Source organism: Aurantiacibacter zhengii, assembly GCF_003584125.1.
In the GTDB taxonomy this organism is placed as follows: domain Bacteria; phylum Pseudomonadota; class Alphaproteobacteria; order Sphingomonadales; family Sphingomonadaceae; genus Alteraurantiacibacter; species Alteraurantiacibacter zhengii.
This window is the reverse complement of sequence record NZ_QXFL01000002.1, coordinates 564077-619564: the sequence shown is the minus strand read 5'-3', so window position 1 is coordinate 619564 and position 55488 is coordinate 564077. Positions and strand designations below refer to the sequence as shown.

Genomic DNA, 55488 nt, shown 5'->3' with positions numbered 1-55488 from the left:
ACGCTGGAATATCTGATGTGTCCAGCATGGCCTGCAGCTCTCGTGCGTCAAAATTGCTGGACCAGTCTGAGATGATTTGATCGAGGACGGCTGCGTTCTCAACGCGGGCGCGGTTGCCGTTAAAGCGCGGGTCTTCGATGAGTTCTGGCTTGCCTAGCAATTGTGCTAGTCGTTTAAACAGTGGTTCTGAATTTGCGGCGATAAGTACAAAATTCCCGTCGGCGGTGGGATAGGCATTGGAAGGTGCCGCAGTGGCTATTCCGCCCCCTGTTGGCTGCTTGATCTTACCCAGCTTGCCATATTCAGGAAGCATAGCCTCCATCATCGAGAACACGCTTTCGGTCAGCGCAACGTCCAGGCTGCGGGATTTTCCATCACCATCCGCGCGGTCGCGCTGCCAAAGAGCGGCCATGATGCCAAAGGCGGCATAGAGTCCGGCAATGGAATCGCCGATACTAACGCCCACCCGCACTGGGGGCAGATCAAATGTCCCTGGTGGGTGGTTGGTAAGGTAACGCAAACCGCCAACCGCCTCGCCAATAACGCCAAATGCGGCACGATCGCGCCAAGGGCCGGTTTGCCCATATCCCGATACATGCGCGATAATCAGATCCTTGCGGGTGCCGCGCAAAACCTCGTCGCTTAGGCCCATTTTCTCCAGCTGGCCGGGGCGGAAGTTTTCGACCACCACGTCGCAATCGGCCACTAGGCGTAATACAATCTCTTGTGCCTGGGGCGCCTTCAGGTTCAACGCGAGGCTGCGCTTGTTGCGGCCATGAATAGACCACCACAAAGACCGGCCTTCTACTTGCTCGCCCCACTGGCGAACAGGGTCGCCGGAGTGGGGCTCGATCTTTATGACATCAGCCCCCAAATCACCAAGCAACCGTGTGCAAAACGGAGCAGCGACAAAATGGCCGATTTCAAGAACGCGCAAGCCGTTCAAAGTCGCGCTGTTTTCCTGGATCATGACTGACAACAATTCCGAATTAAGCAGCCCAACCGGGACTCCGGATGATTGCCCACAGGCTATCTGAAATGCCTATTTGACGAAGTCCCCTGTGCCGGGGACATATCCGCTGCGTAGATTTCGCGAAGATGCCGGAATGTGCCTGTCGTCAATCCGTGACAGCTTGCATGAGTACCAATGCATTCTTCGTGGGGCGATGCTCTTGCAATGATAAGAATGCCCAAAAAACTGAGAGGCGCTTGATCGTGACTGACTATATAATCGTGGGGGCGGGGTCCGCCGGGTGCATTCTTGCCAATCGGCTCAGCGCCGATCCGACTGTTCGTGTCACCTTGCTGGAGGCAGGGGGTAAGGACAGCAACGTCCTTTACAGGATGCCGGCTGGTTTTTTCGGGATCATGAAAGCGGGGATCGGCAACTGGAACTATGAAACAGTCCCTCAGCCTGGATTGAATGGCCGGACAATGTACTTTCCCCGAGGCAAGGTTCTGGGTGGTTCGAGCACGATCAACGGGCTTGTATTCCTTCGCGGAAATCAGGGAGATTACGACGGATGGGCGCAGTCTGGCGCGACCGGATGGTCCTACGACGATTGCCTGCCCTATTTCCGCAAGCTGGAAAGCCATTCACAAGGCGATACGCAATATCATGGCAGCTCAGGCCCCATCCGAGTGACGACCGCAGCCCCGGTGGAGGAAATGTCCCCGGTAGGGCAGGCTTGGTTCAAGGCTGCTGAGAGCGCGGGCTATCCAGTGAGTGAGGATCTCAATGGTGCTTCGCAAGAGGGTATTGGCCGGCCGGATGCAAATTTTGCAGACGGTGTGAGGCAGAGCGCGTCTTCGACCTATTTGAAGGAAGCCCTTGAGCGCAGCAATCTGCAGGTGATTACCGGAGCCCATGCGACCCGCATCGTGATGGATGGCAAGCGTGCGACCGGCATTGAATATATGCAAAGAGGCCGCCGCGAAGTGATCAAGACCGAGGGCGAAATCATCCTCTCAGGCGGTGCCGTAAACTCACCGCAATTGCTCCAGCTTTCGGGTATTGGCGAACCTGAACTGCTTAGAAAGCATGGCATTTCCGTCGTAGCCGAGGCGCCGGGTGTAGGCGAAGGCCTGCAAGACCATGCCTGTTTCATGATCAAACAGCGTATGACGAAACCTTGGTCTGCATTACCGTTCACACAACCGTTCAAAGCCACATTGGCTTTGATGCAGTATGCGCTCTTCAAAACCGGGCCGACATTGTCTAACGGGCTTGAAGCTATGGCGTTTTTCAAGACTCGTGCGGAGCTGGAATATCCTGACATTCAGTTCCACTTTCTGAACCTGCTTTACGAGGATCATGGAAGAAAGGTCATCCAGGAACATGGTTTCATGGCGTCGGCGAATATTTCTCGCCCACGCAGTCGGGGCTCTGTAAAAATCGCATCTGCCGATCCGTTTGCCGATCCGCTGATTGATCCGAATTACTTTTCAGACCCTGAAGACCTGCGAACGGCGCGCGATGCGCTGAGAATTGCACGAGAACTTATTGCAACATCCGCATTCGACGAATTCCGTGGCACGGAATACGAGCCAGGTGAGAACGTCCAGTCGGACGAGGATCTGGATCAATATATCCGCAACACCTCAAACAGCATTTATCATGCGACCAGCACCTGCCGCATGGGGTCTGATCCCAAGGCGGTGGTTAACCCGCAATTGCAGGTCAATGGTGTTGAAGGGCTCCGGGTCGTGGATGCATCCGTGATGCCCGCGGTTGTCAGTTCAAACACCAATTCCACGGTGATGATGATCGCGGAAAAAGCGGCAGACATGATCCTGAACAAAGCTCTAAGTGCGGCTTAAGCGGCATAGGGTAGCCCGGCGGATTCCGGAGTATCCAGCCGGGCAGCCCCGGTCCGGCAGGCGCGCGATGGCCGGTGTCCCTGCAAGGCGGGACAGACATGCGGGGGCAATCGAGCCAGGGCTGATTTGAACTGCCAGTGCCTGTCTTGGAAGCACTCGAATTTTGGAGATTATCGTGGACGCCTTCATCGTGGGTTGGGGTCATACTCCGTTTGGGAAGCATGACGCGCTTGATCTGGAATCGCTGATCCATGAGGCCGCCAGCCAGGCAATGGCTGGTGCAGGCGTGGAGGGCGCTGACATCGAAGGTGTCTGGCTAGGCCATTTCAATTCCGGAATGGTGCCCGATGGTTTCTGTTCCTCGATGATTCTGCACACTGATCCGGGATTGCGATTCAAGTCGGCCATCAGGTGCGAAAACGCCTGTGCTTCGGGTAGCGCCGCGATTTACTCCGCGCTCGATGCGGTCAATAGCGGCCGTTGCAAGATAGCTCTTGTTGTCGGTGCGGAAAAGATGAGCGCGCTCGATACGCAAGGCGTGACCACCGCATTGGGCGGGGCAAGCTATCAGGCCGAAGAAGCTGGCATGAGCTTCCCTCAGATCTTTGCGCAGTTCGCGCAGGCCTATGCAAACGCCTATGAAGATCCTGCTGAAGCGATGGCGCATATTGCCGTCAAGAACCACTCCAACGCATTGCGCAATCCGCTCGCGCATATGCGCAAGTCGGTTGATCTGGACTTCTGCATGTCGGTTTCGGACCGCAATCCGCTGATTGCAGATCCGCTGAAGCTAAGCGATTGCTCGCTGATCTCCGATGGCGCTGCTGCGGTCGTCATCGCTCACCGCGACGTTCTGAGCTCGTTTCAGAAAGCCGTTGGTTTCCGCGCTGCAGAGATGGTTAGCGATTACCTTCCCCTGTCGGCCAAACGTCTCGAACTGTTTGAAGGGCCGACATTGGCTGTGCAGCGCGCTTATCAGAAAGCGGGCATTACGGTTTCTGATGTCGATATCGCGGAAGTGCATGACTGCTTTACAATTGCGGAACTGCTATGTGTCGAAGCGCTTGGGCTGGCCGAACGCGGACAGGGTTCAGCGGTTGTCAGGGAAGGACAGACGCAGCGCGATGGCCGCTTGCCGATTAACCCGTCAGGTGGGCTGAAAGCCAAGGGGCATCCGGTCGGTGCCACAGGCGTATCGATGCACGTGATGATCGCAAGGCAATTGCTCGGGGAAGCAGGCGACATGCAGCTTGGGCAAGTGCCTGACCTCGGCCTGTGCCTTAATTTGGGTGGCGGCGCGGTCAACAGCGCGGTCTCGGTTCTCGAAGCTGTGAAGGGATAAAGGCGATGAGTCGGAAATATGCGAATGCGACCGAGGCGCTTGCCGGATTGCTGCATGATGACATGACTTTGTGCGTTGGTGGCTTTGGCTTGTGCGGTATTCCTGAAAGACTGATCAATGCAGTTAGAGATGCAGGTGTTCGCAACCTGACCGTCGTATCCAACAATGCCGGAATTGATGGCGAAGGTTTAGGCCAGCTTTTGCGGACCGGCCAGATTCGCAAGATGATTTCAAGCTATGTGGGTGAGAACAAGGAATTCGCCCGGCAATACTTGGCTGGCGAATTGGAAGTGGAATTTTGTCCGCAAGGCACGCTTGCAGAGCGCTGCCGCGCAGGCGGTGCGGGAATTCCTGCTTTTTTCACCAGAACAGGGGTCGGCACGCAGGTCGCCGAAGGTAAAGAAACGCGCGAGTTTGCTGGTCAGGAATATATCATGGAACGCAGCATACGTGGCGATCTTGCGCTGATTAAGGGTTGGAAAGCGGATGACGCAGGTAATATGATATTCCGCAAGACGGCCCGCAATTTCAATCAAGTGATGGCCACAGCCGCGCCGCTTTGCGTTGCAGAGGTTGAGGGGATTGTGCCTGTTGGGTCGATCGAACCCGACGCCGTTCATTTGCCCGGGATTTACGTCAAGAGACTGATATGCGGTGCGCCCTATGAAAAGAAAATCGAGTTTCGCACCGTCAGGACAAAGGAGGCTGCTTAATGCCATGGACGCGCAATGAGATTGCGGCCAGAGCCGCTGCTGAACTTGAAGATGGATTTTACGTCAATCTGGGTATCGGTATTCCCACCCTTGTGGCTAACAACATTTCCGATGCCACAAACGTCACGCTGCAATCGGAAAACGGTATGCTGGGCATTGGCCCTTTCCCTCTGGAGGGTGAGGAGGATGCCGACCTTATCAATGCGGGCAAACAGACGATCTCTGAATTGCCTTCATCCGCCTACTTCGGGTCTGCTGAAAGTTTTGCGATGATCCGCGGAGGACATATCGATCTTACCATTCTGGGCGCGTTGGAAGTATCTGAGCGTGGGGATATCGCCAACTGGATGATTCCAGGTAAGATGATCAAGGGCATGGGAGGCGCTATGGACCTCGTCGCGGGGGTCAAGCGCGTTATCGTAACTATGGATCATTGTAACAAAGGCGGAGAACCGAAATTCGTGCAGCAATGTAGCCTGCCGCTCACCGGGAAAGCGGTGGTCGATATGCTTATCACCGATCTTGGCGTTTTTGAGCGTCAGCTAAGTACCGGGCGTTTCCGTTTGTCCGAGATCGCGCCGAATGTGACGCGAGAGGAAATTGCTGCTCAGACCAGTGCGAGCTACGACGAATAGTGTTGAGACTGGCAGTGCGCGGCATTTGTCGCGCACCGCCAGTCTCGAATATCAGATCGCCAGCATCCCGCCATCAACGGCAAGTGAGGCCCCGGTTACGAAGCTGGCTTCATCGGACAGCAGCCACTTGATTGCGGAGCCGACTTCCCCCGGTTCGCAGAAGCGATTCATGGGATGCACCGCCACTAGTGCCGCCTCAAGCGTCGGATCGGTTTCCACCGCGCTCGTCAACATGGGCGTTTTGGTGCCCCCGGGAAGGACTGCGTTGATGCGAATGCCCTTGGTCGCGTAGTCAAGAGCGATGCCGCGAACCAGTCCCAGAACGCCGGCCTTGCTGGCACAATATTCGGCAGCGTTTTGCACCGCCACCATCGAACAAGTCGATGCGACATTGACGATCGAGCCGCCACCAGCTTCTACCATGGCGATCAATTGATACTTATTACACAAAAACAGACCGCGCAGATTGATATCCAGACATCGGTCCCATTCGTCCGCGCTCAACTCATGCAGCACTTTACCGCGCTGGGGGATGCCAGCCGCGTTACAGGCAGCATCCAGCTTCCCATATGAGCTTACAGCGGCCTCGACCAAGGCGATAACATCGCTTTCCTGCGAAACATCTGTTCTGATGAACTGCGCAACACCACCTTCATTGTTGATCTGCGCGATGATCTTGTTGGCACCAGCGTCGTCCAGGTCGGCAATTGTGATTCTATAGCCAGATTGGCTGAGATCTAGGGCAACGGACGCACCGATTCCGCTGCCTCCTCCGGTTACGATTGCTGACTTTGTGGGCGTTGTGCTCATGTCAAATCCTATAAAAGTGAAAGATAGATCATTATGTCGGTGTCGTCAGGATGGACTGGCGTCTATGAGTTGAACTCGAGTGGTGACGTCTCTGACGCGGATCACCTTACCATCCCATTTTTGTGAAAAATCATCGACTAAATCAGCAAAGGTCCTGCTCGCCATCATATCTGCGATCTGAGATGGTTCAGCGAACTCATAGAAAGCATAGTGAATTGTAGGGTCCTGATCGCTCCACGCTCGCCAACAACGGCTGGGTGAAAAGGCACGGGCGGCTTGCGGCAGATGGTCTTCGCCATACCATTGATCAAATGCATCGCGTGCGTTGGGGTCTATCAGCGTCGACTTAACCATCAATTGGGCTGTCATTGCCTCGGGCTCCTCAGCTGTTTGATGTTCGAAGTGACTATCCCTGGATCCTCCCAAGAGTCTGTCCCCGCTACAGGGGACTGACGACCGCCTGGGCTTCAAAGCTTGTGGTGCGTCTTGTTTGTATCACGCAATAGTCGGCTTGCGGGGAGCGACGAGTGCTTTTGGATAGCTGTTAGTATCCAAGGCGTCCCCCGTCTGCGGGACATACGTAAATGGGTGGGCCGCATAAACGTTCAAAACAATCGGACACACGGGCATGGGGATCGACATGGTGTGCTCTTTGTCACGATGTTAAAAAATAACATAATCTAGGGAGATTAGAATGATTTCGCGCACTATGACCGATCGGAATTTATGCAAAGTGGCTGGATTCTCTGTCACATCCTCTATTCTTGCGATGGCATTTTCGACATCCGCCCTTGCGCAAGCGATTCCGGAAGAAGGGGCCACGGATGCGCCGTTGAGCGGCAATGCCATAGTGGTGACAGCGAACAAGCGAGAGCAGGACCTAAACGATGTTGGTCTGGCGGTTTCCGTTGTGACTGGCGATGCGCTACAAGAGCGGGGCATCGTTTCGCTTGAGGACATCGCGCAGTCCATTCCTGGGCTCTCGTTCACGCCAACCGCAAACAGCACACCGGTTTACACCCTGCGCGGGGTCGGCTTTTATGAAACATCACTTGGTGCATATCCGACCGTGCCTATTTACATTGACGAAATGCCGCTTTCCTTTCCGGCGACGGCTGCTAATTCCGCTTTCGATCTCGAGCGGATTGAAGTTCTTAAGGGGCCGCAGGGAACCCTTTTCGGCCAAAACGCCACCGGCGGCGCAATCAACTATATTGCAGCCAAGCCGACCTTTGATCTTCAGGCGGGAATCAATTTGTCATATGGGCGTTTCAATGAAGTGACCGCAGAAGGATTTATCAGCGGTCCGCTGAGCGATACCCTACGTGCCCGCGTTGCAGGCAGGTATGAACGTGCCGACGGGTGGCAAATCAGCAATACACGGCCCAATGATCGCAATGGCGAGCGCGAAGTTATCGCTGGCCGGCTCCTGCTTGATTTCGAGCCGTCCGACGGCCTTCGCTTTCAACTGAACTTGAATGGTTGGCATGAAGGCGGCGAAACATTATCGCCGCAATATGTAGCGACCAACCCGCAGCAGCTTACGCTTGGGCCCGCAGTAGCCGCTGAACAATTCTCGCCACTCAATCCGCGTGCCGCCGACTGGACGCCAGGACTCCCGCGTAAAAGCAATGACATGGTCCAGGCGGGACTTCGCGCAGACATCGATGTTAGCGATTCAATTACGCTGACATCCTTAAGTTCATTTGTTCATTATAAGCAGGATCAGGCTCAAGAGGGTGACGGTTTGCGGGCCGTGTCGCTCGATCTGATCACAGACATTGGCGAAATCAACAGCTTTGCGCAGGAGCTTCGCATCGCCAATGATGGGGGTAGCGCATTCCGCTGGCTGCTAGGTGCCAATCTTGAGCTTAGCGAAGTTGATCAGTTGCTTGAAGTAAGCTGTCCGGACTCTTCGACCGCACCGCTGTTCTTTCCTGACTGCGGGGTCAACTACTTTGCCAATCAAGAAATGACAAACTACGCCTTCTTTGGCAATTTCGAATATGAATTTTCGAATACGCTGACTCTCAAAGCTGGTGCTCGCTATACCCAGTCAGAACGCGATGCAGAGCTTTGCTCGAGAGACGTTTCAGCCACCGGAGATACGGGAAGTTTCTTCTATGACATTCTTTTGGGCGGAGCCCTTGGCCCCTATCCCACTGGCGCATGTTATACGATTAATGATCAAGGGGAAACGATAAACGGCGTGGCTCCTTTCGCCCCAGGCGCCTTCGCCGACTCGCTAGACGAGGACAATATCTCATGGCGTGTTGGGCTTGATTGGAGCCCTACGCCGGATCTTTTGTTTTATGGCAATTTGGCGAGGGGATATAAGGCTGGTAGTTACCCAGCAGTATCGGCAACGACATTTACTGCCTTCCTCCCGGTCAAGCAGGAGTCAGTTCTATCTTACGAAGCAGGTCTCAAGGCTGGTGTCTTCGACGGAGCAATGAATATCGCTGCTGCAGGTTATTTTTATGACTATACTGATAAACAAATTCGTTCGAAGCGGCTTGCAGCGCCTTTTGGCATTCTCGATGTTTTACAGAACATCCCTTCTTCTGAAGTGCTCGGCTTCGAAGTAGAGCTCTCTGGCAGTCCGGCGCCCGGTCTGACTACATCGGTCGCGTTCAATTACACAGATGCACAAATCAAAGACTTCACGGGTATTAATGCTGCGGGGGTCGTGGCATCCTTTGATGACACGCGTGTCCCCTTTACGCCGAAATACCAAGTTTCCGGCAATTTTGATTACGAAACTCGGCTTTCTAATTCAATTGATGGCTTCATAGGCGGGTCTGTGAGTTACCGTTCTAGCACAGTTGCGATTATTGGGGGTGACTTTCAGACGCCCACGATTACCGAATCGGCGGTTGGAAATCCTTTTGTTATCGATAGCTACACGACGGTCGATCTTCGGGCAGGGATATCGTCGGCCAATGATACTTGGCGCATTTCAATCTTTGGTAACAACGTATTTAATGAGTATTATTGGACCAATGTTGTCGCTTCCTTTGACACGATCGGTCGCTACACTGGGGAGCCAGCCACATATGGCGTATCTTTAAGCTACCGTTACTAAAATTGGGTCCGGTTGGTCCGCTAGGGCCAGCCGGCTCAATAAAGCATTTTCATGTATTTCGGTTTCGAAGTTTGGGTAAATACGCGTTTTCACATTCGTAAGGAAAGTGTCTTGAATACTCATGGTAATTCTGCTGTGCCCTTCGGTCATCATCATCAGCTATTTATCGGAGGAGAGTGGATAACTCCTTCTTCCGATAGTAAGTTTGACGTGATTGCACCGGCGACCGAGATGCTTTATGTCAGTGTGGCTGAGGCGCAGGAAGCGGACATGCGCAGAGCTGTCGCATCTGCGCGTTCTGCGTTCGACCTAGGCCCCTGGCCGCTTATGTCCCATGCAGAACGAGCGGACTATTTGCGAGCAATAGCTGACGGGCTTGATGGCAGAGCTGCCGACGTAGCCCAGACTTGGCCTAATGAGATGGGAATTCTTCATTCCACGGCGCAGTTCTTTGCGGGCAGTATGGGCAGCGTTTACGCGTATCATGCTGATCTGGCAGACACTTTCCAGTTTGAGGAAAGGCACGTTCCGCAGGCTGGCGGAGAACTCGGTTTGCTCGTGCGAGAGCCAGTTGGCGTGGTTGGTATCATTGTGCCATGGAACGCGCCTATTAATCTTATTGCCAACAAATTAGCACCAGCTCTTCTTGCTGGCTGCACTTGCATCATCAAGGCTTCACCGGAAGCCCCAAGCTCAGCCTATATAATGGCTGAAATTGCAGAGGCGGTCGGCATTCCGCCTGGCGTAATCAATGTCATTACAGCTGACCGGGAAGTTTCCGAACTTCTCGTTCGGCATCCCGATATCGACAAGATAAGTTTCACAGGATCGACGGCCGCGGGTAAAAGAATTGCGAGCATCTGCGGCGACAAGATCACGCGCTTCACGCTTGAATTGGGAGGCAAGTCAGCGGCGGTAGTCCTTGATGATTATGATGTGAATGAGGTTGCGGAGGCCCTTGTCGGCCCTACATGTCTGATGTCGGGGCAAGTGTGTTCATCGCTTACCAGAATTATCGTTGGTCGGAACCGGCATGATGACCTGGTAGATGCTCTCAGTGCACGATTTGGGGAAATCACCGTAGGCGACCCATTCGATTCGGGCTCGGAAATTGGGCCAATTGCTATGCAGCGCCAGCTCGACCGGATCGAACGGTTGATCCAAACCGGAATCAGCGAGGGTGCGAAACTAGCAGTTGGCGGAAAGCGGCCTGCGCATTTGAACCGAGGCTTCTTCATAGAGCCTACTGTTTTCGGCAACGTCGAGAATGATTCCACCCTCGCACGCGAGGAGCTGTTTGGACCAGTACTGAGCGTAATCGCTGCAGACAACGAAGGGCACGCGATTGATCTTGCGAATGACACGATTTACGGTCTCAACAACTCGGTTTTTACCAACGATCCAGACCGGGCTTACAAGGCTGCGCGGAGATTGAGGTCGGGTACCGTCGGTCACAACAATTTCCGCACCGATTTCAGCATCGCGTTTGGTGGATTCAAGCAGTCTGGAGTCGGACGTGAGGGGGGGGTTGAAGGTCTATTGCCCTATTTAGAAAGTAAGACGATAATTCTTGAAGGTAGACCTTCGCACATTTCTGAATGACAGGTTCAGAGTTGAGGCGCGCTACTTGAAAGTTTAGCTGCAATGGCCAGGACAGAAGGAATGCCAGAACCATGGGGTTTGCTGGGTATGATCCGGCGATCCTAGTTTTGTGTCGACATCTTTCAGGAATTTCTTTGCTCAATAACATTGTCACTTTGGAGAGGCTTTCGTGAAGAGCACTGGAGGAAACTCACTTCCGGTGGCGTGTTATGATTGCGGACGTGAGGTTCTCTAGCTCTAACGCCGAAAGCGGGAGAAATCTACGACATTGCGGACTTAGCTCTGTGTGACGTGACGCATGAACAGCCGATGCACTGTGCCGATCCCGACTGGCGCCGCGCTCGATCAGTCGTGCCTGAACCTTGACCAGTGTCATATCGCCCTGTTCGGCAATCAGCTCCTGAATGAAGCCGCGATACGCTTCGATCTTTTCTGAATGTCACCGGTCACCGCCCCGCGGCTTGGCCACAGGCTGGTTTTGCTCCAAGTGACGTGATGGCGGCGGCGGTGACACGTCCGAAGATGCGGTTAGTCTCGCGGTGAAGACCGTTGAACAGCAGGCGGTATTGATGCTCCACAAGAGCCGCAGCCTGATGGTGCGACAGGTGACCCATCAACACCTTGCGAGGGCACCTGGCTGAGTACATTATCGTAGCCGGGGTCAGCCAGTGAGGTCGACGGTTAGAGGCGCAGATGTTCGAATGGCACCGCGCCGATGAGACGAGCCTGCGGTTCGTCATGATCCCGGGCGTCTGTCCGATCGCCGCGTCGGCCATATCAGCGGCGGTGCCAGCTGCTTCTCAGTTCCGATCAGGGCGACAGTTTGCGGCATGGCTTGGGCTCAGGCCTCGAGCGAACAGCTCCGGCGGCAAAGAACGACTGGGCGGTATCACCAAGTGATGGCTACTTGGGACGGCTGCTCGTGGTCGGCGCGACTGCAGCGATGCGCATGATGCGCAAAAGCGCTGAACCGCAGCCGTAGATGGCCGCAGTTCTTCGAACGCAAGCCTGCGAAGATCGCGACGGTCGCGCTCGCTAGCAAAGCAGCGCGCATTGCGTGGCCGGTTATGTCGCGCAAGGAAGTCTACGCGGCGCCAGCCGTGTGACCGTCGTCCGCACCGCCGGATGATGCCCGGCGGCAGGATGGCGTATGGCGCAGGGGTCGGTGAGTAGTGATGACGAACCGGTCAGACCGGGGCCGGCAAAACCTAGGGATCACATCGCTTCGAGCGCGATGACGTGATTAGAGGGCCGGCCTGCGGACTTCATCAGGCTAGTAGCCATACGGTGCTGCGCGAACAGGCCGAACACCTAGATGCCCCCGACCGATGCTCATCGCTAGCTAAAAACACTCTTGCGCCGTAGGGGGCGTCTACACACGGATATGTAACAGGCGCATCATTGTACAGCTACGCTGGTGCAAGGGGCCGTCCACTCCATCACGTCACAACGCACGTTGTCTCTTGCGGATCGCGGGAGAAACCATGACCTCAAAGCGAGCCGCCGCCGGGTGACAACTCAAGCCGACGTCGATCGCGGCAACAACTCTGTGCGAGGGTCTAGTGGAAGTGTTCGTGCCAGCAACGCTGGCCTCCTCCACCAACAGAAAGTCTGAATCGCAACGCCGCCGCAGTCCTACCGAGGCGGTTCGTGTGGAAACCGCTCTAAGAATTGATCTTCTCGTTTGCGGTGAGCGAATGGTTTTGGTTGTCGGCAGAATTTGATTCCGCTTGCAAGGGGGGTAAATTGATACGGCGAACGTCTCCTTTAGGAAGAAGCCTTGAAATTTCGACTCCGAACTTTTTCATACTCGTTTCATACGACGAGCAGCTCGGTCATCTAAGTCATTGAAAAATGGTGGGCGCGGCAAGGATTGAACTTGCGACCCCACCCGTGTGAAGGGTGTGCTCTACCACTGAGCTACGCGCCCGCCGATTCACGGCAGGGGCGGGCCTTTGCCATTTTCGCCCGGCCAAGACAAGGCCTGTTTGCGGGCGAACGCTACAGTCCGTCAGTCGAAGGCGAGTTTCGCCAGCATGCCCAGCCACGTCGGCCCGGAACCCTTCGGGTTTATCGGACGTGCTCCGCTTGGGACGGCGGCGCATTCCAGGCACCGTGCCTGCACACCCTCGGCTGCCATGAAGCTGTCGATGCTCTGCATCACCTGGCCCAGTTGTGCGGTCTCCCGCCGGGCGAAGATGGAAGCGAGATCGCGGCTGCCTTCCTGGCTGGCATCGTTGCCGCCGAGCAGCAACTGGGCGAGCAGCGTGTCATAGGTCGGTGTGCTGTCGCCCAGGTAGCGTACTTCGTAGGCGCCTTCGTCCAGGTTGGCCCGGCCCGCAGCCCAGGCGATCGCAGCATCGAGATCGCCGAACTGGTCCACCAGCCCGAGCTGCCGGGCGGCGCCGCCATCCCACACGCGGCCTTGGCCAAGCTCGTCGGCGCGTTCCGGGGTGATGCCGCGCGCTTCGGCCACCAGCGCCAGGAAGCGGGCGTAATAGCTTTCCGTCGATGCCTGCAGCAGGGCGTTTGCCTCCGGCGTGAACCCAGCGAGAATATCCGGCTGGCCGGAAAGCCCGGTGGTGCGCACGCCATCGGTGGTGACGCCGTATTCGGCCAGCACCCCTTCGAAACTGGGGATGACCAGGAAAACGCCGATCGACCCGGTCAGCGTTTCCGGCTCTGCAAAGATGCGTTCGGCGGGCGTGGCGATCCAGTAGCCACCGCTAGCGGCGTAATTGCCCATCGATACGGCCACGGGCGTTCCGGCTTGGCGATGGCGCATGATTGCACGCCGGATCGTTTCGGACCCGGTGACGGTGCCGCCGGGCGAGTTGACCCGCACCACGAGTGCGTCGAGATCGTCATCCAGCGCATTGTCCAGCAGGCGGGCGATGCGCGTCGCGCCCGCAGAACCGGGCCCGGCCTCGCCGTCGCTGATCTCGCCAGCCACGGTTATCACGCCGATGCGGCCGTCGCCCCCGGTATCGACCTTCCCTCGCGCTTCGGCCAGCCACGGATCGTACTGCGTCGCAGCGAACGATCCCGGCTCGTCGGACCATTCGTCCTCGCCGACTTCGTTGGCGATCCGCTCACCCCATTCGACCCGCGTACCGATCCGGTCCGCCAGTCCGGCTGCCAGTGCGGCCTGCGCGGGATCGTTGTTCGAGGCTGCCATCCATTCGGCGACATTCTCTGTCACCAGTTCGATGTCGGCCTGGGGGCGGGCGGTAGTCACGTTGGCGCGCCATTCCTGCCACAGCGTTGCCAGCAGCTGCGTGAGATTTTCCCGCGCTTCCGGAGACATGCCTGCCTGGGTCCACGGTTCAACCGCGCTCTTGTACGCGCCCACGCGGAAGACGTTGGCGGTTACGTTGAAGCGTTCCAGCGCCTGCCCGAAATAGGGGCTTTCCCCGCCGGGCCCCATGATTACAACGCCGCCCATCGGGTCCACCCAGATCTCGTCGGCATGGGCAGCCAGCAGCACGGCATCGTCACCATAGGCGTAGGCGTAGGCGTAGACAGGCTTGCCCGCGGCGCGGAACCTGTCGAGCGCGCCGGAGATTTCGCTCATGTGCACGGCCCCGCCGCCCAGGAAGCCGGTGAGGTCAAGTGCAAGCACTTCCACCCGCTCGTCGCCCGCCGCCTCGTCAATAGCGAGGACAAGGTCGCGCGCGGCATATTCGCGTATCGGGATCGACTGCGAGAGAAGGGCCTGGATAGGGTCGATGGGGGACACTTCCTCCACCACGCTGCCGTCGATATCCAGCAGCAGCGCGCCCTCGCGCACCATGCCGGGATTGGGCCGTGCGCTGAGGATGGCAAACAGGGCCACGAAGAACAGCAGCAGGAATATCAGCGCCAGCGCATCCTTTACGCCGACCAGCAGCCGCCAGACCTTGCCTGCAAATGCCATGTAATCACGATCCCTTTTGCCAATAATCGCACACATCTAGGCGGCGATTGCGGCAAGGGCCAGAGATAAGAGCTTGAGCGGTCGATGAGGCTCGACTAAGGGCCATGCTTTAATGACATCGCCGAAAAACGCCTCCTCCGGCAGCCGCTTTCCCAAGGGCGGAAGAGCCTTTCCGCACCGCGACCTGATCGGCATTTCTTCGCTGGAACGGCACGAGATCCTCTACCTGCTGGCAGAGGCCGAGCAGTACGTCGCGTTCAACCGGCAGCCGGCCAAGCATTCCGAGCAGCTGGCGGGCCTCACCATCATCAATGCCTTCTTCGAAAATTCCACCCGCACGCTGCTTTCGTTCGAGATCGCGGGCAAGCGGCTGGGGGCGGACGTTGTCAATATGTACGCAGCGCAGTCGAGCGTGAAGAAGGGCGAGACGCTGATCGACACCGCCGTCACACTGAATGCCATGCGCGCCGATGCCATCGTTATCCGCCATGCCAGCAGCGGGGCGGTGGGGCTGATTGCCAGCAAGGTCGACTGCCCTGTCCTCAATGCCGGTGACGGTCAGCACGAGCACCCCACGCAGGCACTGCTGGATGCGTTGGCGCTGCGGCACAAGCTGCGCGAGCGTGGCGAGGACGCGGAAGATTTCACCGGCATGACGGTGACGATCTGCGGAGATATCCTGCATAGCCGCGTGGCCCGTTCCAACATCCTGTGCCTGCAGGCGCTGGGTGCCACGGTGCGCCTGTGTGCGCCTCCCGCACTGATGCCTGCCGGGATAGAGCGGATGGGCGCGCAGCCGTTCCACGATTTCGATGCCGCGCTGGATGGCAGCGACGTTGTGATGATGCTGCGCCTGCAGAACGAGCGGATGGACGGGCAATTCATCCCCTCTCCGCGCGAATACCGGTATCTCTATGGCCTGACTCCGGAACGCCTCGCACTGGCCAGGGTCGATGCCATCGTCATGCATCCCGGGCCGATGAACCGCGGGGTGGAGATCGACAGCACCGTGGCCGATATGGATGGACGATCGATCATCACCAGCCAGGTGGAGATGGGTGTCGCAATCCGCATGGCCTGCCTCGACGTGCTGACGCGCAAGGCGCGCGCTGTTCCCGGCTGGGGGGAGGGGGAATGGGTATGAAGCAGGTGCGCCCCTTCACCATCGTCAACGGCACGCTGGTTTTGCCGGATGGCCTGAAAGATGCCGCCTTGCGCTGCGCCGATGGCCTGATCGGCACGGGCGAAGCGCATGATGGCGACGAGGTGATCGATGCCCGTGGCAAGCTGGTGACGCCCGGCATCGTCGATCTCGGCGTTTTCGCAATCGACAAGCCAGCCTTCCACTTTGGCGGCATTACCCGCGCCGCGCTGATGCCGGACCTCTCCCCGCCGCTGGACTATCCGGCGCGGGTGCGGTTCATGGCGACAAGCGGCAAGCCCGATCTGTGGGTTCACCCGCTGGCCGCCGCGACGCAGGGGCTGGACGGCGCGCATCTGGCCGAAATCGCGATGATGCGGGAGGCTGGCGCCCTGGCGATTGCAACCGGCCGCCGGTGGATTGCCGACAGCGGCGTGATGCTGCGCCTGCTGCAATATGCCGCAATGCTCGACATGGTCGTCGTCACCCATGCCGAGGATGGCGGAATTGCGGGCAAGGCGGCGGCCACCGCAGGCGAAATAGCGACACGGCTGGGCCTTCCCAGCGCCCCCAAGGAGGCGGAAGCGCTGGCGCTGGCGCGCGATATTGCGCTCGCTGAAATGAGCGGCGCGCGCGTGCACGCCCGGCAGGTTACCACCCGCGCCGGTTGTGAACTGGTGCGAACCGCAAAGGCGCGCGGAGTGAACATTACCGCCGGGGTAACGCCCGCCCATTTCATGCTCAGTGACATCGCGATGGGCGACTACCGCACCTTCACCCGCCTTTCGCCGCCGCTGCGCGAGGAGGATGACCGGCATGCCGTGATCGAGGCTATCGCCGATGGCACGATAGACGTGATCGCCAGCGGCCACGATCCGCGCGGGCCGGAGGACAAGAACCTGCCCTTCGCCGACGCCGCGCCGGGCATGGCGGGTGCCGAGACCCTGCTGGCCATGACCCTGACGCTGGTACGTGACGGAGTGATCGACATGGTGCGCGCCTTCGACCTGCTCGCCCGCAATCCGGCGCGGCTGCTGGGAGTCACGGCGGGATCGCTGGAGGACGGGCTGGAGGCGGACATCGCGCTGCTCGATCCAGAGGCACCCTGGATCGTGGATTCGCGCGAGATGGCGGCAGCTGCGGGCAATACGCCGTTCGACCGGCAGCCGGTGCAGGGCCGGGTGACGGCGCTTTGGAAGGGGGGAGTGCGCATTGACACATGATTTCACGGGCAAGCGGGCGCTTGTGACAGGGGCCGCATCGGGCATCGGCGCTGCCGCAGCGCGCGCACTGGCGGAGGCGGGCGCAGAGCACCTGGTCCTCGTCGATCTCGACAAGGAGCGATTGGCGGCGATGGACTTGCCGTGCGCCGTTTCGCTGCACGCGGGCGATGTCGCGGACGAGGCGCTGTGGGACGCGGTAGAGGCCGACGCTAGCGATGGAGGCACCACGCTCGACGCAGCCTTCCTCAACGCCGGTATTCCGGGCCAGCCCGCAACCTTTGCCAAGATGTCGTTCGCGGAATGGCGCAAGGTGATCTCGGTCAATCTCGACGGACTGTTCCTTTCGCTGCGCAGTTCCATGCGGCTGGCGAGCGACGGTGCGGCCATCGTCCTAACCGCTTCGGTTGCGGGCGTAAAGGCGGAGCCGGGGATCGGCCCCTACGGCGCATCTAAAGCCGGAGTCATCCACATGGCAAAGATCGCGGCGAAGGAAGGCGCGCCCCGCCGGATACGGGTGAACGCCATCGCGCCGGGCGGCGTGGATACCGGCATCTGGGACGGGGTGCCGTTCTTCGATAACCTGGTGGCAAAGCATCAGGGCGATCGTGCAGGAGCGCTTTCGGCAATGGCCGAGGGGATGACCCCGATGGGCCGCTTCGAAAGCGCCGAGGAGATCGCCGGCCAGGTGCTGTTCCTGCTATCGGGTGCATCCGGCACGATGACCGGTACGACGCTGGTCAGCGACGGCGGATATTCGCTGTAGATAACGAAAAAGCCCCCTTCCGCGGTTGCGGAAAGGGGCCTTTCAAAAGCGTTGGCTTTGCGATCAGCGGCGGGCGAGCATGACGCCGCCACGATCCACCGCACCGGGCAGCGGGCTGCTGGCAGCCCAGGTGATGCAGCCTTCGCCGGAATTCGACCCGTTCACGTTGGCGCACATCGAACGGCTGGAAGCGACGTTGAAGCCACCTGCCGAAACGCGCCAGTAGCGCTTGCCGCGCACCACCGCTTCGGTGATGACCATTTCGTGGTTGGCGAGATCCGGGTGGCGACTGACGTAGATGCCCCAGGCGCGGCGAGCGCCCTGTTCGCTGGAGAAACTGCCAAGCTGCACAAGGTGCGTGGCGTCGGCCACCGGACCAGCCGAAGCGACACGGGCCATCGCGGGTTCGGCCGCCGGGGCCGGGCGCGCTGCCGCGGCACGCGGCGCGGCGGCAGTTTGGGCATAGCGGCGCGCGGCGGGGCGCGGCGAAGCTTCGCCGGCCTGCCGGTTGGCACGCTCACGGGCCGGTTCCTGCGCCAGCGGCGAGCTGACCAGGGCCATGGTGTCGGTGGTGACGGGGGCAAGTGCCGGGATTTCGGAAGTGGGCCGGGCGAACGATTCGGCAAAGCTCACGTCGGGCGCAGGACCCTGTTGGTAAGTGTCGAGCCCGATTTCCGGCTCGTTGCTGGCCGAAACCGGCGCATCGGCCACGGGATCGAGCGCCGCCAGTTCGCCGCCAGGGGCAGCGGGCTGCATGGCCTGGACGGCCATCTGTTCCATGGCGGGGCTGCTATTCAACGCCAGGTGCATCGGCTGGCCACCATCGCGCACTCCGGCAGGGACGCCCAGCAAGCCCGCGACACGGGTTTGATAGGCCTCGGCATGGGTCATCTGCGCCCATTCCTGCATGCGTGCGCCAACCTGGTCGGCGGGAACATCCTGCTCCACCATCACGCGCGCATCGCGCCAGCGCCCGGCCACGGCATAGGCATAGGCGAGGTTCTGGCGCACCTTGACCGTGTTCTGGCCCTGGCGGATCGCGTTGGTAAGAACGTGAATGCCGCGCTCGGGTTCTCCGGCCAGCGCCAGGGCAAGGCCAAGGTCCGCTGCGGCGATCTCGCCTTCCCAGTCGCGCAGCAGCGCAGAGGCTTCGGCGAAGCGGCCCTCTCCGGTAAGGGCGAGGGCGAGGCTGAGAGCGGCGCGCGGGCTGTTGTCACCCAGCGTCATCGCATCCTGGAAGGTGGTGGAAGCGGAGGCGAAGCGGCCTTCCTGCAGGTAGGCATTGCCCAGAGTCAGGCGATACTGCGCGTTGTGCGGCTCTGCCGTCACGGCGAGTTCGGCGTGCTGGATCGCTTCGCTGGTGTGTCCGCGATCCATCGCGTGCTGCGCATCGGAAGCGGCGACTGCGGCGGTCGGCATCGCGTTTCCGGCACAACCAGACAGCAATACCGCGGCCATCGCCGTGGAAATGCCGAGGCCGATTGCCGATTTGCGGTTGTGCTTGCCGTTTGTTGGGCCGTTCATCGGATAGCTCCCCTTCAGGACTTGCTCTTGTTGCCGGCGACGTGCGCGGCGATGGAATCGAGTTCGGGAATTTCGGACAGGAAACGGTCGAGCGCCTCGGTCACCAGTTCCTGCGCGCTGCAATCCTGCATCGTGCTGGCAAGCCGCAGCTTGAGGTGGCGTTCGGCATCGAGGCGCAGCGTGAATGCGGCGCGTCGTCCCTGCTCCACGGCCTTGCGACGTTCGCGCAGGGAGGCCGTTTCCGCGATATCGTTCGCCACTCGCAGGGGCACGACCTGGTCTTCGAAACCCATGTCGTTCCAACCCAGCGCTGACTGGCTTTCGGCCAGGTGGTCGAAATCGTCACCCAGCGTGGCGGTGCGGTCGTTCTGGGTCAGTTGCACCCGCATGGCGGGCTTTGCCGTGCCCTTGCGGGCCAGCAGCATGGGGCCGAGCGAGGCGAACGAATTGCTTTCAGACATGGCGCGCCCCATTACTGTGCGACGCGGCGGCCAAAGCCCCCGCCCTGGGCGCGGGCTGCGCCATTGGCCTGCCCGGCCTTGCTGCCGGGGGTAGCGAATACCGTACGGCGGAAATTCTTTTCGAGGCGATCGGCGACATAGTGCCACAGGGCAGTGACTTCCTGCGCGCTGCGACCTTCGGGGTCGACTTCCATCACCGTGCGGCCATCGATCATCGAGGCGGCGAAATCGGTGCGGTGGTGAATGGTGATCGGGGCCACTGTGCCGTGCTGCGACAGCGCGACCGCGGCTTCGGAGGTGATCTTCGCCTTGGGCGTCGCCGCGTTGACCACGAAGATCAGCGGCTTGCCGGCACGTTCGCACAGGTCGACCGTGGCACCCACGGCGCGCAGGTCATGCGGGCTGGGGCGGGTGGGAACGACCATGAGTTCCGCCACCGAGATCACCGACTGGATGGCCATGGTGATGGCGGGCGGCGTATCGATGACCGCCAGCTTGAAACCCTGCTGGCGCAGGATCGCGAGATCGTTTGCCAGCCGGGCCACGGTAGTCTGCGCGAAAGCGGGATATTCCGCCTCGCGCTCGTTCCACCAGTCGGCCAGCGATCCCTGCGGATCGATGTCGATAAGCACGACCGGGCCTGCGCCAGCGCGCTGCGCCTGGACAGCGAGGTGTCCGGATAGAGTGGTCTTACCCGAGCCACCCTTCTGCGATGCCAATGCCAAAACGCGCAACGCGATTCCCCCTAGAACAAGCGACCCGACCAAGTCTCATTTCGGGCCTTCGCCTATTGGCTTCGCAGACTACCCTTTATTTTGGGTTAATTCGGCCCGGCTTCCGGACAGCTTTTCGTCGATCGTGATCGCGGGGCGAGGGCTTGGCCGCGACCGGCATGCGTGTGTGCGGACCGGAAATTTGCTGCGGATAAACGCTTTGCTAATGGCTCGTTTACTATGCCATCGTGCAGATCGCCTCTTGGGGGACATGAGAATGGCAATGGCTGACAACACAAGAACCGTCTGGACGAAGGCGGCCGGAGCGCTGGGAGCGCTGGCCGCGCTGGCACTGGCCGCTCCACTTGGTGCGACAGTGCGCGACGGCGTGGATGCATGGTCTCGCGGAGACTATGCCGCGGCAGTGGCGGAGTGGCAGGGACCGGCAGAGGCGGGCGATCCCGATGCCATGTTCAACATGGGCCAGGCCTATCGGCTGGGCCGCGGCGTGCCAACCGACATGGAGCGGGCAGAAGAGCTCTATCGTCAAGCCGCCCTGGCAGGGCACCTTCAGGCCGCCGATACCTATGGCCTGATGCTGTTCCAGGGTGGCCGCCGGGAAGAGGCGCTTCCTTATGTGCAGGCCGCCGCCACCCGCGGCGATCCGCGTGCGCAGTATCTTATCGGCATTGCCCACTTCAACGGCGACATGGTGGAACGGGACTGGGAGCGCGCCTATGCCCTGCTGACGCTGGCGAACGGAGCCGGACTGCCGCAGGCTGGCCCCGCCATCGAACAGATGGATGCCTTCATCCCGCTGGAACAGCGCCAGAGCGGTGCCGCGCTGGCGCGCCGCCTGGAAACGGAGGCGGAGCAGGCGCGGTCGGTACAACTGGCCGCAGCAGACCTTTCGGCGCCTGCATCAGTGCCGGGGCAAGATCCGATACAGACCACGACGCCTCCAGCGGCGCGGCCTTCTGCGCCAGAAACTGCGCCAGAAACTGCGGCGGTATCGCGGGTGCCGCGTCCGATCCCTTCGGTTTCGGTCTCGCCCTCCGTCGCCGCCGCGCGTGACGCGGTGGAGCAGGCCCGGCAGGCGACCGGCATGGAAGATCCGGCGCAGGCCGGGGCAAGCTATGCCCGGTCCACACCGGCCCCTGCACCGCGACCTTCCCCGCCGCCGCAGCGTGCGGCGGTCGCCGCCGCGCCACCTGCAACGGCAGCAGCGCCTGCACCGCGTCCGGCGGCTGCGAGGAGCGGACCGTGGCGGGTGCAGCTTGGTGCCTTCGGCGTTGCCGGCAATGCCGAGCGGTTGTGGAGCAGGGTTTCGGGCCGAGCGGAGCTGGCCGGGCGCCAGCGGCTGTTCCTGGACCGGGGACGGGTAACGGTCGTGCAGGCCGGTGGTTTTGCATCGCAGGCAGAGGCACAGTCGGCCTGTTCCAGCCTCCAGCGTGCCGGGATCGACTGCCTTGTAACGCGTAACTGACCGGCCACGCGATTGCTTCCCAAACCGCCGGTGCCCCGCCATAACGCTGGCGGGTTGCACAGGAGGGAAGCAGCATGACGCAGGAAATGGCGACGCCCGACGGCGAGATGCAGGAGTTGAAGCCTGCCGCGGCGGGCGAGCGGCTTGCCAGCCTCGATTTCATTCGCGGGTTCGCGGTGCTGGGGATCCTGGCTGCCAACATCGTGGCTTTTGGCCAGCCGTGGAGTGCCTATTCCTGGCCCGACGCTTTCCTGACCGGTCACGATACCACCGCCGACTGGCTGTGGGTGGTGCAATTCGTCCTCATCGACGGCAAGATGCGCGGGCTGTTCACCCTGCTGTTCGGTGCCGGGATGGCGCTGTTCATGGAAAAGGCGTGGGAGCGCGGCGCGACCCGCACGCTGCTGGCGCGGCGGCTGGTGTTTCTGCTGCTGTTCGGCCTGATCCACTACTTCTTGATCTGGCGCGGCGATATCCTGATCCTCTATTCCGTGGCCGGGTTCGGCGCGATGTTTTTCCTGCGGATGACCGCGGGCAAATTGCTGACGCTGGGGCTGATCGGATATGTGGTCGGCGCGCTGTTCTACGCTCTCACTTTCGGCTCTGCCTATTTCATGGCGGAAACGTCGCTGGGGCAGGCAGAGGGGATGGAAGAGGCGCGCGCCTCCATCGCCGAGGGCAAACAAGCTGCCATCGCCGAAGATGCGGCGGAAGTCCCCATCATGACCGAAGGCTCCTACGCCGATTTCGTCGTGCACAATTTCGCCGAGCACGCCGCCGATCCGTTCAACGCAATTTTCCTGTTCGTCTTCGAGACGCTGCCGTTGATGCTGATTGGCATGGCCTTCTACCGGTTTGGCTGGTTCGGAACGGGTGGCGACACGGGCAAACGCCGTGCATGGGGCTGGGGCCTGTTTCTCACCGGCGCCGGGCTGTGCCTGTGGCTGGCGCTGTGGGCCAAGGCAGGCGGCTTCACCTACTGGGGTACGCTCTCGGCGATGATGGCTTTCTCCATGCTGCCCCGCCTGCCGATGGTCCTGGGCCTTGCACTTTTGCTGGCCCTGTATGGCAATGCCGCCAGCGGCTGGCTGGCAGAGCGCCTGTCTGCCGCGGGCCGCGCTGCCTTTACCAATTACCTGGGCACGTCGGTGCTGATGATGCTGATCTTCCATCCCTGGGCGGGGGGCCTGTGGGGCGAGCTGACCCGGCCGGAGCTATACCTTGTCGTGGCCCTTGGCTGGGCAGTGATGCTGGCCTGGTCGCGCCCGTGGCTCGCAAAATACCGCTACGGCCCGCTGGAGTGGCTGTGGCGCTGCCTGACCTACGGGAAGGTGTTCGCGCTGAAGCGATAACAGGCGAAACGATCTTGAGAATTGTTCGCAAATAGCTTGCTAATGCAATTTAGTCGCATTAACTTGACGTCAATTCAAAGGATCAGTTTCGAGAGATTCGCACGCCCATGTACACCTGCATCTGCAACGCCATTCGGGAAGATGACCTGCGCAAGGCTGCGCGGCAGCATCGTGGCGGTGCGGAATCGGTCTACGCGAAGCTGGGCAAGCGGCCCAATTGCGGCCAGTGCCTGGAAGAGGCAGAGGGCGTTATCGCGGAAGAGCGAGAGGCCCTGGCCTGTCCCTTGGCCGCTGCCTGACCTTACCTGATTTGCATTCGCAATAGCGCGGTTTTCCGCCATTTTTCGCGGTTTGCGCGTTCGCTTTCGCTTGCATTGAGCCAGCGTTCCTGACCAACTGCCTTTCAGGAATTTCACCCAGGAGACATGCCATGAAGGGCGATGCCAAGGTCATCGAATATTTGAACAAGGCTCTCACCAACGAGCTGACGGCGATCAACCAGTACTGGCTGCACTACCGCGTGCTGAACGATTGGGGCGTCTACAAGCTGGCCGAGTACGAGCGACACGAGTCGATCGACGAGATGAAGCATGCCGACTGGCTGGCCGATCGTATCCTGTTCCTGAACGGGCTCCCCAATTTCCAGGCCCTGCACAAGCTGAAGGTGGGCGAAACCGTCGAGGAAATCCTGAAGGCCGATCTGGAACTGGAGTACGAAGCGATCCCGCTGCTGCGCGAAGCTGCCGACTACTGCCAGGAGGTGAAAGATTTCACCTCGGGCCAGCTGTTCGAGAATATCCTCGCCAGCGAGGAGGAGCATGTCGACTTCCTGGAAACCCAGTTCGACTTGATCGAGCGGATGGGAATCCAGAATTACGTGCAGCTTAATTCGAAGGCTGCGGGAGAAGGTGAGAACGACGCGGGAGCGGCCTGACGGCTGTCCCTAGCTTACGTGCCAGTAGGAGGAGCCGCCCACGTGGCGCTTCTCCAGCCGGGCGACCAGCTTCTCGCCATCGCGCAGGCTGGCCTGGCCATCCGCCAGGTTGATATCCGCCACCACCAGCGCGGTCGCGATGTCCGGCACGTCAAAGCTCTGCGGTGCGCCGCTGGCATCGGTCCGAAAATCAAGCTGATAGCGCTGCATTAATCCCTTCACCTCCTGGGCCTCAACAGAGCCCAATCATTACAACACCATAAAAGCGTGACGGGGGTGAGGCAGGCGGCTCGGTCTGTCGGATAAACCAGTCGCTTCGCCGCAGGTCGTGCGAAATCCGGGTTAGCCGATTTCTTCCTCGCGCTTTCGCGCCAGGATTTCGCGGCTGCGCTTGCGCCGTTCGCGCGCCGTGGCGCGGGCAAGGCTGGTCTCGCGGAAGAAGAGCAGCAGGGCACCGGACAACTGCACCATCGTGGCGACCCACAAGATGGCCACCAGCGTACCGATGCGCGGTTCGATGAAAGCGCTGATGAACAGCACGGCAACCACCACGCAGATGGTGAGGGCTGCAAGCGTCGACAGGTTCACTGCCTTTTGCGCATAGCTCTGCCGCTGGATCAGCGCAGGCAGTTCCTCCACCTCGCGTCCGGCTTCACCCATCTCCTCCTGCCGTTCGATCAGTTCGATCCGGTCGAACAGCCATGTCAGGCGAAGGTTCATCACGTTCAGCATCGCGCCGATCGCTGCCAGCAGGAACACCGGCGCGAGGCTCAGTTGCACGATCTCCTGCACGCGGGCCGTGCTGGATGTGCGTTCGATCAATTCACCGGTCAGGGAAAGCGTTTCGAACATGGGCACCTCAGTCGCGGACCCTAGTCACGGCCCTGGCCGCCGCTGAACTTGCCGCCACCGCCGCGATTGGAATCGTAGGGGTTCTTTGCCGATTTGAGCGTCAGGCGCACCGGCACAGCGCCGAAACCGAGTTTGCGGCGAATGTCGTTGAGCAGGTAGCGCTCGTAACTGGCGGGCAAATCGTCGAGCCGCGAACCGAAGATGACGAACCGCGGCGGCCGGGTGCCGACCTGGGTGATATAGCGCAGCTTGATCCGCCGTCCGCCGGGGGCAGGCGGGGGATTGGCTCCCAGCGCATCGTCGAACCAGCGGTTGAGCGCGGAGGTCGGCACGCGGCGGCTCCACGCCTCGCGCAGTTCGAATGCGGCAGCAAGCATCGTGTCCAGCCCCTTGCCGGTCATGGCGGACACCGCGAACAGCGGCACGCCCTTGAGCTGCGAGAGGCCTTCTTCCAGCGCGCCGCGAATGCCGTTGAACAGCCCGCTGGGATCCTCGGCGATGTCCCACTTGTTGATCGCCACCATCAGCGCGCGTCCCTCGTCGATCACCTGGCTGGCGATCTTCAGGTCCTGCACTTCCAGCCCGCGCGTCGCATCCAGCAGCAGCACGACCACCTCGGCATAGTCGACGGCGCGAAGGCCATCCTGCACGGACAGGCGCTCCAGCTTGTCGACCACCTTGGCGCGTTTGCGCATCCCGGCCGTGTCGATCAGCTTGATGATCCGCGTCTCGCCCGATTTCGGATCGGTCCATTCCCAGTCGATGGCGATGGAATCGCGCGTGATCCCGGCCTCCGGACCTGTCAGCATGCGATCTTCGCCCAGCAACCGGTTGACCAGCGTGGACTTGCCCGCGTTGGGGCGGCCCACGATGGCAAGGCTGAGCGGGGCGGCGGGATCGATCTCTTCCAGCTCTTCCCCGGCTTCCGCAGCGGCCCGCGCCTTGTCGGCGGCAATCGCGGCTTCGGCGTCGGCCTCCAGCTGCATCAGGTCGGCTTTCTCGTCGATCAGCGGGATGAGCGCGGAATAGAGGTCGGCCACGCCTTCGCCATGCTCGGCGCTGACGGGCACGGGTTCGCCAAGGCCCAGCGAATAGGCTTCGAGTATGCCGCTTTCGCCGGCATTGCCTTCGGACTTGTTGGCAATCAGCACCACGGGCACTTCCTGCTGTCGCAGCCAGCGACCGATTTCCTCGTCCAGCGGGGTCAGGCCGGCGCGCGCGTCGATCACGAACAGCGCGGCATCGGCGCCTTTCAGCGAGACCTGCGTCTGCGCCAGCATCCGTCCGGGCAGGGACCTGTCGTCCTCGTCTTCCCAACCGGCGGTATCGACGGCTTCGAACTCGAGGCCTGACAGGCCCGCCAGCCCCATGCGCCGGTCGCGCGTCACGCCGGGCTGGTCATCGACCAGCGCCAGCCGCTTGCCAACCAGCCTGTTGAACAGGGTCGACTTGCCGACATTGGGGCGGCCGATGATGACCACCTGGGGGAGCCTGCGCGTTTTCATGGGCCGCAGGTGGCGCTTGTTTGCGCGAATCGCAAGCTAAGAACGCGGCTAGTGGCCCTTGTGCCCCTGCGGATCGCGGTTGCGAGCGGCCAGTTCGTAAACAACACTGTGCCAATTTTCGGCGGGAACAGGAAACAGCGTGAGGCTGTCTTTCAACCATCTTTCGAGCGGCGCGAAGATGCTTTCGCGGTCCAGAGCGAAAAGGCGCTTGTCGAGGGCATCCAGAACCTGATCGCGCCAGTCGGCCTTGTGAAACGTCTTTGGACTGGTGCGCTCGTAGGCCAGCAGATCGGCGTAGATCCGCTCCACTTGCGGTATCTCGACGTGTTTCAGGCAGGCAGATACCAGACCGACATCGTCCGCGCCCCATTCCGAATTGCCGATGAACTGCGCGTGCCCGCCGTTGTAGACCTCTCCAACATAGATCTTGAAAGCCGCGCCCATCAGCGCGGGCTGCGGAATGGATGCCATCGGATAGCGGCCGCTCTGCATCATCGCGAAGGTGAAGTCCGCGATATCCATGCACAACAATTCGGGATCGTCAGCGCCTGCGTGTCCGGCGCGAACAATGACCGAATCGATGGCCACGTTCGTCGCGGCCTTGGGATGATCCCAGAAGTACATGGATCGGACGGGCGAGGGCTTCCGTGGCCTACCAGGTGCCGGTGTTTTCCATGCTGGCCCACGGTTCCTGCGGATCGAGGTGGCCGTCCTGCAGCAGTTCGACGCTGATGCCGTCCGGCGAGCGGACGAAGGCCATGTGCCCGTCGCGCGGGGGGCGGTTGATGGTGACGCCCGCGTCCATCAGCCGCTGGCAGGTCTCGTAGATGTTCTCGACTCGGTAGGCGACGTGGCCGAAATTGCGGCCGCCATCGTAGGTTTCGGGCGCGCTGCCGTCTTCGGGCGGCCAGTTGTAGGTCAGTTCGAGCTCGGCGACCCCCTCCTGCCCCGGCGCGGCGAGGAAGATCAGCGTGAAACGGCCCTGCGGCACGTCCTTGCGGCGCACTTCCTCCACGCCGATCAGCTTGAAGAAATCCAGCGTCGCGTCGGCATCGGTGACCCGAATCATGGTGTGCAGGTACTGGGTCATCGGAAAACTCCATTCATCGCTATTCAAACACGGTTCATCGCTCTCAGGTTAAGCGGTATCGTGGTGCACGAACCTGGAGAGCAGCGATGACCGATTATAGTGACGATACCCCTCCTTCCCAAGCCGGATCATTCTGGAAATCTCCGCTGGTGGCTGCATCGGCGATCGTTGCCATCGGCCTAGGCGTGGGCGGGTTCATGACGGGTGACGGGCTGGTGCGGGCGAAAATGGCCGATCGCACCGTGACCGTGCGCGGCCTGGCGGAACGCGATGTCGTTGCTGACCTTGCTGTGTGGACGCTGTCATACTCCTCCACCGCTGGAAATCTGGCCGAGGCGCAAAGCAGCGTCGACCGGGACACCCAGCAATTGCGAGAGTTCTTCGCCGGACTCGGCTTCCCCGAAGACGCGTTGCAGCCGGTATCGGTAAGCGCGTCCAGCTACACGCCCGATGACGGGATCACGCGTTTCACCGTCAACCAGCGCATGAGCCTGCGCACCGACGATGTCGACCGGGCGCAGCAGGCGGTGCGGCGCGAATTCGAGCTGGTGCGGCGCGGCGTGCTGCTGGAAAGCTCCAACATGAGTTTCAGTTTCACCGGGCTGGAGCGGATCAAGCCCGAAATGGTGGCCGAAGCGACGCAGGATGCACGCGGCGCGGCGGAACAGTTCGCCAAGGATTCGGGCGCGGGCGTTGGCAGCATCCGCAGCGCGACGCAGGGCTATTTCTCCATCACCGCGCGTGATGGCGACGAGAACGGCTGGGGTCAGGCCGATTCGCCGTTCAAGAAGGTGCGGGTCGTCACCACCATCGACTTCATGCTGGACTGATACCGCATGCGAAAGGGCCCGCACCGTTGCCGGTACGGGCCCTCCCGTTCCTCGCTTTACGCGATTGAGTGTCAGATGCTGGCCGAAAGCGTGAAGACCACGGCATCGTCGGTAAAGGTACCGGCCGGATCGATCAGTGGATCGCCCTCTACGCCGATGTAGGCGACGCCAAGTTCCAGCGGCGTGCCGGGTACGGCCACGGCTGCACCCAGCGACCAGTCGATGGCTTCGCCGTCGTTGGTGAAGGTGAGGAAGCCGTCGGTATAGCCGACATGGCCCGACAGGCTGACGGGCGTGCCCGGAATGCCGATACCGGCATCTGCATAGAGATAGAAGTTGTCGGTGCCGCCCAGCGAATCCTGGTCGGGCGCATAGGCAACGCCAAGGGTCACGTCGGCCGGGCCAAGGCCCACGCCGACCGAACCGTAGAATTCGACGTAATCGAAGTCGCCTGCGCCGGCATCGGGATAGATGTACATGATCACACCGACATCGGTGGATACGTTGCCGAATTCGCCGGCCCAGCCGCCGTAGACGTCCAGCTCGGTGCTGCCGTAGCCGACGGTCTGCTCGTCGAGCGAAGAGGCCCAGGTACCGATGTAGAAACCGGCGGGCAGGCCGACATCGACACCGCCCTGGATGGCGAATTCGCCGCCGGACAGGTCAACGCCGCGAAAACGGTATTCGCTGACCATGGCCACGTTGGCGGAAACTTCGACGCCGATGCCGCCATCTTCGTCCTGCGCCATGGCAGGAGCCGCGAGGGCAGCGGAAAGTGCAAAAACAGAAGCAGCTGCAAGGCTGCGGACGGACGTAAGCATGGGCAATTTCCTCAATTGCTTTGGGTGAACTGATGCTTCGTCCCACCTGCGCCATTCGCGTGTTGGCATCTTTTGTGTGCCAATTCGCCGCGAAAGCATCGCTATCTTGCATAGCGATTGTGCATTGCACAAGAAAAATTGCGCTGCGCCGTCCTCGCAAAATTGAAGTGTGTGATTTCGGCACCACATTCAGCAATGTGACAGGAATTCCCACCCATTTTGCGTGCAGCACTTGGAGCGATTGAACGTTTGTGCGTTATCCCTATGTGCGCAACACGGTTTGATCATGTTTCAATTCTTTCGATCCAAGAAGGCGGCTCCAGAAACTCCGCAGATCGAGGCCAGAGTGCCCGATGGGGAACGTGTGTACGCGATCGGTGACATCCACGGTCGCAGCGACCTTTTCATTGCCCTGATCGAAGCGATCGAGTTGGATAACCGCGAACAGGGACCGGCGACGGCGTCGGTCGTGCTCCTTGGCGACTTGGTCGATCGCGGGCCGGACAGCGTCAACGTACTGGCGCTGGCGCGCGAGTGGCAGAAGTTCCGCAACGTGCACATCATCGCCGGCAACCACGAAGAGATGTTCCTGCGCAGTTTCGAGAGCGAGGACATGCTGCGCCATTTCCTGCGCCACGGCGGACGCGAGACGCTGTTGAGCTACGGCATGGACAAGAACGTCTACTCGCGTGCCTCTATCGATGAGATACAGGATCTGATGATGAAGCTGGTTCCGCAGCAGGACCTCGATTTCATCGCGGGTTTCGAAAACATCGTGACCATCGGCGACTATATCTTCGTGCATGCCGGGATCGAACCGGGCCTGCCGATGGAAGAGCAGCAGGTTGCCAAGCTGCGCTGGATACGAGAGCCGTTCCTCAGCCATGCCGAGCCGTTCGACGGGGTTGTCGTGCACGGCCATACGATCAGCGAGACACCGCAGGACCAGGGCAACCGCATCGGCATCGATACCGGTGCCTATTGCCACGGTCGCCTTACGGCGCTGGTGCTGGAAGGCGATGGCCGCCGCTACATCACCGCTGTGGACGACGGCGAAGGCAACATTTCCGTTACCAGCGATACATTGGTCACCTGATTGCCGAACAGGTAATGCCGGGGAGCCTGTAAGCCGGGTTCTGTCCCGCGACCGGTTTCCTTGCGGACCAGCGTGCGCGGGGGCAGCCATTCATCTCGGCGTGGGATTGCTCCCACGCTCAAGCAACCAACCCGGGTCTCTCGGAGCGAAACACTCCTGCCTGTAAAAGGCGCGAGACCCCTATGCGGTCTTGCTCCGGGTGGGGTTTGCCATGCGGGCGCTGTTACCAGAACCCCGGTGCGCTTTTACCGCACCCTTTCACCCTTGCCTGTGCTGCCGAAGCAGCCATCGGCGGTTTGCTCTCTGTGGCACTTTCCCTGGGGTTGCCCACGGCGGGCGTTACCCGCCACCCTTGTTTCGTGGAGCCCGGACTTTCCTCGAGGCCCGAAGGCCACGCGGCTGCCCGGCTCCCCGGCGACAGGGCATATAGGGCGGGAAAGGCGAACAGGGAAGCGCCGATGATGGCGCGGGTCTAGCGGGCCAGTCCCCGGTCACGGTCCAGCAGCAACTGGTACAGGATCGCGCGCACTTCCCCGTCGATCCTGCCGTCGATCCGTTCGGGCCGCCAGCGACGCTGGAACGCCTCTACTGCCGCGTGGCCATCGGTGATGTCGTAACCGAACCGTTCCAGCGCCAGGTAAAAGGCGGCGTCGTTATCGAACGGATCGCCCAGTTCCAGCTTTTCCGGGCGGGCCAGGCACAGGCCATATTCCGCCAGCCGGTCCCACGGGAACAGTTCGCCAGGATCGATCTTGCGGCCTGGCGCGACATCGGAATGACCGACCACGTTCGCGCGGGGAATGTCGTATGTCTTCACCAGGCGGGCCACCAGCGGCACGAGCGCGGCAAACTGCGCCTCGGAAAATTCGCGGTAGCCATAGGCATGGCCCGGATGATCGAGCTCGATCCCGATGCTGGCGGAATTCACATCCTTGTGACCGCGCCAGTAGGAAACGCCTGCGTGCCAGGCGCGCTTCTCTTCGGGCACCAGCCGCACCACTTCACCGCCTTCGCCGATCAGGTAATGCGCGGAAACCTTGGCTTCCGGGTCGCACAGCCGTTCGATCGCGAAGCCCTTGTCCTGCATCTCCGTGTAGTGGATCACCACCATGGAGATGGGCAGGGTGCGTTCGTCGTGGTTGGGCGACAGAGCCTCGCGGTGGACCAGTTCATCCTCGCTCAGCGGAAGCTGCTGGCCAGCCTGGCCGAAGTCGGACCCCGTGCCGGGCCCTGTGTCCCCCCCGTTGGCGTCCCGCTCGGTCAACCGATCATGCCTTCGGGATCGGGCAGCATGGCGCCAAGAACCAGGGCTTCCTTGCTATGATGGTACTGCACCGCGCCGCCATCGCGCTCCACGATGAGGCGGATGAGGTGGGCAGGGGCGGTGCGGCCGGAGAGTTCGTCGGCATCCAGCGAGCCATCCAGCGCCTTGCCGATATTGGCATCGAAGGCGACCCGCGGGCCACCGGCGCGAATGGCGATCTCCGTCTGGCCGCCGTTTCGCTCTGCCCCAACCGCCAGCGTTCCGCCGCGCACCAGGGAATCGAGACCCATCGCCGCAAGGTTCAGCAACACCTTGATCGCGGGCTTGGACAGCGTCGGCTCGCTTACCGCCCATTCGAGCGTCAGCCGCTCGTCCGCTTCGGTCAGCGAGGTGAGCAGTTCGTGCGCCTCGTCCACCGGCACCTGCTCTCCGAACCCGCCTGCGGCACCGTAGGCGAGACGGAAGAACTTGAGTTTGTTGGCGGAGATCCGCGCACTCTGTTCCAGCAGGTCGAGGCACCGCTGGCGCATCGCCGGATCCTTCTCGTCCGCCAGCAGCTCCAGCCCGTTGTTCAGTGCACCGACGGGGCTGAGCATGTCATGGCAAAGGCGGGAGCAGAGCAGGGAAGCAAGATCGAGAGAAGAAGTCATCGGGTGGTTTCGTGGCCTTGGTCTGGCGTTAATGTGGAACACCTGGAACACTGTCCTAGGGCAAAAATTCCACGCTGCCACCCGCACTTGTCAAAAAGTGTGACAACGGGATGCAGCGGGCAATTCATCGCCGGGTATCTAGGCCGGGATTGCCCGGTAGGGAAGCGCGGCAAAACCGTCTGGCGTATCATGCCACCAGCCAATCGCATCGGCGCAGATGATTGCCCACACCATGCCGTCGTGCGCGGCCTGGGCGCGGTCCGTGGCGGAAGGGCGGGGCGGGCCTTCGGGATGCGAATGGTAATAGCCCACGACTTGCGGACCACCCTGCCGAGCGGTGCGGTGCGCGTCGATCAGGGCCTGCGGATCGATTTCGAAATGTGTCTGCGGGGCAGGATGGACGTTGCGCGCGGGAACGGCGGCGGTGATATGCTCGTCGCGGCCCAGCAGGATGCCGCAGCATTCCGCGGGATAGGCCCGCGCCGCTTCGCCGCGAAGCAAATCGATTACCTCGCCTTCCACCCATACCGACTGCCCTGAGCCTGTCGAAGGGCTGCTTTCGCTTTTTGCGTAACGGGTCACGGCATCCCAGTCGCCGCGGATCAGCGCCAGCTTCTTCTTCCGCGACCATCCCTTGATCTGCTTCTCCGCCGCCTTCGCCTCTTCGCGGGTGGTAAATTCCTGAGACCAGACCAATTTCACCGGAAGGAAGTTGCGAGTAAAACCGGCAGCCACTCCATTCTCGTGTTGCCAGATCCGCTTGTCGAGATCGTCGGTGTGGCCGGTATAGAAACGGCCCGCATTGCAGTGAAGGATATAAGTCCAGAAAGGCACTCCCCTGCGCTAAGTGAAAGACAGCCCTTCGACAAGCTCAGGGCAGACGGTAAAGAGGGGGTGTGTCTGACCAAACCGCCTCCCAAACCCTCACCGGAACTATCCACAGCGCCACCCGGCTGGACAAGGCGCTGGCGGAAGTGGCCGATCTGTCGCGCGAACGGATCAAGGCCCTGATTGCCGAGGGGAAGGTGGAGGTGGACGGGAAGGCTGCCACCAGCGCCAGTACCAAAGTTCAAGCGGGGTCGAGCTTTTCTATCCACCTGCCGCCCCCAAGCGATCCACAGGCCTGTCCACAGGATATCCCCATAGTGGTCGCCTACGAGGACGATCACCTGATCGTGGTCGACAAGCCGGCAGGCATGGTGGTGCACCCCGCAGCGGGAAATCCCGATGGCACGCTGGTGAATGCCCTGCTGCACCACTGCCAGGGGCAGCTCTCCGGCATCGGCGGCGTGGCGAGGCCCGGCATCGTCCACCGCATCGACAAGGACACATCCGGCCTGCTGGTCGTCGCCAAGAGCAATGCGGCGCACGAGGGGCTGGCGAAGCAGTTCGCTGATCACTCGCTGGAGCGCGCCTATCTCGCCGTGTGCGGCGGTCATCCCAGTCCGGCTTCGGGCACCGTGAATGCGCGACTCGGGCGCAGCGACCGGGACCGCAAGAAGATGGCCGTGCTGCCCGACGATTCGAAGCGCGGGAAGCACGCCATCACGCATTTCCGCACGCTGGAACGGCTCGATCACTGTTCCTTGATCGAATGCCGGCTGGAAACCGGGCGAACCCACCAGGTCAGGGTTCACCTTGCGTCAATCGGTCATGCGCTAATAGGAGACCCTGTGTACGGACGCACTCCAGCCGCTTTACGGCCTGTTATCAAGGCCCTGGGTTTCGAGCGCCAGGCTCTCCATGCCGCGCGACTCGGTTTCATCCATCCCGTCACCGGTAACGCCCTGTCGTTCTCCAGCGATCTGCCAGCCGATATGCGGGAACTTATCGACCAAACAGGTCATTCCAATCGATGAAATGCACCCTAAATCGGCCTGTGGTGCGCTATAAGAGAGTTGCACCCAATGTGACCGCCAGATCCGGGTGCCCATCAGGGGCCCGAAACGAGTGGTCGACGACAAAGAAAGGTTTGGGACAAAAGTGAGTAAAGTCAGATCAACCGTTCCGGCACTCGGCGGTGAGCAGGGGCTCAACCGGTACCTGTCGAAAATCAAGAAATTCCCCGTGCTGACGCCCGAGCAGGAATACATGCTCGCCAAGCGTTACGAAGAGCACGAAGACCCCGATGCAGCAGCCCAGCTGGTGCAGAGCCACCTGCGGCTCGTGGCGAAGATCGCCATGGGTTATCGCGGCTACGGCCTGCCCGTTTCGGATCTCATCTCCGAAGGCAACGTCGGCCTGATGCAGGGCGTGAAAAAGTTCGAGCCCGATCGCGGTTTTCGCCTGGCGACCTATGCCATGTGGTGGATCAAAGCGAGCATCCAGGAATTCATCCTGCGCTCGTGGTCCCTCGTGAAGATGGGTACCACCGCCGCGCAGAAGAAGCTGTTCTTCAACCTGCGCCGGATGAAAAAGCAGCTGGAGGCCTATGAAGACTCCGACCTGTCGCCCGAAGACGTGACCAAGATCGCTACCGATCTGGGCGTACCGGAGCAGGAAGTGGTCAACATGAACCGCCGGATGATGATGGGCGGCGACGGCTCGCTCAACACGCCGATGCGCAATGGCGAGGAAGGCAGCGGCGAATGGATGGACTGGCTAACGGACGACCGTCCGCTGCAGGACACCATCGTTGCCGATGCGGAGGAAGCCGACGTACGCCGCGAAATGCTGGTGGAAGCCATGGGCGCTCTTAACGAGCGTGAGCAGCACATCCTGACCGAACGCCGCCTGACGGAGAACCCGCAGACGCTGGAAGAGCTGTCGCAGGTCTACGATGTCAGCCGCGAACGTATCCGCCAGATCGAGGTGCGCGCTTTCGAGAAGCTGCAGAAGGCGATGCAGCGCATCGCCGGCGAAAGGCTGATGCCGACGGCCGCGTAACACGTCGGCTGACACGAAAAGGGGCGGCGCCTTCGGGTGCTGCCCCTTTTTCGTATCTTCGTTACACCGCGCAAATCCTGTAGGGAGCCGCGCATGGTCCTGCGCATACTCAAGTTCATCGCCAAATTTGTCCTGTGGTTCGTCATCATCAGCGTGGCTCTGGTGCTGGTTTTGCGTTTCGTGCCCGTCACCTATACCGCCACCATGCTGATGGACGAACGCAGCGTGACCCGCGACTGGGAGCCGCTTTCGCGCATCGATCGCAACATGGTGAGCGCGGTGATCGCGGCGGAGGATTCCAAGTTCTGCACGCACGACGGGTTCGACCGCGAAGCCATCGAGGAAGCGCTGGAGGAACGCGCACGCGGAGAGCGCCAGCGCGGCGCGTCCACCATCAGCCAGCAAACCGCCAAGAATGTCTTTCTGTGGCAGGGCGGCGGCTGGTTTCGCAAGGGGCTGGAAGCCTACTTTACGTTCCTGATCGAGAACCTGTGGGACAAGCGCCGGATCATGGAAGTCTACCTCAACGTCGCCGAGACGGGGCTGGGCACCTACGGCGTGGAGAGCGGGGCGCAGCGGTATTTCGGCCACTCCGCCGCGCGCCTTTCGGCTGACGAGGCCAGCCGCATCGCCGCTGTCCTGCCGTCGCCGAAGACCCGCGAGGCGGTGAACCCGGGCGGATTTACAGCCCGATACGGCAACACCATCGAGGCGCGCATCGGCGTGGTGCGGCGCGACGGGCTGGATGCCTGTATCTACGATTGATGCTTCTGGGCTGGTCCCCTTGCTACGCAATCAATTCAGATACTTGCCTCTCATGTTATGTGATATAGTATCGCAAGCATGATATTTCATAACACCTTGATTCAAAACATTAAACTTGCGGCACATCTTGGTGTGACCTAAGTCGACGCCGGGGCAAAGGGAAGAACAGGGAGCCCGCTTGGGACATTCGCACAGCCATACAGGGCACGACCATGCCGGGGGCCACGGCCATTCGCATGCGCCTGCCGATTTCGGTAGCGCATTCGCCATCGGGGTGGTGCTCAACACCGGCTTCGTCATTGTCGAGGCGACCTTCGGGTTCATCTCCGGTTCGATGGCGCTGGTCGCCGATGCCGGGCACAACCTTTCCGACGTGCTGGGCCTGCTGATCGCCTGGGGTGCCAGCGTGGCCGCCAAGAAGCCGCCGTCGGACCGGTTCACCTACGGCCTGAAAAGCTCCACCATCCTTGCCGCCTTCGCCAATGCCATGTTGCTGCTGGTCGCTATCGGCGCCATCCTGATCGAGACCATCGACCGATTGATCGATCCCGTCGAGCCGGAAGGCTGGACGATGATTTGGGTGGCGGGAATTGGCATCGTCATCAACACGGCGACCGCGCTAATGTTCATGCGCGGGCGCAAGCACGATCTCAACATCCGCGGCGCGTTCCTGCACATGGCCGCCGATGCGCTGGTGTCGGTAGGCGTCGTGATAGCTGGTCTGGCGATCCTGTGGACGGGGGCCATCGTTATCGACCCCATCGTCAGCCTGGTGATCGTGGGGGTGATCGCCTGGGGTACCTGGGGCCTGCTGAAGGACAGCGTGAAGATGGGCCTTCTCGCCGTGCCCGATAGCGTGGACGACACAGAAGTGCGCACCTACCTGCGTGGCCTGCCGGGGGTGGAGGCGGTCCACGACCTGCACATCTGGCCCATGAGCACCACCGAGACAGCGCTGACGGCGCATCTGGTAATGCCGGGCGGCCATCCGGGCGACGCTTTCCTGCGCGAAACCTCGCACGAACTTGAGCATCACCACGCGATCGGGCATGTTACCCTGCAAGTCGAAACCACTTTCGAAGATTGCAGGGATGACTGCGCATGAGGCAGCTTGGCATTGCGGTGACCTTCGGCACTCTGGCGGTCGCGGCTCTCTCTGCCACAGGCTGCACCTCCACCGATCACATCGTCGCTAATCGCGGAGACCTGCTGGCGCAGCCGCGACAGACCCAGACATTGGGCGAGGCCCTGCAGCGCGCCCAGCAGGAGGGTTGCCTGCGCGCGGGCAGCAGCGGGGATCTCAGGTGCAATAGGCGGCTGGACGAATGGGCAGAGGTGCTGGCACCGCCGCAGCTGCCGGAAGCTGAGGAGCCGTCCGCCCCACCACCGCCACCCCCCGCATCACCTCCCCCCGAACCGGAACCGCGCTGATGCAGCAGGCGCCCCTTGGCGTCGATCGAGACAGTGACGCCGAGGCAGCGCGGGCGGCATTGAAGGCGGACATCGCGCGGCTCGCCACCGGGGACCGCAGCGCCCTGAAAGACATCTACCGTGCGACATCGGCGAAACTTTACGGCATTGCCTTGCGTATCTTGGGCGATGAACGCGAAGCCGAGGATGCGGTGCAGGATATCTATCTCGACCTGTGGAAGCGTGCCGAGCGCTATGATCCGGCGCGCGCCAGCCCGATCAGCTGGCTGGCGACGATGGCCCGCAACCGCGCCGTCGACCGGCTGCGCACACGCGGAAAAGTGGCGCACGCATCCGTGCCGGAAGCGGCAGCGGCGCACGTCGCCGATGGCAGCGTGCCTGCCGATGGCCAGATCGAGCTCGACCAGCGCGACGCGCGCATCCATTTCTGCCTGGAGCAACTGGAGAAACGCCAGCGCAGCGCCATTTCCCGCGCGTTCCTGGGCGGTGCGACCTACATTCAGCTTGCCGAGGATGACGACGTGCCACTCAGCACGGTGAAATCGCGGGTCCATCGCGGACTTTCCCGCCTGAAGGCCTGTATCGAGAGACAATGACCGACGAACCCGCCCCCATTCCCGGCCTGACCGCGGACGAAGTGCTCGCCGGCGAATTCGTGCTTGGCCTGCTGACAGGCGAGCGCCTCCTTCTCGCCCGCGGGAGGCTGGCGCGAGAGCCGGACTTCGCCGACGCGGTGGCGCACTGGGAAGATCATTTCGCTCCGCTGCTGGAACGGTGGGACGCGGTGGAGCCGCCCGCGTCGCTGTGGCAGCGTATCGAGGCGGGTATGTCGGACGACGACGCGCAAGGCGCAGTGACGGACATCGTCGCGCTGGATGCCATGCGCACCAGCATCATGCGCTGGCGCATCGTCGCAGCCGGGCTGGGCGCGGTCGCGGTCGTGTCGCTGCTCGTGGCCATTTCTCCTCCGGTCCGCACGACCGAGCCTGCGCCAGACCCATTGCTGGCAGCTTCCATCCCCATCGCCGACACGCCGCTGCGCCTCGCGCTGACCTGGGTGCCGGAGCGGCAGCAACTGACCGTCTCCTCAACCGGCCTTGTGCCCGATGGCGTGCACGATCACGAACTATGGTTGGTGGACAGGGCAGGGGACCTGCACTCGCTGGGCGTTATCGTGCCGGGGGAAGAGGCACGGTTCAGCGTCTCGCCTGACCTTGCCGGGGATTTCAGGGACGGCGCGCAACTGGTGCTCACCCGCGAACCGCTGGGCGGAAAGCCCGCCGACGCGGATGCCGGGCCGGTGGTGGCCGAGGGCGAATTCACCGCCATCTGAAATTAATTTGCGACCTTTGTCCGCGTCGCTCCGTAACTCCTCTCGCAAGCCGGACGGGACTTGCGAGACAAAGGAGTACTACAATCATGAAGACATCCAGATCCGCACTCGCCGCAATTCTTGCCGCAGGTGCCATGCTTACCACTGCGCCGGCTCTGGCGCACAATCACGGCCACCACGATGGCGGCGCCGATATCGTGCAGGTCGCATCGGGCAACGACGATTTCGAAACACTGGTGGCCGCCGTGCAGGCTGCCGGACTGGTAGAGACCCTGCAGGGCGACGGCCCGTTCACCGTTTTCGCGCCGACAGACGATGCCTTCAACGCCCTGCCCCAGGGCACTGTTTCCACTCTGTTGCGCAGCGAAAATCGCGGCCAGTTGACCAGTGTCCTCACCTATCACGTGGTTGCGGGCCGGGTGACTGCCGATGACCTGATCCACCTCATCCGCGAGGGCGACGGCCACGCCCGTATCGAAACGGTGGCAGGCGAAACGCTGACCGCGCGGCTGGCGAACGGCAAGATCGTGCTGACCGACGGGGCTGATCGCCAGGTGCTGGTCACAACCGCCGATATCGCAGCATCGAACGGCGTAATCCACGTCCTCGACCGCGTGCTGCTGCCGGGCTGAACCCCCTCGCTTATGGCGCAGCGCGGCGCCCCGTCCGGCAACAAGGCCGGGCGGGGCGTTTTCGTGCTTGCAACGCGCGCCGCCAGCGTCTTCCGTGAAAGCGAAGGAGGACCGAGGATGGATGAACAACACAATCGCGAGGGAGGCTGCGCCTGTGGCAGCGCGCGGTACCGCATTGCGGGCGATCCGATCATGGTGCTTAATTGCCATTGTCGCCAGTGCCAGCAGCAGACCGGATCGACCAGCGTGGTCAACGCCTTCTGGGAAAGCGAGCGGGTCGAACTCCTTTCGGGAGATCTGCAGGAATTCGCGGTACCCGGCGGCAGCGGCGCTCCGCATACCATGGCCCGGTGCCAGCAATGCGGCACGGCACTGTTCAGCTATTACGGCAGCATGGGTCGCCTGATGGTGGCCGTGCGTGCAGGCACGCTGGACGAACCGGCCAGCGTCACACCCGACGTGATCATCTTCACCGGCGAGGCGATGCCGTGGGTCGGTTTCGCGGATGGCATTCCCCGTTTTGAAGGCAACTACAGCGCGCGCGATGTGCTGGACGGGGAGAGCCTGGAACGGCTGAAAGCGCTGGGCGCTCGCCGGAAAGCCGGGGAGGGCTAGCGTAACGGCTGCCCGGCAGGCCGCCGCGCGGGGCAGGACGGGCAGCGGTATAGTATTCGACAACGACCCGTAGGAGCCCTTTGCCTATCCTCGCCCTCATCGCATCGGGATTAACTCTTAGATACTCCGAAATTTGGGAAAAATGCCAATTCGGGATATAGCGATTCGACTCTTAGGGGAACAATAGGGGGCTAATAGTCATGGAATTCCTGTTTTTGCTTCTGCTCGTCGCCGGCGGCGGGTTTTTCTGGGTGACCAAGCTGTACAACCAGCTTCGCACACGGTCGGAAGCGGTGAAGCGGTCGCAATCGAACCTGCTCGGTGAGTTGAAGAAGCGGGCCACGCTCGCCAACCAGCTGATCGAAATCTGCCAGGGTTATGGCGACCACGAGAAGCTGGCACACATCACCATCGCCGGTCGCAATGAGAATGTAAGCGATGCAGGGGCCATGGCCGAAGCGACCACTCGGGCGCTGGCCGGGGTCAGTTTCGTGGCGGAGCGGTTTCCCGAACTGAAGGCCAACCAGACCTACAACACGCTGATGGGCCAGATCCAGACGATCGAGAACGACCTGCAGCGCAAGCGCGAGGCCATGAATAACGAGGTGGAGCGCTACAACAGCTTCCGGTCGAGTTTCCCGGCCGTGATGATCGCCCAGAAGCTGGGTTTCCCCGAAGCCAGCTATTTCACCACCGACGAGGCCGGGCTGGACGAAAACGCCGCTTTCCGCACCGACGACGGCGAGCTGCTGCGGCAGCAGTTCGCGCGTGTAGGCAAGGGTGTGGGCGATGCCACGCGGCAGTTGCAGCACCGGGCCACCGCGGCCCTGAACAAGGCGCAGGCGTCGACCGTACCGCCTGCCGAGGCGACCGAATTCCCGATCATCGAAAAGACCGCCGGGGAAGGCGAAGAGGGTCCGCAGGCGGAACCCTCCCTTGAAACAGCAGAAGAGGACCGTCCCGCCAATCCACATTGATTGGAAGGGACGATCCTCTTCGGGTTGCCGCGCCGCCGGGGCGCGGCGATTGTTCTTGTTGAGGCCTACTCGGAAGCTTGCTGAGCCTGCGCCTCGGCCGGATCCTGCGTAGGCACTTCGCCGTTGGGATCGCTTTCGACCAGCTGGGCGACCTGTTCGTAGACCGCGGCATTCTGGTTCATCTGTTCGGCCACGGGCGGGTTCTGTTCACCCACCTGGCGGAAGAACATGGAGGCATCGCGCAGCATCTTGGCGGCGAGTTCGGAATTGGTCGGCATAGTATAACTCCTTTTTGGGGGGTTGCCCCTGCGCCGTGCAGGGGAGGGTCAGGCGCGCCGGGTCGTCAGGCACGCGGAAGGGCGGCCCCGAGGGACCGCCCGTGATTTTTCCGGAAGATGGATGACCGGGTGGGAGGCTGGTTGCGGCAGGCGATTAGGCTGCCGCTTCCTTCTTGCCCTTGCCGTTGTCGTTGGCGAGCACGCGGACAGGTTCCTTGCGGCCCTCCACCACGTCTGCATCCACGACGACTTCGGTGACATCTTCCATGCTCGGCAGGTCGAACATGGTATCCAGCAGAAGACCTTCGACGATGGAACGCAGGCCGCGTGCACCGGTCTTGCGCGTGATCGCCCTCTTGGCGATGGCCTGAAGCGCTTCTTCGGTGAAGGTAAGCTCCACGTCTTCCAGCTCGAACAGCTTCTGGTACTGCTTCACCAGCGCGTTCTTCGGTTCCTTCAGGATCGTCACCAGCGCATCGGTATCCAGATCGTGCAGCGTGGCGATCACCGGCAGGCGGCCGACGAATTCGGGGATAAGGCCGAATTTCAGCAGGTCTTCCGGTTCGCACTTCTCCAGCATTTCGCCGATCTTGGCCTTGCTAGGATCTTCCACGTTGGCACCGAAGCCGATGGAACGCTTCTGCAGGCGGTCACCGATGATCTTTTCCAGGCCGGCGAATGCGCCGCCCACGATGAACAGGATATTGGTGGTGTCGACCTGCAGGAATTCCTGCTGCGGATGCTTGCGCCCGCCCTGCGGGGGCACGCTGGCGGTGGTGCCTTCCATCAGCTTCAGCAGTGCCTGCTGCACGCCTTCGCCCGACACGTCGCGCGTGATGGAGGGGTTTTCCGCCTTGCGGGTAATCTTGTCGATCTCGTCGATGTAGACGATGCCCTGCTGCGCCTTCTCGACATTGTAGTCGCTGGATTGCAGCAGCTTGAGGATGATGTTCTCCACATCCTCGCCCACGTAACCGGCTTCGGTCAGCGTGGTGGCATCGGCCATGGTGAAGGGCACATCGAAGGTGCGTGCCAGCGTCTGCGCCAGCAGGGTCTTGCCGCTGCCGGTAGGGCCGACGAGCAGGATGTTGGACTTCGCCAGTTCGACATCGTTGCCCTTGCCGGAGTGCTTCAGGCGCTTGTAGTGGTTGTGCACGGCAACCGAGAGCACGCGCTTGGCGCGTTCCTGGCCGATCACGTAATCGTTCAGCGTGTCGCAGATCTCGATGGGAGCGGGTACGCCGCCATCCTTGCGTCCGCCGATGCCGCTCTTGGCCTCTTCACGGATGATGTCGTTGCACAGTTCCACGCATTCGTCGCAGATGAATACGGTAGGGCCTGCGATAAGCTTGCGAACCTCGTGCTGGCTCTTGCCGCAGAAGCTGCAGTAGAGGGTGCTTTTGCTGTCGGTTCCGCTCAATTTGGTCATTACTCTCGTCCTGTGCGCCCGAACTATGGCCGTTTTACGGGCATGAGCGCGGGATTCGGCCTGCCAATTTAGGGCAGGCGCGATGAATATCAATCGAATGCATCCTTAACATCCCCGGCTTGCACCAGCCTGAAGGTTCAGGGTTGCCAAAATGCTACAACTCTCGTGCGGTCTGTAAACGTGCCCGAGAGCGTCCCACCTATTCGCTTTCAGGGGTGGGAGCGCCGCCACTGCCGTCGCGGTCATGCTCGCCATCGTCCTTCGGGCGGTGGGCGAAAACGGCATCCACGATGCCGAACTTCTTGGCTTCCTCGGCTTCGAGGAAGGTGTCGCGGTCCATCGCCTTCTCGATATCGGAAAGGCTCTGGCCGGTATACTGCACGTAAAGATCGTTCATCCGCTGGCGGATGCGCAGGATCTCGCGTGCCTGGATCTCGATGTCGCTGGCCATGCCGCGAGCACCGCCGCTGGGCTGGTGCACCATCACGCGGGCGTTGGGCAGGGCAACGCGCATGCCGGGTTCACCTGCAGCGAGCAAGAACGAGCCCATCGAGGCCGCCTGGCCCACCACCACGGTGCGCACCTTCGGCTTGATGTACTGCATGGTGTCGTGGATCGCCATGCCGGCCGTCACCACGCCGCCGGGCGAGTTGATGTACATGGAGATGTCCTGCGAGTTCTCGCTTTCGAGGAACAGCAACTGGGCCACGATCAGCGAAGCCATGTTGTCTTCCACCTGGCCGGTAACGAATACGATTCGTTCGCGCAGCAGGCGGCTGAAGATGTCGAAGCTGCGTTCCCCGCGGCTGGTCGATTCGACGACGACGGGCACCAGGGCGCCGGTGACGGGATCGGTGGTGAAACGGTCTTTGTTGTCGCCGAACAGGTCGAACATGCGTGGTCCTCATAACTCGTGTTTCAGAGCCTATGTCGCCTCTAGGCCCCTTCGGTTCAAGGGGCTTGGCGCAGCAACCTTCAGATTCCGTTGATCGGCCCGAAATCGACGCCTGTCGATTGATCGGGCCGCAATCGTGATTTGTCGATGAAGGCACGCGCGGCCGGCCGGGTTCCTCTGTAACGACCCTAACGACTACAAATGTGATTGAGGGATGGGACTGATCTTGCGCAATATCTTCGCTAGCACTGCAACCATCGCCCTGCTGCTGGCGGCGTGGCCCGCCCATGCCCAGGAAGGCACCGGCGACACCGTACCCGCGCAAGAGACGGCGGACGACGCGCTGCCTCCCGCGCCCGACGCCGTCGAAGCTTCGAGCGGCGCCCGCGTGTTCACGCCGCTCGACTTCGCCCGCTTCGCCCCGCGCAACGCGCTGGACATGCTGGAGGAAGTGCCGGGTTTCACCATTCGCGGAGAGGATGGCGCGCGTGGCCTGGGGCAGGCGAGCGCCAACGTGCTGATCGACGGGGAGCGCATCACCAACAAGTCCGAAGGGGTGTTCACGCAGCTCAGCCGCATCGGCACCGACCGCGTCGAGAGGATCGAGATCGTCGATGGCGCGACCCTTGGTATCGCGGGCCTTTCCGGACAGGTCGCCAATGTCATCACCCGGCCCGACCCGTTGAGCGGCCGGTTCACCTATCGCGCCAACGCACGCCCCAAATATGCCGAGCCCAGCTTCATCGGTGGCGAGGTCTCGCTTAGCGGATCCGGCGAAACGCTGTCTTGGACAGTTGCAGTTGCCAACGGGGTAGGCCGAGGCGGGGCAGGCGGCGGCGATGCCTTCATCTTCGATGCCGACGGCAATGCGATCGAATCGCGCGACATCGTGATGCAATTCATCGGCGATTTTCCGCGTGCCTCCGGCCAGGTGCAATGGACCAGCCCCGGCGGCACCGTGGTCAACGCCAATGCCAGCTATCGCCGCGCCTACGAGAATATGCGCGAAAACCAGCTGCGCGATCTCGTCACCGGGGTCGACCTGTTTCGCAGATTCGAAGACCGCTATCGCGGCTGGGGATACGAGCTTGGGGCGGACGTGCAGTTCGACCTTGGCCCCGGCCAGCTGAAGCTGATCGGGCAGGAAAGTTACAGCCGCGGCCGCTCTCGCTCGGATGCCATTTCCCAGTTCGCCGACGATAGCCCCGATACCGGCACGCGATTCACCACCCACCGCGAAAGCGGGGAGCGCATTGGCCGCGCCGAATACAGCTGGGCCATGCTGGGCGGCGACTGGCAGCTGGACGGCGAAGCCGCGTTCAACCGGCTGGAGCAGGTCTCCGCCCTGTTCGACCTCGATCCCTCGGGCGAGTTCGTGGCCATCCCCTTTCCCAATGGCACCGGCGGCGTGACGGAGGATCGCTATGAAATGATCCTGACCCACAGCCGCAGCCTGGCGGGCAACCTGACCGTGCAGGTCGGCGCGGGGGCGGAATATTCGACCATTGCGCAAACCGGCGCTGGCGGGCTGACGCGCAGCTTCTGGCGGCCCAAGGGGTCCGTCAACCTTGCCTGGGCGGTGGAGGACGGGCTGGACGTGTCGCTGGAACTGGCGCGCAGCGTGGGCCAGCTGTCTTTCGGCGATTTTCTCGCCAGCGTCTCGCTCAACCAGAACCAGCAGAACGCGGGCAATGTGAAACTGGTGCCGCCGCAGACGGTGCAGGTGCAGCTGGAAGCTACGAAGGACCTCGGTAACTGGGGCAGCACGCAGCTGCGCGTGTTCGGCCAGTGGATCGAGGATTACATCGAGTTCATCCCCGTTCCCGGCGGACTGGAAACGCGCGGTAATATCGACAGCGCGACGCTCTATGGCATTCGCTGGAACAGCACCTTCCAACTGGAACCAATCGGGTTTCGCGGCGCGCAACTGGAAGTGACGCTGCAACTGGAAGAAAGCGACCTGACCGACCCGCTGACCGGGGAAAGCCGCAGCTTCGGCGGTCACCAGGATCGCGAGGTGGACGTGGAACTGCGCCACGACATTCCCGGCAGCAACTGGGCCTGGGGCGCGGGCCTGGAATACAACCACACGCTGCCCTATTACCGGCTGGGCGAAAGCGGTTTCAATTACGAGGGGCCGACCTACACCTTCGCCTTTATCGAGCACAAGGACGTGTTCGGCATGACGGCCAATCTCTCGGTATTCAACCTTACCGATGGCCGCGCGAGGCAGGATCGCTTCGTCTACGCCGGATACCGGGATCGCAGCCCCCTCGTCTTTCGCGAGACCCAGAACCTGAGCGTGCAGCCGATCTTCAGTTTCCGTCTTAGCGGAGACTTCTAGGGGTATTGCGTCAGGGCCGCAGGCAACGCACAAGCGAGATATGCAAAGACTTTTCCCGCTGGCGCTTGCCGCGTCGTCGCTCGCCACTGCCGTTATTCCCTCGTTCGCGCATGCGCAGGACAGGTCATTCGCCCAGATCGAACCTGCGGCGGAAGGGAGCGGAGCAGTGGCGCGCGACTATGTCATGCGGATCGAACGGCTGGATGATGACGAACCCGCGATCGGAGCGGTCGTCGCGCATCTTTCCCAGTACGACGCCTTTCGGACGGCTGCCTCGCTGAACCAGTCGAACACGATGCTCCGGGGTCGCACCGTACTGGTAAAAGACAATATCGAAACCCGCGAATGGCCTACGACCGCAGGCTCGCTGGCGCTTGCCGACAATACGACCGGGCGTGACGCGCCGCTGATTGCGAACCTGCGCGCCAATGGCGGCGTGGTGCTTGGCAAGACCAACCTTTCCGAATGGGCGAACTTTCGCAGCTCCAATTCCACCAGCGGGTGGAGCGCGGTGGGCGGCATCACGCGAAACCCCCATGCGGTGGACCGCAACACCTGCGGTTCTTCCAGCGGCAGCGGCGCGGCGGTGGCAGCGGGCTTCGCCTGGGCGGCCATTGGGACCGAGACCGACGGATCGATCACCTGCCCTGCCAGCGTCAACGGCGTGGTGGGCTTCAAGCCGACCGTGGGCCTGGTCAGCCGCACCCATGTGGTGCCGCTCAGCGCCAGCCAGGATACCGCCGGGCCGATGGCCCGCTCCGTTTCCGATGCAGCAATGCTGCTGACGGCCATCGCCGGCAGCGATCCGGCAGACGCGGCAACGGCTGATGCCGATGACCACGTTACGGATTTCGCCGCAGGCCTCGCCGATGCCTCTCTGGCCGGCGTGCGCGTGGGCGTGGTGCGGGGGCGCTATGGTGGCCTGGAGCCGCTGGGCGCAGTCTGGGAGCAGGCACTGGACGACCTGCGCCGCGCCGGGGCCGAGCTGGTCGACGTGGAATACTCGCCTGCCGGCGCGATGGGCGAGGCCGAATATACCGTCCTGCTGTTCGAATTCCGCCGCGATATCGAGACCTACCTGCAAGGATCCCCGGCCGACATCCCGGCGCGCTCGCTGGACGGGCTGATCGCGTTCAACGAGGCGAATGCAGACCGCGAATTGCGCTGGTTCGGGCAGGATATCTTCGAACAGGCCCTGCGGACCACTGATGCCGAAGCCTATCGGGAGGCGCTTTCCACCGCGCGGCGGCTGTCACGCGATGAGGGGATCGATGCATTGCTGGCCCAGAACGATGTCGCCTTCCTCGTCGCGCCGACGGGTGGCCCGGCATGGCCTATCGATCTGGTGCTGGGCGATAACTACACCGGCGGGATTGGCATCGGCAGCCTAGCCGCCGTCGCCGGATACCCGCACCTGACCGTGCCGATGGGCGCGGTGGAGGGGCTGCCCGTGGGCATTTCCTTCATCGGCAGCCAGTGGGATGATCACGCAATCCTGAAGGCGGGCGCGGCCTACGAGCGAGCCCGCTCCACGCAAATCCCGGAACCCTCGCTGGCACCGTGGCAGGCCACGCCGTAACCTGGTGAGCTGCGGCTAGGCGGTAGCTTAGGAACCACGATCCTCCCCGTGCCACCGGCGCGGGGAGGATCGTGAAGGCGATCAGGCGCCCTTCTTGGGTGCGGCCTTCTTGGCCGGAGCCTTTTTCGCCGCAGCTTTCTTGGCAGGAGCCTTGGCTTCGCCGCCGTCATCCTTCTTGGCGGCAGCCTTTTTGGCGGGTGCCTTCTTGGCAGCAGGCTTTTCGGCGTCGTCGGCCTTCTTGGCAGGAGCTTTCTTGGCGGGTGCCTTCTTCGCGGCAGGCTTCTTCTCGTCGTCGGCCTTGGCATCCGCCTTCTTCGCCGGTGCCTTCTTGGCCGGAGCCTTCTTCTTCGCGGCGGGCTTGGCCTTTTCGGCTTCGGTGTTTTCCTCGGCCTCGATCGCGGCTTCCAGTTCCTCGCGGGTCACTTCACGTTCGGTGACGTCGGCCTTGTCGAACAGGAAGTCGACGACCTTGTCCTCGTACAGCGGAGCGCGCAGCTGGGCCTGGGCCATCGGGTCGTTGCGGATGTATTCCACGAAACGCTCGCGGTCTTCCTGGCGATACTGCTGGGCGGCCTGCTGGATCAGCATCTGCATTTCCTGCTGGCTGATTTCCACGCCGTTGGCCTGGCCGATTTCGGACAGCAGCAGACCCAGACGCACGCGGCGTTCGGCGATGCGCTTGTAATCGTCCTTCTCGTCCTCGATTTCCTTCAGCGCAGCTTCGGGATCGTCCTCGCGCGCAGCTTCCTGCTGCAGCTGGTTCCAGATCTGCTGGAATTCGGCTTCGACCATGGTCGGCGGAACGTCGAAATCGTGATCCGCAGCCAGCTTGTCGAGCAGCTGACGCTTCATCTGCGTGCGGGTGAGACCGGCGCTTTCCTGCTCGATCTGGCCCTTGATCAGTTCCTTCAGCTTGTCGAGGCTTTCGAGGCCAAGACCCTTGGCGAACTCGTCGTCCACCTTGCTCTCGGTCTCGACCTTCACCTGCTTCACGGTGACGGCGAACTGCGCGTCCTTGCCCGCAAGGTGTTCCGCCGGGTAATCTTCGGGGAAGGTCACGGTGATGGTCTTTTCGTCGCCGGTCTTCACGCCGGTAAGCTGGTCTTCGAAGCCGGGGATGAACTGGCCCGAACCGATCACCAGCGGTGCATCTTCGGCCTTGCCGCCTTCGAATTCCTCGCCATCGATGCTGCCGACGAAATCGATGATCAGCTGGTCGCCCTCGGCAGCCTTCTTGCTCTTGGCGGCGTCCTTGTAGCTCTTCTGGCCTTCGGCGATGCGGCCCAGCGCTTCGTCCATCTGTTCATCGGAAACCGGCACGGTGAGCTTTTCCAGCTTCAGGCCATCTACCGACGGTGCCTCGATCTCGGGAAGGACTTCGACTTCCACGGTCAGTTCGGCATCCTTGCCCTGTTCGTAGCCGTCGGCCATTTCGACCTTGGGCTGCAGCGCGGGGCGCAGCTTCTTGTCGCGGATCAGGCTGTCGACCGATTCGCGCACGGTCGAATTCAGCACGTCGGCGTGCAGGGCATCGCCGTGCATCTTGCGCACCAGGTTGGCCGGTACCTTGCCGGGGCGGAAGCCGGGCATCCGCACCTGCGGGGCAACCTTCTTCACCTCGGCATCGATCTTGGCATCGATATCCTTGGCCGTGATGGTGACGGTGTAGGCGCGCTTGAGGCCTTCGTTGGTGGTTTCGACAATCTGCATGATCAGCCTTTACTCAATACTCTCCAGAGGTTCGCCATGGGTCGGGAAACCCAGTCAACGAAACTGGTGCGGGCGAAGGGACTCGAACCCCCACATCTTGCGATACTGGTACCTAAAACCAGCGCGTCTACCAATTCCGCCACGCCCGCGGCCCGACGAACCTTGCAGGCGGGGAGCCTGCGAAACGAAGCGGTGCCCATAGGGTGATGAGCCGAAAAGGGCAAGCAGCACGATCAGCGGAATTCGCCACCGGAACGCAGTAATCGCATCGTCCGTTCAACGGGCAGGCCCAAACGAAGGAAAAACCCGCCATGCAAACCGATGAAGCCAACGTGTCGCAGTCACCCACAGCGCCGCAGCAGCAGCCGGAGTCGCCGCAGATCAAGGAAGGCGAATCACCCGTCGATCCCGACCGCACCGGCCCGCAACCGGGCGATAGCGACCACCCCGGCGACGCACCCGACGAGATCGATCCGACGCCCGACAGCGACGACCAGCCCGGTGCCAATCCCGACGAGATCGAGCCGCTGCCGGACGACAGGCAGGAGCCGGGAAGCTCGCCCGACGAAATACCGGCGGACCTCACCATGCTGCCGCCCGATTGATTTTTGCACGAACGCAGCTAGTGGCTTTGGCATGACCGAAGAGAACACCACCGCCCCTTCCGGCGACACCCCGCCCGATCACCTGTCGATCGATCCGCGCAGCGAGCATTTCGATGCCGAAAAGCTGCAACGCGGCGTTGGCATCAAGTTCAAGGACCGGGTGCGCACCGATATCGAGGAATACTGCATTTCCGAAGGCTGGGTGCGCGTGCAGGCGGGCAAGACGGTGGACCGCAAGGGCCGCCCGCTGACGATCAAGCTGAAAGGCCCGGTAGAAGCGTGGTACGAGGACCAAGGCGATAACCCGCCGGTCGCAAAGGCTGACTGACGCAAGCCCATCATTCCCGAAAAAACAAACGGCCCCCGGTTCCACATGGAACCGGGGGCCGATTCGTTTGTGCGCGGATCAGACCACCGGGCTGCTGGGATCGTCCGCCGCTTCTTCCGGGTGCGTCGTGGTGAGGCGCAGCACGGTGTAGCCGAGCACTGCCGAAATCAGCGAGCCCATGAGGATGCCGATCTTCGCCTCGTCGCGTAGCAGGCGAGCGGCCTCGCTGGTGCCCTCGAAGGCCAATTCGCCGATGAACAGGCTCATCGTGAAGCCGATGCCGCACAGGATCGAGACACCCCACACCTCTGGCCAGGAACAGGCTGGCGGCATTTTCACGATGCCCAGCCTCACCGAGGCCCAGACCGTGGTGAAAATGCCCACCTGCTTGCCGATGACAAGGCCTGCACCCACGGCCAGCGGCAGCGGATCGAGCAAGGCCTCCAGCCCCAGTCCGGACAGGCTGACCCCGGCATTGGCGAAGCCGAAGATGGGCACCACCAGGTATGCGCTCCACGGGACGAGAGAGTGCTCCACGTTCTCCAGCATGGAGTAGCCGTCCTTGGTGTGCATCGGGATCGTGAACGCCGCCAGCACACCCGCAATGGTGGCGTGGACGCCGGAATTGAGCACGCAGTACCACAGCACGATGGTGCCGATCACGAACAGCGAGAGGTGCCGCACCCGGTAACGGTTCATCGCCAGCATGACGATGAAGACGCCCAGCGAGATGAGCAGCCACATCACCTTCGGCTCGGAATAGAAGATGGCAATGATCGCCACGGCGCCGATATCGTCGACGATGGCCACGGTCAGCAGGAACAGTCGCAGCGATTTGGGCACGCGGGTGCCCAGCAGGCCGATCACGCCCATGGCAAAGGCAATGTCGGTTGCGGCGGGGATGGCCATGCCGGCGCGGTATTCCGGCGCGCCGCCGGTCACCGCCAGGAACACGCCGATGGGCGCCGCCATGCCTGCTGCCGCCGCCATGATTGGCAGGGTGCGCTGCTTGGGATCGGCCAGGTTGCCGCTGATAAGTTCGCGTTTCACTTCCAGTCCGACGACGAAGAAGAAGATCACCATCAACCCGTCGTTGATCCACAGGTGCAGGGTGTTGAGGTAGAACGCGTCCTTTGACCAAAGGTAGCCGTTGAACAGTTCGAAATAGGGCCCCGCGATGCCGGAATTGGCCACTATCATGGCGACGACCGCGACGGCGATCAGGAGGATCCCCTCGAAAGCGTCGGCCTTGAACAGGGCCTTGAAGTTGCGGACTGCGGATTTGACGATGCTGGGTTCTGCCATGGTCAGAGCCCTTCCCCAAAATCGACAGCAGATGCAAGCCCGCAAAAATTGCAGGCAGGTATGCAGGTACGGGAAAATACCGCCGTGTTGCCTTTTGCGTGGCAAGCTTTATCCCTAGCTACAACTACTTAGGTCAGGGGCTCCGAGATGGGGGATACCGCGTCGACCGCGCTGCAATGGCTGGCGCTGGCCGAACACGAGTTGCTGTTGTTTGCAGGTTTTTTCTTCCTGCTTGGCGCGATTGACGAATTCGGCATGGACCTGGCGTGGCTCTGGCTGCGCTTTTCCGGTCGAGCCGAAACACCGGTGCTGGCTCGCGGCGAAATCCACCACCGCCAGCTTTCCGGACGGGCAGCGGTGCTGATCCCGGCATGGCAGGAAGCCAGCGTCATCGCCGACACGCTTTCCCACGCGCTCGCCGTCTGGCCGCAGGCTGATCTGCGGCTTTACGTCGGGGTCTACCGCAACGATCCCGCCACGCTGGAGGCTGCCGCGCGCGGAGCAAGGGGCGATCGGCGCGTGCGGATCGTGGTGCATGACCGTTTGGGTCCTTCCACCAAGGCCGACTGTCTGAACCGCATTTACGCAGCACTGCGACACGACGAACTGCGCGAGGGGCGCATGGCCCGCATGGTGGTGCTGCACGATGCGGAAGACATGGTGGATCCCGCCGCTCTGGCCCTGCTCGACCGGGCAATCGGTACTGCCGACTTCGTGCAACTGCCCGTCCTGCCGATGCCGCAGGAGGGATCGCGCTGGATCGGCAGCCACTATTGCGAGGAATTTGCCGAAGCGCATGGCAAGGCGATGGTGGTTCGTGGCGAACTGGGCGCCAGCCTGCCCGCCGCCGGTGTCGGCTGTGCTTTCGGACGCGGCATGCTGGCCCGGATCGCCCGCGATGCGGGGCGCGATACCCCCTTCGACGAGGATTCGCTCACCGAAGATTACGAACTGGGAGTAAAGGTTGCGGCGCTGGGCGGTCGGTCGCGGTTCCTGCGGGTACGCGGCGATGACGGGCAACTGGTCGCCACCCGGGCCTATTTCCCCAACCAGCTTGGCCATGCCGTTCGCCAGAAAGCGCGCTGGATGCACGGCATCGCCCTGCAGGGGTGGGACCGGCTGGGCTGGACCGGCGGACCGGGCGAATGGTGGATGCGCATGCGCGACAGGCGCGGCCCGCTGTCTGCCCTGGTGCTGTTCAGCGGCTATACCCTGTTCTTGCTGGCACTGGTGCTTGCCGGACTGAAGGCGGCGGGCCTGCCTTCATCTTGGGAACCAAGCGGCCTGCTGCTTGCACTTGTGGCGCTCAATCTTGCCAGCTTTGCCTGGCGGGCTTTCATGCGCTTCACTTTCACCCGCATGGAATACGGCGCGCGTGAGGGGATGCGGGCCGTGCTGCGCATTCCCGTGGCGAATGTCATTGCGATCATGGCCGGATACCGCGCCCTTTTCGCCTATGCGAAGACGCTGCGCGGGGCCTCGCCGCTATGGGAAAAGACCGAGCATGACGCGCATCCGGCGCGCGCGGTCAGGCTGGAATTGTCGCAATGACAGCGCCGGGCAGGCAGGCCAGGCGCGGGTGGCCGCTGATGTCTTTTGGCATGGTGCTAGGTGCCTGGATCGTGCTGCGCATCGCACTGTGGGAGTCCCCGCTCGCCCCGGCAACCGGCCCGATCCTTCCCGATATGCTGGCGCAGGAGATGGCGGATCAGACGCAGATCCCCCCGGTACGGCAGTCCGACCGGAGCGCGCCGGCGCAGATAATACTGCCTCTATCCAAGGATCGTGCCGCTCCAGCAGACCTGCTGCGGTCGCCCGCGCCCGAACCCCTGCGCAGGCCCGATTTCGGCCTGCCGGAAGAACAGGACCGTGATGCCAGGCGGATGGTACCGGGCAGGGCAGGGATGCGTGGCGCCGATCTCATGAATGCCCACACCATGCTGCTGGCCGCGGGCTACCGCAGCGGGGTGCAGACCGGGCAAGCCCTGCCATACCGCCGCGGCGCGGGGCCGATCGCACCGGGAGCCGTCTATGCACCGTCCTCGACGCGCGAATTTGCCGATGCCGATGTGGATAGTGGTCGGCGCTGGTCGATGGACCTGTGGGCGCTGTGGCGCGATGATACCACCACGCCGATCACGTCGGGCCGCCCCAGCTATGGCCGCAGCCAGGTAGGCGCGGTGGTCCGTTACCGGATCGATCGCGGCAGCGGTCATGCGCCCCGGCTCTACATGCGGGCCACCCGGGCGCTGGACGGCGCGAGCGAGACCGATGTCGCGCTAGGTGCCTCGGCGCGGCCGCTGGCTTCCGTGCCGGTGCGGCTGGCCGCGGAAGCGCGGTTGAGCGAGACCGACGCCGGGACCGAGCTGCGCGGGGCTGCCTTTGCCGTAAGCGAACTTGCCCCGTTCGCCCTGCCTGCCGGGTTCACGGCAGAGGCCTACGTCCAGGGCGGCTATGTCACCGGCGAATTTGCGACGCCTTTCGTCGATGGGCAGGCGCGTGTTTCACGCAAACTGTTTGGCACGGACAAATTCCGCCTGACGGCGGGCGGCGGCGTGTGGGGCGGGGCGCAGGACGATGCGCAGCGGCTGGATGTCGGACCAAGCGCGGGCGTGAGCTTCCGCATGGGCCAGGCGCGCGGGCGCCTTTCGGCAGATTACCGGTTCCGTGTTGCCGGTGATGCCGAACCTGCGAGTGGCCCTGCGCTCACACTGACGGCAGGTTTTTAATCGCAGCGCAGCATTCACCTTCAATCAACCGCGCCTTTGCATTAGGCGCAGGTAATGGATGTCTATCTCCCCATCGCCAATCTTGCTGTCGACGGTCTCGTTATCGTCGCGCTTGGCGTGGCTACGGGCATCTTGTCGGGAGTCTTCGGAGTGGGTGGAGGTTTTCTCACCACGCCGTTGCTGATCTTCTATGGCATTCCGCCCACCGTGGCCGCCGCTTCTGCCGCTACGCAGGTGACCGGTGCCAGCGTTTCCGGCGTATTCGCCCATAGCCGCAAGAACGGCGTGGACTACCAGATCGGCGGCGTGATCGTGGCGGGCGGCATGGTCGGCGCACTCATCGGCGCGCTGCTGTTCAACCTGCTGCGGGCGGTTGGCCAGATCGATGTTGTCATCAATATCCTCTATGTGCTGCTGTTGGGGACCATCGGCGGCCTGATGGGACGCGAGGCGCTGCAGGAGCTGTGGCCGGGCCGATTCGGCGGTGGCGGCGCGGACGGCGGAAAGCGGCAGACGGCAAAGCGTCGGCACCACCCGATGATTGCCGGGCTTCCCTACCGCTGGCGCTTCTATCGCTCGGGCCTCTACATTTCGCCTCTCGGCCCGCTTATCCTGGGCGTGGTGGTGGGCATCCTCACCATGCTGATGGGCGTTGGCGGCGGCTTCATCATGGTGCCGGCCATGCTCTATATCCTGGGGATGAGTGCCCGCGTCGTGGTCGGCACCAGCCTGTTCAACATCCTGTTCATCACCATGCTGGTGACGATGGTGCACGCCTTTACGACACGCGCGGTGGATATCGTGCTGGCGGGCCTCTTGCTGCTGGGCTCCGTCACCGGGGCGCAGCTGGGAACGAAGATCGCCGGATTTGCGAAGCCGGAGCATCTGCGCCTGGTGCTCGCGGCGATCGTGCTCGTGATTGCGTTGCAGATGGCCTATGGCCTGGGCGTGCGACCAGCCGAAGTCTACACGGTGGTGCCGCTATGATGCGCCTGCTTGCCTTCTTCCTCGCACTGATC

The 55488-nt window shown here is 62.0% G+C and carries 54 protein-coding genes, 2 tRNA genes, 1 other RNA gene and 1 pseudogene (2 of these 58 only partly in view); 34 read left to right on the top strand and 24 right to left on the bottom strand.

All coding sequences use genetic code 11. The features are described from left to right. Nucleotides 1-970 carry the 5' portion of a CaiB/BaiF CoA transferase family protein gene (locus D2V07_RS06620; RefSeq protein ID WP_119585908.1) on the bottom strand. Its footprint begins 251 nt before the window's first position, so 970 of the gene's 1221 nt are visible here — the first part of the coding sequence; it begins with the start codon at nucleotides 968-970; its stop codon lies beyond the left edge, outside the window. Between the two features lie 245 nt (nucleotides 971-1215). Between D2V07_RS06620 and D2V07_RS06615 the strand changes: the two genes are divergently transcribed. From D2V07_RS06615 to D2V07_RS06600, 4 genes are all read left to right on the top strand, one after another. Further along, nucleotides 1216-2820, top strand: a complete 1605-nt coding sequence (locus D2V07_RS06615) for a GMC family oxidoreductase (RefSeq protein ID WP_119586143.1) — start codon at nucleotides 1216-1218, stop codon at nucleotides 2818-2820. A gap of 175 nt (nucleotides 2821-2995) precedes the next feature. Continuing rightward, nucleotides 2996-4162, top strand: coding sequence for a thiolase domain-containing protein (locus tag D2V07_RS06610; RefSeq protein ID WP_119586141.1), 1167 nt, complete (start codon nucleotides 2996-2998; stop codon nucleotides 4160-4162). A gap of 5 nt (nucleotides 4163-4167) precedes the next feature. Next, nucleotides 4168-4875 (top strand): CoA transferase subunit A, encoded by a 708-nt coding sequence (locus D2V07_RS06605; protein ID WP_119585906.1) that lies wholly within the window; start codon nucleotides 4168-4170, stop codon nucleotides 4873-4875. After that, entirely contained in the window at nucleotides 4875-5510 is a 636-nt protein-coding gene (locus D2V07_RS06600; protein WP_119585904.1) for a 3-oxoacid CoA-transferase subunit B, read from the top strand. Before D2V07_RS06605 ends, D2V07_RS06600 begins: the two co-directional genes overlap by 1 nt. A gap of 51 nt (nucleotides 5511-5561) precedes the next feature. Here D2V07_RS06600 and D2V07_RS06595 read toward each other — a convergent pair whose 3' ends face one another. After that, nucleotides 5562-6320, bottom strand: coding sequence for an SDR family NAD(P)-dependent oxidoreductase (locus tag D2V07_RS06595; protein WP_119585902.1), 759 nt, complete (start codon nucleotides 6318-6320; stop codon nucleotides 5562-5564). A 45-nt stretch (nucleotides 6321-6365) separates the two neighbouring features. Then, nucleotides 6366-6689 carry a hypothetical protein gene (locus tag D2V07_RS18375; protein ID WP_147366917.1) on the bottom strand — a complete coding sequence of 108 codons (324 nt, stop codon included), beginning with the start codon at nucleotides 6687-6689 and terminating at the stop codon, nucleotides 6366-6368. A gap of 325 nt (nucleotides 6690-7014) precedes the next feature. On the opposite strand from D2V07_RS18375, the gene D2V07_RS06590 reads away from it, so the two are divergent. From D2V07_RS06590 to D2V07_RS06580, 3 genes and pseudogenes are all read left to right on the top strand, one after another. Continuing rightward, nucleotides 7015-9405, top strand: a complete 2391-nt coding sequence (locus D2V07_RS06590; RefSeq protein ID WP_119585900.1) for a TonB-dependent receptor — start codon at nucleotides 7015-7017, stop codon at nucleotides 9403-9405. Between the two features lie 51 nt (nucleotides 9406-9456). Further along, on the top strand, nucleotides 9457-11007 hold the full coding sequence (locus D2V07_RS06585) for an aldehyde dehydrogenase (RefSeq protein ID WP_119585898.1): 1551 nt from the start codon (nucleotides 9457-9459) through the stop codon (nucleotides 11005-11007). Nucleotides 11008-11487: 480 nt separating this feature from the next. Beyond that, nucleotides 11488-12113, top strand: a pseudogene (locus D2V07_RS06580) (transposase); the annotation flags it as partial. A 749-nt stretch (nucleotides 12114-12862) separates the two neighbouring features. On the opposite strand, the gene D2V07_RS06575 reads toward D2V07_RS06580, so the two are convergent. Then, a tRNA-Val gene (locus tag D2V07_RS06575) sits at nucleotides 12863-12937 on the bottom strand. 81 nt (nucleotides 12938-13018) lie between these two features. Then, a complete protein-coding gene (sppA, locus tag D2V07_RS06570; RefSeq protein WP_119585896.1) occupies nucleotides 13019-14923 on the bottom strand; it encodes a signal peptide peptidase SppA in 1905 nt (634 codons plus the stop codon). A gap of 112 nt (nucleotides 14924-15035) precedes the next feature. On the opposite strand from sppA, the gene D2V07_RS06565 reads away from it, so the two are divergent. From D2V07_RS06565 to D2V07_RS06555, 3 genes are read left to right on the top strand one after another with little or no spacing between them, the layout of a single operon-like run. After that, a complete protein-coding gene (locus tag D2V07_RS06565) occupies nucleotides 15036-16067 on the top strand; it encodes an aspartate carbamoyltransferase catalytic subunit (protein ID WP_119585894.1) in 1032 nt (343 codons plus the stop codon). Next, the gene (locus D2V07_RS06560; protein ID WP_119585892.1) at nucleotides 16064-17287 is read left to right on the top strand and encodes a dihydroorotase; all 1224 of its coding nucleotides are present in this window, start codon (nucleotides 16064-16066) and stop codon (nucleotides 17285-17287) included. Before D2V07_RS06565 ends, D2V07_RS06560 begins: the two co-directional genes overlap by 4 nt. Beyond that, the gene (locus tag D2V07_RS06555) at nucleotides 17277-18050 is read left to right on the top strand and encodes an SDR family oxidoreductase (RefSeq protein ID WP_119585890.1); all 774 of its coding nucleotides are present in this window, start codon (nucleotides 17277-17279) and stop codon (nucleotides 18048-18050) included. The genes D2V07_RS06560 and D2V07_RS06555 overlap by 11 nt, the downstream gene beginning before the upstream one ends. Nucleotides 18051-18113: 63 nt before the next feature. On the opposite strand, the gene D2V07_RS06550 is transcribed toward D2V07_RS06555, so the two are convergent. Genes D2V07_RS06550 through D2V07_RS06540 form a run of 3 tightly spaced genes read right to left on the bottom strand, consistent with a single transcriptional unit; the run spans nucleotide 18114 to nucleotide 20769 of the window. Further along, a complete protein-coding gene (locus tag D2V07_RS06550; protein WP_119585888.1) occupies nucleotides 18114-19574 on the bottom strand; it encodes an SPOR domain-containing protein in 1461 nt (486 codons plus the stop codon). 14 nt (nucleotides 19575-19588) lie between these two features. Next, nucleotides 19589-20035, bottom strand: coding sequence for a hypothetical protein (locus D2V07_RS06545; protein WP_119586139.1), 447 nt, complete (start codon nucleotides 20033-20035; stop codon nucleotides 19589-19591). An 11-nt stretch (nucleotides 20036-20046) separates the two neighbouring features. After that, nucleotides 20047-20769, bottom strand: a complete 723-nt coding sequence (locus D2V07_RS06540; protein WP_119585886.1) for a ParA family protein — start codon at nucleotides 20767-20769, stop codon at nucleotides 20047-20049. 262 nt (nucleotides 20770-21031) lie between these two features. Here D2V07_RS06540 and D2V07_RS06535 point away from each other — a divergent pair, with 262 nt between their 5' ends. From D2V07_RS06535 to bfr, 4 genes are all read left to right on the top strand, one after another. Further along, the gene (locus D2V07_RS06535) at nucleotides 21032-22234 is read left to right on the top strand and encodes an SPOR domain-containing protein (protein ID WP_119586137.1); all 1203 of its coding nucleotides are present in this window, start codon (nucleotides 21032-21034) and stop codon (nucleotides 22232-22234) included. A 74-nt stretch (nucleotides 22235-22308) separates the two neighbouring features. Next, a complete protein-coding gene (locus tag D2V07_RS06530) occupies nucleotides 22309-23586 on the top strand; it encodes a DUF418 domain-containing protein (RefSeq protein WP_119585884.1) in 1278 nt (425 codons plus the stop codon). 107 nt (nucleotides 23587-23693) lie between these two features. Then, on the top strand, nucleotides 23694-23885 hold the full coding sequence (locus tag D2V07_RS06525; RefSeq protein ID WP_119585882.1) for a (2Fe-2S)-binding protein: 192 nt from the start codon (nucleotides 23694-23696) through the stop codon (nucleotides 23883-23885). 131 nt (nucleotides 23886-24016) lie between these two features. After that, complete coding sequence (gene bfr / locus D2V07_RS06520; RefSeq protein ID WP_119585880.1) at nucleotides 24017-24520, top strand: bacterioferritin; 504 nt, start codon at nucleotides 24017-24019, stop codon at nucleotides 24518-24520. A 9-nt stretch (nucleotides 24521-24529) separates the two neighbouring features. Here bfr and D2V07_RS06515 read toward each other — a convergent pair whose 3' ends face one another. From D2V07_RS06515 to D2V07_RS06495, 5 genes are all read right to left on the bottom strand, one after another. Next, entirely contained in the window at nucleotides 24530-24730 is a 201-nt protein-coding gene (locus tag D2V07_RS06515; protein ID WP_119585878.1) for a hypothetical protein, read from the bottom strand. Between the two features lie 132 nt (nucleotides 24731-24862). Further along, the gene (locus D2V07_RS06510; protein WP_119585876.1) at nucleotides 24863-25372 is read right to left on the bottom strand and encodes a DUF2721 domain-containing protein; all 510 of its coding nucleotides are present in this window, start codon (nucleotides 25370-25372) and stop codon (nucleotides 24863-24865) included. Between the two features lie 20 nt (nucleotides 25373-25392). After that, on the bottom strand, nucleotides 25393-26877 hold the full coding sequence (gene der / locus D2V07_RS06505) for a ribosome biogenesis GTPase Der (protein ID WP_119585874.1): 1485 nt from the start codon (nucleotides 26875-26877) through the stop codon (nucleotides 25393-25395). Between the two features lie 48 nt (nucleotides 26878-26925). Next, nucleotides 26926-27501 (bottom strand): DMP19 family protein, encoded by a 576-nt coding sequence (locus tag D2V07_RS06500; RefSeq protein ID WP_119585872.1) that lies wholly within the window; start codon nucleotides 27499-27501, stop codon nucleotides 26926-26928. Nucleotides 27502-27529: 28 nt separating this feature from the next. Then, nucleotides 27530-27967 carry a VOC family protein gene (locus D2V07_RS06495; RefSeq protein ID WP_119585870.1) on the bottom strand — a complete coding sequence of 146 codons (438 nt, stop codon included), beginning with the start codon at nucleotides 27965-27967 and terminating at the stop codon, nucleotides 27530-27532. An 86-nt stretch (nucleotides 27968-28053) separates the two neighbouring features. Here D2V07_RS06495 and D2V07_RS06490 point away from each other — a divergent pair, with 86 nt between their 5' ends. Further along, a complete protein-coding gene (locus tag D2V07_RS06490) occupies nucleotides 28054-28797 on the top strand; it encodes an SIMPL domain-containing protein (protein ID WP_119585868.1) in 744 nt (247 codons plus the stop codon). Between the two features lie 71 nt (nucleotides 28798-28868). On the opposite strand, the gene D2V07_RS06485 is transcribed toward D2V07_RS06490, so the two are convergent. Beyond that, nucleotides 28869-29618 carry a TorF family putative porin gene (locus D2V07_RS06485; RefSeq protein WP_119585866.1) on the bottom strand — a complete coding sequence of 250 codons (750 nt, stop codon included), beginning with the start codon at nucleotides 29616-29618 and terminating at the stop codon, nucleotides 28869-28871. A 286-nt stretch (nucleotides 29619-29904) separates the two neighbouring features. On the opposite strand from D2V07_RS06485, the gene D2V07_RS06480 reads away from it, so the two are divergent. Further along, nucleotides 29905-30714: a metallophosphoesterase family protein gene (locus D2V07_RS06480; protein WP_119585864.1), complete on the top strand. Its 810-nt coding sequence runs from the start codon at nucleotides 29905-29907 to the stop codon at nucleotides 30712-30714. Between the two features lie 13 nt (nucleotides 30715-30727). Here D2V07_RS06480 and rnpB read toward each other — a convergent pair. The 4 genes from rnpB to D2V07_RS19045 form a co-directional block, all read right to left on the bottom strand. Continuing rightward, nucleotides 30728-31129: RNase P RNA component class A (gene rnpB, locus D2V07_RS06475), an RNA gene on the bottom strand. A gap of 57 nt (nucleotides 31130-31186) precedes the next feature. Then, on the bottom strand, nucleotides 31187-31825 hold the full coding sequence (locus tag D2V07_RS06470; protein WP_119586135.1) for an N-acetylmuramoyl-L-alanine amidase: 639 nt from the start codon (nucleotides 31823-31825) through the stop codon (nucleotides 31187-31189). Between the two features lie 149 nt (nucleotides 31826-31974). Beyond that, the gene (locus tag D2V07_RS06465; RefSeq protein WP_407641585.1) at nucleotides 31975-32574 is read right to left on the bottom strand and encodes a histidine phosphotransferase family protein; all 600 of its coding nucleotides are present in this window, start codon (nucleotides 32572-32574) and stop codon (nucleotides 31975-31977) included. A gap of 192 nt (nucleotides 32575-32766) precedes the next feature. After that, nucleotides 32767-33462 (bottom strand): Mov34/MPN/PAD-1 family protein, encoded by a 696-nt coding sequence (locus tag D2V07_RS19045; RefSeq protein WP_325049001.1) that lies wholly within the window; start codon nucleotides 33460-33462, stop codon nucleotides 32767-32769. Nucleotides 33463-33524: 62 nt separating this feature from the next. Between D2V07_RS19045 and D2V07_RS06450 the strand changes: the two genes are divergently transcribed. The 10 genes from D2V07_RS06450 (at nucleotide 33525) to D2V07_RS06405 (ending at nucleotide 41267) form a co-directional block, all read left to right on the top strand. Beyond that, nucleotides 33525-34487, top strand: coding sequence for an RluA family pseudouridine synthase (locus D2V07_RS06450; RefSeq protein ID WP_119585860.1), 963 nt, complete (start codon nucleotides 33525-33527; stop codon nucleotides 34485-34487). A gap of 124 nt (nucleotides 34488-34611) precedes the next feature. Then, nucleotides 34612-35514: an RNA polymerase sigma factor RpoH gene (rpoH, locus tag D2V07_RS06445; RefSeq protein WP_119585858.1), complete on the top strand. Its 903-nt coding sequence runs from the start codon at nucleotides 34612-34614 to the stop codon at nucleotides 35512-35514. Between the two features lie 93 nt (nucleotides 35515-35607). Beyond that, a complete protein-coding gene (mtgA, locus tag D2V07_RS06440) occupies nucleotides 35608-36279 on the top strand; it encodes a monofunctional biosynthetic peptidoglycan transglycosylase (RefSeq protein ID WP_119585856.1) in 672 nt (223 codons plus the stop codon). A 178-nt stretch (nucleotides 36280-36457) separates the two neighbouring features. Then, on the top strand, nucleotides 36458-37384 hold the full coding sequence (locus tag D2V07_RS06435) for a cation diffusion facilitator family transporter (protein WP_119585854.1): 927 nt from the start codon (nucleotides 36458-36460) through the stop codon (nucleotides 37382-37384). Continuing rightward, a complete protein-coding gene (locus D2V07_RS18540; RefSeq protein WP_158586778.1) occupies nucleotides 37381-37710 on the top strand; it encodes a hypothetical protein in 330 nt (109 codons plus the stop codon). The genes D2V07_RS06435 and D2V07_RS18540 overlap by 4 nt, the downstream gene beginning before the upstream one ends. Beyond that, complete coding sequence (locus D2V07_RS06425; protein WP_119585853.1) at nucleotides 37710-38306, top strand: sigma-70 family RNA polymerase sigma factor; 597 nt, start codon at nucleotides 37710-37712, stop codon at nucleotides 38304-38306. Before D2V07_RS18540 ends, D2V07_RS06425 begins: the two co-directional genes overlap by 1 nt. Further along, nucleotides 38303-39043: an anti-sigma factor gene (locus tag D2V07_RS06420; RefSeq protein WP_119585851.1), complete on the top strand. Its 741-nt coding sequence runs from the start codon at nucleotides 38303-38305 to the stop codon at nucleotides 39041-39043. The genes D2V07_RS06425 and D2V07_RS06420 overlap by 4 nt, the downstream gene beginning before the upstream one ends. Before the next feature lie 86 nt (nucleotides 39044-39129). Further along, nucleotides 39130-39675 carry a fasciclin domain-containing protein gene (locus D2V07_RS06415; protein WP_119585849.1) on the top strand — a complete coding sequence of 182 codons (546 nt, stop codon included), beginning with the start codon at nucleotides 39130-39132 and terminating at the stop codon, nucleotides 39673-39675. A 117-nt stretch (nucleotides 39676-39792) separates the two neighbouring features. Beyond that, nucleotides 39793-40290, top strand: a complete 498-nt coding sequence (locus D2V07_RS06410) for a GFA family protein (RefSeq protein ID WP_158586777.1) — start codon at nucleotides 39793-39795, stop codon at nucleotides 40288-40290. Between the two features lie 200 nt (nucleotides 40291-40490). Continuing rightward, nucleotides 40491-41267: a LemA family protein gene (locus D2V07_RS06405; protein ID WP_119585845.1), complete on the top strand. Its 777-nt coding sequence runs from the start codon at nucleotides 40491-40493 to the stop codon at nucleotides 41265-41267. 65 nt (nucleotides 41268-41332) lie between these two features. Here the strand turns inward: D2V07_RS06405 and D2V07_RS06400 are convergent, their stop codons facing one another. The 3 genes from D2V07_RS06400 to D2V07_RS06390 all read right to left on the bottom strand — a co-directional run bounded on the left by D2V07_RS06400 (nucleotide 41333) and on the right by D2V07_RS06390 (nucleotide 43869). Further along, a complete protein-coding gene (locus tag D2V07_RS06400; RefSeq protein WP_119585843.1) occupies nucleotides 41333-41545 on the bottom strand; it encodes a hypothetical protein in 213 nt (70 codons plus the stop codon). 154 nt (nucleotides 41546-41699) lie between these two features. After that, nucleotides 41700-42974 carry an ATP-dependent Clp protease ATP-binding subunit ClpX gene (gene clpX / locus D2V07_RS06395; protein WP_119585841.1) on the bottom strand — a complete coding sequence of 425 codons (1275 nt, stop codon included), beginning with the start codon at nucleotides 42972-42974 and terminating at the stop codon, nucleotides 41700-41702. Nucleotides 42975-43173: 199 nt separating this feature from the next. Beyond that, the gene (locus tag D2V07_RS06390; protein ID WP_119585839.1) at nucleotides 43174-43869 is read right to left on the bottom strand and encodes an ATP-dependent Clp protease proteolytic subunit; all 696 of its coding nucleotides are present in this window, start codon (nucleotides 43867-43869) and stop codon (nucleotides 43174-43176) included. A gap of 214 nt (nucleotides 43870-44083) precedes the next feature. On the opposite strand from D2V07_RS06390, the gene D2V07_RS06385 reads away from it, so the two are divergent. Together D2V07_RS06385 and D2V07_RS06380 are read left to right on the top strand one after the other, a co-directional pair. Continuing rightward, nucleotides 44084-46213 carry a TonB-dependent receptor plug domain-containing protein gene (locus D2V07_RS06385; protein WP_119585837.1) on the top strand — a complete coding sequence of 710 codons (2130 nt, stop codon included), beginning with the start codon at nucleotides 44084-44086 and terminating at the stop codon, nucleotides 46211-46213. Nucleotides 46214-46253: 40 nt separating this feature from the next. Then, on the top strand, nucleotides 46254-47792 hold the full coding sequence (locus D2V07_RS06380) for an amidase (protein WP_119585835.1): 1539 nt from the start codon (nucleotides 46254-46256) through the stop codon (nucleotides 47790-47792). An 81-nt stretch (nucleotides 47793-47873) separates the two neighbouring features. Here the strand turns inward: D2V07_RS06380 and tig are convergent, their stop codons facing one another. Beyond that, entirely contained in the window at nucleotides 47874-49502 is a 1629-nt protein-coding gene (tig, locus tag D2V07_RS06375) for a trigger factor (RefSeq protein WP_119585833.1), read from the bottom strand. A 64-nt stretch (nucleotides 49503-49566) separates the two neighbouring features. Further along, a tRNA-Leu gene (locus D2V07_RS06370) sits at nucleotides 49567-49651 on the bottom strand. 162 nt (nucleotides 49652-49813) lie between these two features. Between D2V07_RS06370 and D2V07_RS06365 the strand changes: the two genes are divergently transcribed. Together D2V07_RS06365 and D2V07_RS06360 are read left to right on the top strand one after the other, a co-directional pair. After that, on the top strand, nucleotides 49814-50107 hold the full coding sequence (locus tag D2V07_RS06365) for a hypothetical protein (RefSeq protein ID WP_119585831.1): 294 nt from the start codon (nucleotides 49814-49816) through the stop codon (nucleotides 50105-50107). Nucleotides 50108-50138: 31 nt separating this feature from the next. Next, the gene (locus tag D2V07_RS06360; protein WP_119585829.1) at nucleotides 50139-50435 is read left to right on the top strand and encodes a DUF3297 family protein; all 297 of its coding nucleotides are present in this window, start codon (nucleotides 50139-50141) and stop codon (nucleotides 50433-50435) included. Between the two features lie 78 nt (nucleotides 50436-50513). On the opposite strand, the gene nhaA is transcribed toward D2V07_RS06360, so the two are convergent. Next, a complete protein-coding gene (gene nhaA / locus D2V07_RS06355) occupies nucleotides 50514-51740 on the bottom strand; it encodes a Na+/H+ antiporter NhaA (protein ID WP_119585827.1) in 1227 nt (408 codons plus the stop codon). 147 nt (nucleotides 51741-51887) lie between these two features. Between nhaA and D2V07_RS06350 the strand changes: the two genes are divergently transcribed. The 4 genes in view from D2V07_RS06350 to D2V07_RS06335 are tightly spaced (at most 54 nt apart) and all read left to right on the top strand, a layout consistent with a single transcriptional unit that may run on beyond the window. After that, nucleotides 51888-53291, top strand: coding sequence for a glycosyl transferase family protein (locus D2V07_RS06350; RefSeq protein ID WP_119585825.1), 1404 nt, complete (start codon nucleotides 51888-51890; stop codon nucleotides 53289-53291). Between the two features lie 38 nt (nucleotides 53292-53329). After that, nucleotides 53330-54469: a hypothetical protein gene (locus tag D2V07_RS06345; protein ID WP_147366916.1), complete on the top strand. Its 1140-nt coding sequence runs from the start codon at nucleotides 53330-53332 to the stop codon at nucleotides 54467-54469. A gap of 54 nt (nucleotides 54470-54523) precedes the next feature. Continuing rightward, nucleotides 54524-55456 carry a sulfite exporter TauE/SafE family protein gene (locus D2V07_RS06340; protein ID WP_119585821.1) on the top strand — a complete coding sequence of 311 codons (933 nt, stop codon included), beginning with the start codon at nucleotides 54524-54526 and terminating at the stop codon, nucleotides 55454-55456. After that, a protein-coding gene (locus D2V07_RS06335; RefSeq protein ID WP_119585819.1) for a TIGR02186 family protein crosses the window boundary here: on the top strand, nucleotides 55453-55488 show its beginning. Its footprint extends 732 nt past the window's final position; 36 of the gene's 768 nt are visible here — the first part of the coding sequence; it begins with the start codon at nucleotides 55453-55455; its stop codon lies beyond the right edge, outside the window. The genes D2V07_RS06340 and D2V07_RS06335 overlap by 4 nt, the downstream gene beginning before the upstream one ends.

Excerpts from the sequence above, each read along its gene's own strand:
- D2V07_RS06605 (WP_119585906.1), top strand. The coding sequence starts at position 4,168 with ATGAGTCGGAAATATGCGAATGCGACCGAGGCGCTTGCCGGATTGCTG.
- D2V07_RS06600 (WP_119585904.1), top strand. The coding sequence starts at position 4,875 with ATGCCATGGACGCGCAATGAGATTGCGGCCAGAGCCGCTGCTGAACTT.
- D2V07_RS06595 (WP_119585902.1), bottom strand. The coding sequence starts at position 6,320 with ATGAGCACAACGCCCACAAAGTCAGCAATCGTAACCGGAGGAGGCAGC.
- D2V07_RS18375 (WP_147366917.1), bottom strand. The coding sequence starts at position 6,689 with ATGACAGCCCAATTGATGGTTAAGTCGACGCTGATAGACCCCAACGCA.
- D2V07_RS06590 (WP_119585900.1), top strand. The coding sequence starts at position 7,015 with ATGATTTCGCGCACTATGACCGATCGGAATTTATGCAAAGTGGCTGGA.
- D2V07_RS06585 (WP_119585898.1), top strand. The coding sequence starts at position 9,457 with ATGTATTTCGGTTTCGAAGTTTGGGTAAATACGCGTTTTCACATTCGT.
- sppA (WP_119585896.1), bottom strand. The coding sequence starts at position 14,923 with ATGGCATTTGCAGGCAAGGTCTGGCGGCTGCTGGTCGGCGTAAAGGAT.
- D2V07_RS06565 (WP_119585894.1), top strand. The coding sequence starts at position 15,036 with ATGACATCGCCGAAAAACGCCTCCTCCGGCAGCCGCTTTCCCAAGGGC.
- D2V07_RS06560 (WP_119585892.1), top strand. The coding sequence starts at position 16,064 with ATGAAGCAGGTGCGCCCCTTCACCATCGTCAACGGCACGCTGGTTTTG.
- D2V07_RS06550 (WP_119585888.1), bottom strand. The coding sequence starts at position 19,574 with ATGAACGGCCCAACAAACGGCAAGCACAACCGCAAATCGGCAATCGGC.
- D2V07_RS06545 (WP_119586139.1), bottom strand. The coding sequence starts at position 20,035 with ATGTCTGAAAGCAATTCGTTCGCCTCGCTCGGCCCCATGCTGCTGGCC.
- D2V07_RS06535 (WP_119586137.1), top strand. The coding sequence starts at position 21,032 with ATGGCTGACAACACAAGAACCGTCTGGACGAAGGCGGCCGGAGCGCTG.
- D2V07_RS06530 (WP_119585884.1), top strand. The coding sequence starts at position 22,309 with ATGACGCAGGAAATGGCGACGCCCGACGGCGAGATGCAGGAGTTGAAG.
- D2V07_RS06525 (WP_119585882.1), top strand. The coding sequence starts at position 23,694 with ATGTACACCTGCATCTGCAACGCCATTCGGGAAGATGACCTGCGCAAG.
- bfr (WP_119585880.1), top strand. The coding sequence starts at position 24,017 with ATGAAGGGCGATGCCAAGGTCATCGAATATTTGAACAAGGCTCTCACC.
- D2V07_RS06515 (WP_119585878.1), bottom strand. The coding sequence starts at position 24,730 with ATGCAGCGCTATCAGCTTGATTTTCGGACCGATGCCAGCGGCGCACCG.
- D2V07_RS06510 (WP_119585876.1), bottom strand. The coding sequence starts at position 25,372 with ATGTTCGAAACGCTTTCCCTGACCGGTGAATTGATCGAACGCACATCC.
- der (WP_119585874.1), bottom strand. The coding sequence starts at position 26,877 with ATGAAAACGCGCAGGCTCCCCCAGGTGGTCATCATCGGCCGCCCCAAT.
- D2V07_RS06500 (WP_119585872.1), bottom strand. The coding sequence starts at position 27,501 with ATGTACTTCTGGGATCATCCCAAGGCCGCGACGAACGTGGCCATCGAT.
- D2V07_RS06495 (WP_119585870.1), bottom strand. The coding sequence starts at position 27,967 with ATGACCCAGTACCTGCACACCATGATTCGGGTCACCGATGCCGACGCG.
- D2V07_RS06490 (WP_119585868.1), top strand. The coding sequence starts at position 28,054 with ATGACCGATTATAGTGACGATACCCCTCCTTCCCAAGCCGGATCATTC.
- D2V07_RS06485 (WP_119585866.1), bottom strand. The coding sequence starts at position 29,618 with ATGCTTACGTCCGTCCGCAGCCTTGCAGCTGCTTCTGTTTTTGCACTT.
- D2V07_RS06480 (WP_119585864.1), top strand. The coding sequence starts at position 29,905 with ATGTTTCAATTCTTTCGATCCAAGAAGGCGGCTCCAGAAACTCCGCAG.
- D2V07_RS06470 (WP_119586135.1), bottom strand. The coding sequence starts at position 31,825 with ATGGTGGTGATCCACTACACGGAGATGCAGGACAAGGGCTTCGCGATC.
- D2V07_RS06465 (WP_407641585.1), bottom strand. The coding sequence starts at position 32,574 with ATGCTCAGCCCCGTCGGTGCACTGAACAACGGGCTGGAGCTGCTGGCG.
- mtgA (WP_119585856.1), top strand. The coding sequence starts at position 35,608 with ATGGTCCTGCGCATACTCAAGTTCATCGCCAAATTTGTCCTGTGGTTC.
- D2V07_RS18540 (WP_158586778.1), top strand. The coding sequence starts at position 37,381 with ATGAGGCAGCTTGGCATTGCGGTGACCTTCGGCACTCTGGCGGTCGCG.
- D2V07_RS06425 (WP_119585853.1), top strand. The coding sequence starts at position 37,710 with ATGCAGCAGGCGCCCCTTGGCGTCGATCGAGACAGTGACGCCGAGGCA.
- D2V07_RS06420 (WP_119585851.1), top strand. The coding sequence starts at position 38,303 with ATGACCGACGAACCCGCCCCCATTCCCGGCCTGACCGCGGACGAAGTG.
- D2V07_RS06415 (WP_119585849.1), top strand. The coding sequence starts at position 39,130 with ATGAAGACATCCAGATCCGCACTCGCCGCAATTCTTGCCGCAGGTGCC.
- D2V07_RS06410 (WP_158586777.1), top strand. The coding sequence starts at position 39,793 with ATGGATGAACAACACAATCGCGAGGGAGGCTGCGCCTGTGGCAGCGCG.
- D2V07_RS06405 (WP_119585845.1), top strand. The coding sequence starts at position 40,491 with ATGGAATTCCTGTTTTTGCTTCTGCTCGTCGCCGGCGGCGGGTTTTTC.
- D2V07_RS06400 (WP_119585843.1), bottom strand. The coding sequence starts at position 41,545 with ATGCCGACCAATTCCGAACTCGCCGCCAAGATGCTGCGCGATGCCTCC.
- clpX (WP_119585841.1), bottom strand. The coding sequence starts at position 42,974 with ATGACCAAATTGAGCGGAACCGACAGCAAAAGCACCCTCTACTGCAGC.
- D2V07_RS06390 (WP_119585839.1), bottom strand. The coding sequence starts at position 43,869 with ATGTTCGACCTGTTCGGCGACAACAAAGACCGTTTCACCACCGATCCC.
- D2V07_RS06385 (WP_119585837.1), top strand. The coding sequence starts at position 44,084 with ATGGGACTGATCTTGCGCAATATCTTCGCTAGCACTGCAACCATCGCC.
- D2V07_RS06380 (WP_119585835.1), top strand. The coding sequence starts at position 46,254 with ATGCAAAGACTTTTCCCGCTGGCGCTTGCCGCGTCGTCGCTCGCCACT.
- tig (WP_119585833.1), bottom strand. The coding sequence starts at position 49,502 with ATGCAGATTGTCGAAACCACCAACGAAGGCCTCAAGCGCGCCTACACC.
- D2V07_RS06365 (WP_119585831.1), top strand. The coding sequence starts at position 49,814 with ATGCAAACCGATGAAGCCAACGTGTCGCAGTCACCCACAGCGCCGCAG.
- D2V07_RS06360 (WP_119585829.1), top strand. The coding sequence starts at position 50,139 with ATGACCGAAGAGAACACCACCGCCCCTTCCGGCGACACCCCGCCCGAT.
- nhaA (WP_119585827.1), bottom strand. The coding sequence starts at position 51,740 with ATGGCAGAACCCAGCATCGTCAAATCCGCAGTCCGCAACTTCAAGGCC.
- D2V07_RS06350 (WP_119585825.1), top strand. The coding sequence starts at position 51,888 with ATGGGGGATACCGCGTCGACCGCGCTGCAATGGCTGGCGCTGGCCGAA.
- D2V07_RS06345 (WP_147366916.1), top strand. The coding sequence starts at position 53,330 with ATGTCTTTTGGCATGGTGCTAGGTGCCTGGATCGTGCTGCGCATCGCA.
- D2V07_RS06340 (WP_119585821.1), top strand. The coding sequence starts at position 54,524 with ATGGATGTCTATCTCCCCATCGCCAATCTTGCTGTCGACGGTCTCGTT.